Genomic DNA, 57,671 nt, shown 5'->3' on the forward strand with positions numbered 1-57,671 from the left:
CGCGAGGACACCCGTACCTGGAACACCCTGGTCGCACCCGTGCTCGGCGCGATCGGCCTGGCCGGGGCGATCTGGCTGATCCTGGCCAACTTCACCACGCTGATCGGCGGTTCGACGACCACGGCCGTCGCCCTGGTGGCCGCCGTACCGGTCGTCATGGCGCTCGGCGTGCTCAACGAGCGGGTCCGGCGCCGCCGCACCACCACCCCCTGACGGACTTGTCCACCCACCTGCGCAGGCGCACCCCGCACAGGGTGCGCCCGCGCAGGCTCCCGACGTGGTCTGGAGGACCGCATGACCACAGCCACCCACGACGAGTGGCTGCACCGCGCCAAGACGTTCGCACCGCCGCGCACCCATCTGATCGACGGCGAAGAAGAGGCCGGGGGCGGCAGCACGTTCACGGTTGTCTCACCGCGCGACGGCCATGTCCTGGCCGACGTCGCCGACGCCGGGCAGGCCGAGGTCGACGCGGCCGTGGCCGGCGCCCGGCGCGCCTTCGACCATGGCCCGTGGCCACGCCTGGCCCCCGCCGAACGCGGCCGCGTCCTGATCCGTATCGCCGAACTGCTGGAGGAACACCGGGCCGAACTCGCGCTCGCCGTCAGCCTGGAGATGGGCAAACCCATCACGGACGCCCACGACATCGAACTGCGCGCCGTGATCAACACCTTCCGCTGGTACGGGCAGCTCGCCGACAAGGTCACCGACGAGTCCCCGCACACCGCCCCGGACGCGCTGGCCCTGGTCACCCGGGAACCCGTCGGCGTCGTCGGCGCGGTCGTCCCCTGGAACTTCCCCCTCACGCTGGCCGGTTGGAAGGTCGCACCCGCCCTCGCCGCCGGCTGCACGGTCGTACTCAAGCCCTCGGAGAACTCACCGCTGTCCGCACTGCTGCTCGGCCGACTGGCCCTGGAGGCCGGACTGCCGCCCGGCGTGCTCAACGTCGTCGCGGGCGACGGCCCGGTCGCCGGCCGCGCCCTCGGACTCCACCCCGACGTGGACGTCCTGGCCTTCACCGGCTCCACCGCCGTCGGCCGCCACTTCCTGCGCTACGCCGCCGACTCCAACCTCAAGCGCGTCTGGCTCGAACTGGGCGGCAAGTCACCCAACATCGTCCTGCCCGACGCCCCCGACCTGGAGAAGGCCGCCGCAACCGCCGCCTGGGGCATCTTCTTCAACCAGGGCGAGATGTGCACCGCGCCCTCCCGCCTGCTCGTGCACTCCTCGATCGCCGAACAGGTCACCGAAGCCGTCGTGGCCCGCGCCCGCGCCCTGCGCGTCGGCGACCCGCTCGACCCCGCCACCGAGATGGGCGCCCTGGTCGGCAGCGCTCACCTGGACCGCGTACTCGACCACATCCGCGCCGGGGTCGACGACGGCGCCCGCCTGCGCGCGGGCGGCACCCGCACCCTCACCGAGACCGGCGGCGTCTATCTCGAACCGACCGTCTTCGACCAGGTCACCCCAACCGCCCGGCTGGCCCGCGAGGAGATCTTCGGCCCCGTCCTGTCCGTCCTCACCTTCGACGACCTCGACGAGGCCGTCGCCCTGGCCAACGCCACCGAGTACGGCCTCGCCGCCGGACTGTGGACCTCCGACCTGTCCACAGCCCACCGGGTCTCCCGCGCTCTCAAGGCGGGCACGGTCTGGGTCAACTGCTACGAGGAAGGCGACCTGACGGTCCCCTTCGGCGGCATGAAGCAGTCCGGCAACGGCCGCGACAAGTCCGCGCACGCCCTGGAGAAGTACACCGAACTGAAGACCACCTGGATCCAGCTGTGACCACCCACCGCCCCCTGATCGCGATCCCGGCCCGCTTCTCCGCCACCACCTCCGCCCTGCGCCACGCCGCCGAGGTCAACGCCCGCGCCCTGATCGAAGCCGTGTGGCGGGCGGGAGGCGAGCCCGCCACCGTCCACCCGCACGCCCCCGGCGGCACCGCCGACCCCGCCGAGGTCGCCGCCCGCCTCGCCCGCTTCGACGGTCTGCTGCTGCCCGGCGGCGGCGACCTCGCACCCCACCGCTACGGAGCGGCCGACGCACACGAAACCGTCTACGACGTGGACGACGAACAGGACGCCTTCGACCTGGAGCTCGCCCGGCAGGCCCTCGCGACCGGTCTGCCAACCCTGGCGATCTGCCGCGGCCTGCAAGTGGTGAACACGGCCCTGGGAGGCACCCTGCACCAGGACATGGGCGGCCCCGGCCGGGAACACCGCCACCTGCGCCACCCCGTCTCCCTCGCCCCCGGCTCCGCCGTCACCCGGATCACCGGCGCCGACAAGGCCGAAGCGTCCTGCTACCACCACCAGCACGTGGACCGGCTCGGCTCGGGGCTGACCGTCACCGCCCGAGCGGCCGACGGCACCATCGAAGCCCTCGAACTCACCGACGGCCGGGGCTGGTTCCTCGCCGTGCAGTGGCACCCCGAGGACACCGCCCACGAAGACCCCGCCCAACAGCGCGTCTTCGACGCACTGGTACGGGCCGCGCACACCACCGACTGAGACGAGGCCGCTGCGATGGCGCTGTTCCGCCGCCGTACCGCCACCACCGCGCGTCTCGCGCCGGAACTCGACGACGCGGCACTCGGCCGCGTCCTGCGCGCACTGACCGGCGCGCCCGGCGCGGGGCCCCAGGACATCCTGGTGGCTCAGATCGAACAACTCCTGCGCGACGCGGCGGACGACTGGGACCGGCGCGGCCACCGCGTCACCGTACTGGCCGGGGCCGCGCCCGCCCTCGCCCGCCGCTGGCGACTGAAACACCCGCGCAGCGCCGACGCCCTCGTCCTGCACGCCTGGGCCGACGTCCTCACCGCACGCCTGACCGGCCGCCTCGACGACCCGCCCGCCACCCTGGACACCTGCCGGCGCGCCGCCGACGCGGCACCCACCGACCCCACGCCCTGGGTCGCCCTGCTCGCGGCCCTGTGCGTCGAGGCCCGCACGAGCGCCGAACTGACACCGATCTGGAAGGAGATCGCGGCACGCGACCCCTGGAACCGCGAGGCCTACCTGACGATCCTCGTCCACCTGTCACCGGACGGACAGGGCAGCCTCGCCGCGCAACGGGAGTTCCTCGACGACGTGGTCACGGTCATGCCGCCCCAGGCGCCGCCCGCGTGCCTCCCGCTCGCGGCGGCCGTGGACCAGTACCACCGCGAGATGGCCGGAAGCGGCGTCGGCGCACTGGTGGCGGCCCGCTTCTGGGAGCAGCCGCAGAACGCGACCCTCCTGGACCGCATCGCGGGCGTGTGGCCCCGGCCGGACCACCTGCGCCACGCCGCCCGAGTGGCCGACCTCAACCTGCTCGCGTACGCCCTGGCGAAGGCGGGGCGATCGGCGGAGGCCCGCTGGGCGTTCGAGGCCACGGAGAACCTGGTGTCCCCCTGGCCGTGGCAGTACGAGGGCGATCCCGTGGAGCGCTACAGCCACACGAGAACCAGGATCGGATGACGGTGCTCAGCTCTGTGCGCGCCGCCCACTGCGGCGGGGCGCCGGAGCCTGACCGTCGAGCAGCGACCTCCGCCGGTCCTCGCCCTCCTCCTCGACCTGGAGCACCACGCGTCGCAACGCGTCGGCGAGGCCGAGGCACTCCTCGTCGGTCAGCCGGGAGGTGACGAAGGCCTCCTCCTCGTTGAACGCGGGGAAGACCCGCCGCATGAACTCCTCGCCCTCGTCGGTCAGGCTCAGCAGGACGAGCCGTCCGTCGGTGGGGTGGGCGGAGCGCCGCAGCAGCCCGCGCGACTCCAGAGTGCGCGCGACGCCGGTCAGCGTGCCCTTCGAGATCCCCGCCTCCTCGGCGACGTGCCGCGTCTCCGACTCCCCCCAGACCCACACCACCCACAGCACCACGAAGGCGGTCCAGGTCAGGTCCGAGCCGCGCAGCACGGAGTTCTCCAGGTGGTGCCGCACGGTGGTGGCGGCCCGGTACATGTTGGCCACGGCTGCCATCTGCGCACGCCGAACGGGAATGCCGCCCAGCTTGGCCTCCGCGAGCTTCTCCGCTTCGGTGATGGATCGCTGGCCGGGCAAGCGTGCTCCCTGGGTCTCCTCGGCGGAACCGGACGGCAGGCGGGCCTGCCCGGTCGTTCGGATACAAATTGTACGGGCGGGACTCCGCCCGACCCCCGCCCCGCCCCCCTGACTGACGGTCGGCTATTCCAGTGGTGATGTGATGCCGGGGATGCCAGACTGCCGCGATGATCGACGGTCTCCCTGACGGCCTCACGGCCCGGCACCCCACGGTCGAGGACCATCCACGTGTGCTGGCCGTTCTCGAAACATGGTGGGGCGGCCTGAAGGGCGAGGCAGGAGCGCTGGAACGGGCTCTGCTGCTACCCAGGCTGTACTTCCAGCACTTCACCACGACCAGCTACGTCGTCGAGCATCGCGACGGCCAACTCGCCGCGTTCCTGGTCGGATTCATGTCGCAGTCCGAGCCGGACACCGCCTACGTCCATTTCGTGGGCGTCGACCCGGCCCTGCACGGGCGGGGGATCGGCCAGGCCCTCTACGGTGCCTTCTTCGAACTGGCGCGAGCCCACGGCCGCCGAGTCGTGCGCTGCGTGACCAGCCCGGAGAACACGGCCTCACAGGCCTTCCACACCCGACTCGGCTTCACCGCTTCAATGCCCGTTGACGACTACGACGGTCCGGGGCTAACTCGCGTGGCGTTCACCCGCGTTCTGGAGTTGGCCTGATGGGGCGCACCCACCTGCTCCGTCCAGGTCGCTGAGGGTTGTGTCCTGAGGGGGAGCCGCGGCTCGTCCGCCGTGTTGGCGACGAGCCCGATGAGCCTGCCGCGAAGGGCTCCCACTTGATCAAGGCAAGGTAGTGCGCGGCGCGTTCGTCGCCGTCCCGCGCATGCGACCGCTCGTGGAGTGCGGGCTCTTGCGCGGCGGACAGCTTCTCCTGTGGGTCGAGCGTGTCCCGTGTGGTCTCCCGCTGCGCGCGCAGGGACATTGATTCCGGTCTGTTGGCCTCCGACTCTCCGGCTCGGCGCGGACGCCGACGCTGCCGCTACCGCATCGCCGCAGGTGAGCGGCCTGCGCTCGCTGATCGTGGTGGCTCGCCCGCGTATTCCGGCCGTGTTCTGGCGAGCACTCCGCCGAGAACTGAACCCTTGTTGTCAGAGAATTACGAAAACTGCGCGGGATCTTGCGTTCACTTGTCGTCGGTGGTTGAGTGTGCCGCACCCCACAACGCATCCGCCGTCCGGTGGTGGGGTGACCTTCCACGTTCATGCCCGAAGGGGACCACCCATGAGAAGTGCCAGGTTCCGCCGTACTCGCCGCGCCAGCGCGGTCGCCCTCGTCTCCGCGCTCACGCTGACCGCGCTCGCCGCCTGCGGCACGAGCAGCAGCGACAACGACGGTGGCGCTTCCGACGGCGGCGGCTCGTCGGATCCGTCCGCGCCGCTGGACCCCAAGACGAAGGTGACGATCACCATCGACTGCATGCCGCCCGCGGCGAAGGCGGCCGAGCTGAAGGAGTGGAAGGAGGACGTCAAGGAGTTCAACAAGACCTACCCGAACGTCACCATCGAGGGCCGCTCCACCCCGGGCCAGTGCCTGGAGCCGCCGCGCTTCACCGCGATGCTGAAGGCCAAGTCCCAACCCGACGTCTTCTACACGTACTTCACCGACCTACCCCAGGTGCTCGACCACGACGGCGCCGAGGACATCACCGCCTACGTCAACGACAAGACCGTCCCGGCGCTGAAGGACATCGACCCGAACGTGCTCGGCACGCTCAAGCACGACGGCAAGCTCTACGGCCTGCCCACCAGCAACTACACGATGGGCCTGCTGATCAACCGCAAGCTCTTCAAGCAGGCCGGCCTCGATCCCGACGCCCCGCCGCGCACCTGGGCGGAGGTCCGTACCGCCGCGAAGAAGATCGCCGATCTCGGCGACGGCATCGCGGGCTTCGGCGAGTACAGCGCCGCCAACACGGGCGGCTGGCACTTCACCGCGCAGATGTACAGCATCGGCGGCGAGATCGTCGACGCGAGCGGCAAGAAGGCCGCGTTCAACAACGAGTTGGGCAAGCAGGTCGTGAAGAACCTCCGCGCCATGCGCTGGGAGGACGACAGCATGGGCAAGACCCAGCTGCTGAAGTGGGGCGACCTGCAGAAGCAGATCGCCACCGACAAGCTCGGCATGTTCCTCGCCGCACCCGACGACATCGCCTACATGGCGCAGCAACTGGGCGCCAAGTACGAGAACTTCGGCATGGGACCGATACCCGGCGAGAAGGCCACCCTGGCCGGCGGCAACAGCTACATGATCAAGAAGGGGATCTCGTCCGACAAGATCAAGGCCGCGGTCGCCTGGCTGAACTTCAAGAACCTGACTGTGGGCAAGGGCCAGTTCGACTGGGAGCGCACCAAGGCCGACGGACTGCCGGTCGGCGTCCCGCAGCCCAACTTCTGGCTGAACGAGTCCAAGACGAAGGACGACGCGGCACGCTCCGAGCACGCCACGATGCCGGTGGAGAACTTCAAGACCTTCATGGACAACCCGGTTGCGGGCAAGGCGGAGCCGCCCAAGGCGCAGGAGATCTACAAGGTCCTCGACAACGTGATGTCCGGCGTCCTCACCAACAAGGACGCCGACGTCGACAAGCTCCTCAGCACCGCGGAGTCGCAGGTCAACCAGATCCTGGCCAACCAGTGACCACCAGGGCGGGGCGGCGTGCGCGGCCGCCCCGCCCCGCGGCCCGGCCGCGGCACCACACACGGCAGATGAGTACCGAGGAGCATCGATGTCGGCCCCCAGTCTGACCCAGAGCAAGGCGGGACCTCCCCGCCACTCCCAGCCGCGCGAGACCTCCCGCGCGACCCCAGGCGGATCCTTCGCCAAGAGCCTGCGCCGCAACCTGACAGCTCATGGCTTCCTGATCGGCGCGGTCCTCTGCTTCGCCTTCTTCTCCTGGTATCCGATGGTCAGGGAGTTCTTCCTGGCCTTCCAGAAGACCGAGGCGGGCGAGACCACCTGGGTCGGCCTGGACAATCTGCGGACGGTCTTCAACGACCCCGCCTTCTGGCAGGCGTGGCGCAACACGCTGCTGTTCACCGTCCTGGCACTGGTGCTCGGATTCGTGGTGCCGTTCGTCGTCGCGATCGTCATCAACGAGTTCCACCACGGCCAGGGCTACCTCCGGCTGCTGGTCTACCTGCCGGTGATGCTGCCGCCGGTCGCCTCCGTGCTGCTGTTCAAGTACCTCTACGATCCCGGCTACGGACTCCTCAACGAAGTCCTCGGCATCTTCGGGGTGCCGGAACAGCAATGGCTCCAGGACGCGGACCTGTCCATGCTCTCCGTCGTCATCGCCGCCACCTGGATGAACATGGGCGGCGCCGCGCTCATCTACCTGGCGGCACTCCAGAGCATCCCCGGCGAGCTGTACGAGGCGGCCGAACTCGACGGGGCCGGTCTGCTGCGCAAGATCTGGCACGTCACCATCCCGCAGACCCGGCTGATCCTGTCGCTGATGCTGCTCATGCAGATCATCGCGACGATGCAGGTCTTCGTGGAACCCTTCCTGCTGACCGGCGGCGCCGGACCGGAGGGCTCCACCACGACCGTGGTCTACCTGATCTACCAGTACGCCTTCAACTTCAACAACTACGGTGCCGCCGCGGCGCTCGGCCTGCTCCTGCTCGTACTCCTCGCCGGATTCTCGGCGGCGTACGTCAGGCTCAGCCGCGCCGAGGACGAGTAGGCCAGGGGAGAACGACATGTCCACGCGCACGCTCATCTCGCCGGCCCAGCTCGCCCGGCCGCGCGGCAAAGCCCTGTACTGGACCGTCTTCACCGTGGTCGTCGGCGGCTTCACGCTGGTGTTCCTCGGACCGCTGTACTGGCTGATCTCCAGCGGATTCAAGGACACGCAGGAAGTGATCCGGACCCCGCCGACCCTGGTGCCCGAGTCCTTCGAACCCGACAACTACCGGCAGGCCTGGGATGTCATGGACCTCGCCGGACTTCTGGGCAACACCCTCTACTACGCGTTCGGCGCACTCGCCTTCCAACTCGTCCTGGACGTCGCGGCCGCCTACTCGCTGTCCAAGCTGCGGCCGGTCTTCGGCAAGGCGATCCTGGGCATGATGCTGGCCACCCTGATGATCCCCGCCACGGTACTCGTGGTGCCGCAGTACCTGACCGTCCTGGACGTGCCCATCTTCGAGCGGAACCTGCTCAACACCCCATGGGCGATCTGGCTGCCCTCGGTGACCAACGCCTTCAACATCTTCCTGCTCAAGCGGTTCTTCGACTCGATCCCCAAGGAACTCCTGGACGCCGCCGCGATGGACGGAGCCAGCCCGATGCGCACCCTGTGGTCGATCGTGCTGCCCATCTCCCGGCCCATCCTCGGCGTGGTGTCGATCTTCGCGGTGGTCGGGGTCTGGAAGGACTTCCTGTGGCCCATGCTCACCCTGCCGGACCCGGCCAAGCAGACCCTCAACGTCGGCATCTACTCACTGTCCAGCGGCGTACCGGTGAACGTGCTGATCGCCGCGCTCACCATCGCCTCCGTGCCCACCCTGCTGATCTTCCTGATCTTCCAGCGGAACATCATGAGCGGCCTCACCGCGGGCGGCCTCAAGGGCTGACCGCGCCCGGCCGATTACGCACTCCCGAAGCCTTCGCCGCCGGCCCGTCCGACGCCCCGCCATCCGGGCCGGCGGCGAAGATCCCACCTGCCCGAAAGGAACGCCCCGTGGCAGCCCCCACCCCGCACCGCACCGACGACTGGTGGCGCGACGCCGTCATCTACCAGGTGTACCCGCGCAGTTTCGCCGACGGCGACGGCGACGGCACCGGGGATCTCGCGGGCGTGCGCGCCCGACTGCCGTACCTTGCCCAACTCGGCGTCGATGCCGTCTGGTTCACCCCCTGGTACCTCTCGCCCCTGGTCGACGGCGGTTACGACGTGGCCGACTACCGCACCATCGACCCCGCCTTCGGCACCCTGGCGGAGGCCGAGAAACTGATCTCCGAGGCGCGCGAACTCGGCATCCGCACCATCGTCGACATCGTCCCCAACCATGTCTCCGACCAGCACCCCTGGTTCCGGGCCGCGCTCGCCGCGGGCCCCGGCAGCCCGGAACGGGAGCTGTTCCACTTCCGCCCCGGCCGTGGGAAGGACGGCGAACTGCCGCCCAACGACTGGCCGTCGCAGTTCGCCGGCTCCACCTGGACCCGCGTCCCGGACGGGGAGTGGTACCTGCACCTGTTCACACCGGAGCAGCCCGACCTCAACTGGGCCCATCCCGCGGTGCGCCAGGAGCACGAGGACGTCCTGCGCTTCTGGTTCGAACGAGGCGTGGCGGGCGTACGCATCGACTCCGCCGCGCTCCTCACCAAGGACCCCGCGCTGCCGGACTACGTGGAGGGCGTCGACCCCTGCCCGTACATCGACCAGGACGACATCCACGACATCTACCGCTCGTGGCGGGCGGTCGCCGACGAGTACGGGGGCGTCTTCGTGGGGGAGGTGTGGCTGCCGGACGCCGAACGCTTCGCCCGCTACCTGCGCCCCGACGAACTGCACACCGCGTTCAACTTCAACTTCCTGGCCTGCCCCTGGGACGCGGAGCGACTGCGCCGCTGCATCGACGACACCCTCGCCGAGCACGCCCCCGTCGGTGCCCCGGCCACCTGGGTCCTGTGCAACCACGACGTGACCCGCACCGTCACCCGCTACGGCCGTGAGGACACCGCCTTCGACTTCGCCCGCAAACGCTTCGGCACACCCACCGACCTGGACCTCGGCACCTGCCGCGCCCGGGCCGCCGCCCTGCTCACTCTGGCCCTGCCCGGCTCCGTCTACCTGTACCAGGGCGAGGAACTGGGGCTCCCCGAGGCGGACATCCCGCTGGATCGCATCGAGGACCCCATGCACTTCCGCTCCGGCGGAACGGACCCCGGCCGCGACGGCTGCCGCGTCCCCCTGCCCTGGCAGTCCGACGCACCGCACCACGGATTCGGCACGGGTGCCGAGCCCTGGCTGCCGCAGCCCGCCGACTGGGCACGCTACGCCGTAGACCGGCAGAACGACGACCCGGACTCGATGCTCACCCTCTACCGCCGGGCCCTGCACCTGCGCCGCACCGAGCCCGGCTTCGGCGACGGCCCGATGACCTGGCTCGACGGCGCCGACGGCGTCCTCGCCTTCCGCCGTACGGACGGACTGCTCTGCGTCGTCAACCTCTCCGACTCACCCACCGCCCTGCCACCGCACGAGCAGCTCCTCCTCGCCAGCGGGCCGCTGCACCCCGACGGAACGCTGCCGCAGGACACCGCCGTGTGGCTGCGGGCCTGACCCTGCGCACCGACGCCTGCCCCGCCCGAGCCAAGGGCGCGGGCGGGCACGGCCATCCGTCCCGGCCTCCCTTCCTCCTGCGAAAGACTTCCCCAGACAGAAGCGAGCCCCGATGTCCCCAAGACGCGCCCGCACCACGGCGAGCGTCGGCGCCCTCGCCTGCGCCCTCCTCCTCACCGCCTTCGACGCGACGGCCACCCCCACGCGGCGGCCCGCCCCCGAATCCCGCCCGGTCGTCACCCGCGCCGCCCTCGACCCGAAGCTCGTCGCCGGACGCGGCGCCGAGGTCCCCTTCGACGAACAGGAAGCCGAGAACGCCACGACGAACGGCCGCGTCATCGGCCCGGACCGCACCCCCTACACCCTGCCCTCCGAGGCCTCGGGGCGTACGGCGGTCCAGCTCAAGCCCGGCCAGCACGTCGAGTTCGTGCTGCCGCGCGCCGCGAACGCCCTCACCGTCCGCTACAGCATCCCCGACGCCCCCGAAGGCGGCGGCATCACCGCGCCCCTCGACGTCACCGTCGACGGGCGGCACCGCAAGCGGATGACGCTCACCTCGCAGTACTCCTGGCTCTACAACCAGTACCCCTTCACCAACGACCCCCGGGCCGACCTGCTGCACCCCGACTGGTGGATCACCGAGTGCTCCTGCGTCCCGGCCGACACCACACCGGCACCGCAGATCACCAAGCCGTTCCGCCCGACCCACTTCTACGACGAGCAGCGCCTGCTCCTCGGCCGGACCCACGCGGCGGGCGAGCGCGTACGGCTGACGGTTCCCCGCGGCAGCCGCGCGGCCTGGACCGTGATAGACCTGCTCGACTCCGAACTGGTCGCACCCCCACGAGGCGTACGCGGCGGCGTCGACGTCCGTGCCTTCGGTGCCGACCCCACCGGGCGACGCGATGCCGCGCCCGCCATCGAACGCGCCATCGGCGCCGCCCGCCGCACCGGCCGGCCCGTCTACCTCCCGCCCGGCACCTATCAGGTCAACCGGCACATCGTCGTCGACGACGTGACCATCACCGGTGCCGGAAGCTGGTACACGATCCTCAAGGGCCGCGAGGTCACCCTGGACCGGCCCGCGCCCGACGGCTCGCGGCACACCGGCGTCGGCCTGTACGGCAGGAGCGCGGCGAGCGGCGGCAGCCGCAATGTGCATCTGTCCGGGTTCGCCATCGAGGGCGATGTGCGCGAACGGATCGACGACGACCAGGTCAACGCCATCGGCGGCGCGATGAGCGACTCCACCGTCCGCGGCCTGTATCTGCACCGCACCAAGGTGGGGCTGTGGTTCGACGGCCCCATGTCGAACGTCCGGGTCACCGACAACGTCATCACCGACCAGATCGCCGACGGGCTGAACTTCCACACCGGCGTGACCGGTTCGGTCGTCCGCAACAACTTCGTCCGCAACACCGGCGACGACGCGCTTGCCATGTGGTCGCAGGGGACCGTCGACGCGGACAACGTCATCTCCCGCAACACCGTCCAGTCACCGACCCTCGCCAACGGCATCGCCGTCTACGGCGGCCGGGACAACACCGTCAGCGGCAACCTCGTCGCCGACCCCGTCCGCGAGGGCAGCGCCCTGCACGCGGGCGCCCGCTTCGGCGCCGAACCCTTCACCGGCAGGCTCCGCTTCACCGACAACACCACCGTGCGGGCCGGCACCTTCGAGCTGAACTGGAGAATCGGGCTCGGCGCGCTGTGGCTGTACGCGATCGACCGGAGCATCGACGCCGATGTACGGGTCACCGGCGACCACTACCTCGACAGCACCTACAACGCGATCATGCTGGTCAGCGAGTTCGGGGTGAAGGACCAGTACGGCATCCCGGAGGTCCACTTCAAGGACATCCGGGTCGACGGCACCGGCACCTCGGTGGTCAGCGCACGGGTGCGGGGCTCCGCGACGTTCGAGAACGTGGACGCCCGGAACGTCGGCGCTGTCGGGGTGAACAACTGCGGGGCGTTCAACTTCCCGCCGACGGGCTCGGAGTTCGGCCTCACCGACCGCGGGGGCAATGACGGCGGCTGGCTCGCCGACTGGCTGCTGCCCAACACCATCACCTGCGACGACCGGCCACCGGTGGTGCCGCCGCCGGCACCGTCTCCGTGGTGAGATGCTGGTGCAAAAAGGTGACGTGAAAGCGTGCAATATATTGCGGAGTTTGCGTTACGCTTGCGTGTATGACGCGACGACTGGCCCAAGTGGCGAAGAAGGTGGGGGTCAGCGAGGCCACGGTCAGCCGTGTCCTCAACGGCAAGCCCGGAGTGTCGGAAGCGACCCGGCAGTCCGTGCTCACGGCACTGGACGTGCTCGGATACGAGCGCCCCACGCAGCTTCGCGGGGAGCGCGCCCGCCTCGTCGGCCTGGTGCTGCCGGAACTGCAGAACCCGATCTTCCCGGCGTTCGCGGAGGTCATCGGGGGCGCGCTCGCCCAGCAGGGGCTCACCCCGGTGCTGTGCACGCAGACCAAGGGCGGGGTAGCCGAGGCCGACTACGTGGACCTCCTGCTCCAGCAGCAGGTCTCCGGCGTGGTCTTCGCCGGCGGTCTCTTCGCGCAGGCCGACGCGCCGCACGAGCACTACCACCTGCTGGCGGCGCGGAAGGTGCCGGTCGTGCTGGTCAACGCCTCGATCGAGGGCCTCGACTTCCCGTGCGTCGCCTGCGACGACGCGGTGGCCGTCGAGCAGTCGTGGCGCCATCTGGCCTCGCTCGGTCATGAGCGGATCGGCCTGGTCGTCGGCCCCGCCGACCACGTCCCCTCGCGCCGCAAGCTGGACGCCGCCCGGGGTGCCGCGCAGGCCATGGGCATGGCCCTGCCCGACGTGTTCGTGCAGCGATCGATCTTCTCCCTGGAAGGCGGCCAGGCCGCGACCGCGCGGCTGCTGGAGCGGGGCGTCACCGGCATCATCTGCGGCAGCGACCCCCTCGCGCTGGGCGCCATCAGGGCCGCCCGCCGCCGCGGGCTCTCGGTGCCCGCGGACGTCTCGGTCGTCGGCTTCGACGACTCGGCGTTCATGACCTGCACCGAACCTCCGCTGTCGACCGTCCGCCAGCCCATCGAGGCCATGGGCCGCGCGGCGGTCGACCTGCTGTGCGCCCGGATCCAGGGCTCCCACTCGCACCCGGGGGAGCTGCTCTTCGAGCCCGAACTGGTCGTGCGCGGGTCGACGGCGCCGCCCCCGGCCGGCTGAGCGTCCGCGCCCGACCGTCCCGCCCTGGCCGTCCCAGGCCACTTCGGCACCGGGATCACCGCCGCGTTGAGTGGCCGCGATCCCGGTGCCGTTGGCGTTTCCGGGCCCGATGTCTGTCATGGCTGCGACGAAACCGTTGACAAACGCGTCACACAGTAGAAACCTCTCACTCCAGCGATGCAAACAAGTCACAAAGTTACTCAAGAAGTTAGCTAGACATCGCATTTCCTTGTTGGAGTCATGCTGGGCTCCCGGTGCACGACCTCGCCGGCACTCCCGCCGGGCCCTTCACACAGCTCCACGTCCGGAGGGACCGGCGGCAGAGCCGGGGACGTGCCGCGCCCACATCGCGGAAGGGCCACCATGAAAGGCACACCTACGGGCAGACGAGGGTGGGTCGGTCTGCTGGCGGCGGGCCTGATCGCCGTCGGACTACTGCCCGCCCCCGCACACGCGGCGGACGACGATCCCAACCTCGCACTCGGCAGACCGGCGACGGCCGGAGGGGCCCACGGAGGCTACCCGGCCACGAACGTCACCGACGGCAGCCAGCAGTCGTACTGGGAGGGCCCGGCGGGCTCCTTTCCCCAGTGGGTGCAGGTCGACCTGGGCTCCCAGGTGGACCTGGACCGTGTCGAGCTGAAACTCCCCGCCGCATGGGAGCAGCGCTCCCAGTCCCTCGCCGTTCTCGGCAGCGCCGACGGCGACTCCTTCACCACACTCGCCGACGCACAGTCCCGCACCTTCAGCCCCTCCGAGGCGAACACCGTCGACATCGACCTGCCCGCCGCGACCGCCCGCTACGTCCGGGTCCGGGTGACCTCCAACTCCGGCTGGAACGCAGCCCAGTTGTCGGAGCTGGAGATCTACGGCGAAGGCGGCGACGACCCCGGCGACCCGCCCCTCGAAGGCACCAACCTGGCCCGGAACAAGCCGATCGAAGCCACCTCCACCACACAGAACTACGTCGCGACGAACGCCAACGACGACAGCCTCACCACCTACTGGGAGTCGGCCGGATTCCCCTCCGACCTGACCGTGAAGCTCGGCGCAGACGCCGAAATCGAGGCCGTGGCCGTCAAACTGAACCCCGATCAGATATGGGCGGCGCGCCAGCAGTCCCTGACGGTGCTGGGCCGCGCGCAGGGGGCTTCCGCCTTCACCACGCTCAAGGCCCGGGCCGACTACACCTTCAGCCCGTCGTCGAACCAGAACTCCGTGGTGATCCCCGTGACCGGCCGCGTCGCGGACGTACGCCTGTCCTTCCACTCCAACACCGGCGCCCCCGGCGGCCAGGTCGCCGAGTTCCAGGTGATCGGCAGGGCGGCGCCGCACCCCGACTTCGTGGTCACCGACCTCACCTGGTCCCCGGCCACCCCGTCCGAGAGGGACGAGGTGACGGTCGAGGCCACCGTCCGCAACGCCGGCACCGCCAACGCCCCCGCGACCACGGTGAACGTCAGCGTCGAGGGCGCCGTCGCGGGCTCCGCGCCGGTCCCGGCCCTCGCCGCCGGAGCGTCCACCACCGTCTCCGTCCCCGTCGGTAGGCGCCCCGAGGGCTCGTACAGCGTCTCCGCGGCCGTCGACCCGACGGACACCGTCGCCGAACTCGACAACACCAACAACAGCCGTACGGCGGACCGGAAACTCACGGTCTCCCAGGCGCCGGGACCGGACCTGAGGGTCACCGGCATCACCAGCAACCCCGCCTCACCCGCGGTGGGTTCGACCGTCTCGTTCACCGTGGCGGTGAACAACCGCGGCACCACCGCCGTCCCCGCCGGCACCATCACCCGGCTCACCGTCGGCGCCACCACACTCCAGGGCACGACCGGCGCCGTCGGCGCGGGCGACACAGCCACCGTCGCCATCGACGGCACCTGGAAGGCCACCAGCGGCGGCGCCACCCTGACCGCCACCGCCGACGCCACCGACGTCGTCGACGAGACCGACGAGAACAACAACGTCTTCGCCCGCTCCATCGTCGTCGGACGCGGCGCCGCCGTGCCCTACACCGAGTACGAGGCCGAGGACGGCACCTACGAGGGAACCCTCCTCACCGCCGACAAGAAGCGGACCTTCGGGCACACCAACTTCGCGACCGAGTCCTCCGGCCGCAAGTCGGTACGGCTCGACGACACCGGCGACCACGTGGAGTTCACCTCGACGAGCGCCGCCAACTCCATCGTCGTCCGCAACTCCATCCCGGACTCGGCCACGGGCGGCGGCCGCGAGGCCACGCTCAGCCTCTACGCCGACGGCGAGTTCGTCCGCAAGCTGACCCTCTCCTCCAAGCACAGCTGGCTCTACGGCAGCACCGACGACCCGGAGGGCCTGACCAACAGGCCGGGCGGTGACGCGCGACGGCTCTTCGACGAGTCCCACGCCCTGCTCACCGAGACCTACCCGGCCGGCACCAAGTTCCGTCTCCAGCGGGACTCGGGCGACTCCGCGGCCTTCTACATCGTCGACCTGATCGACCTGGAGCAGGTCGCCGCCCCCGCGGCCAAGCCCGCGGCGTGCACCTCCATCACCGAGTACGGCGCCGTACCCAACGACGGCATCGACGACGCCGACGCCATCCAGCGCGCGGTCACCGCCGACCAGAAGGGCGAGATCGACTGCGTGTGGATCCCGGCCGGGCAGTGGCGCCAGGAGAAGAAGATCCTCACCGACGACCCGCAGGACCGGGGCCAGTACAACCAGGTCGGCATCCGTGACGTGACCATTCGCGGCGCCGGCATGTGGCACTCGCAGCTGTACTCGTTGATCCCGCCGCACGAGGCCGGTGGCATCAACCACCCGCACGAGGGCAACTTCGGCTTCGACATCGACGACAACACCAAGATCTCCGACATCGCCATCTTCGGCTCCGGCACCATCCGGGGCGGTGACGGGGGAGCCGAGGGCGGCGTCGCGCTCAACGGCCGCTTCGGCAAGGACACCAAGATCACCAACGTGTGGATCGAGCACGCCAACGTGGGCGCCTGGGTCGGCCGGGACTACTCCAACATCCCCGAACTGTGGGGTCCCGGCGACCGCGTCGAGTTCAACGGGGTACGCATCCGCAACACCTACGCCGACGGCGTCAACTTCGCCAACGGCACCCGCAACTCCACCGTCTACAACTCCTCGTTCCGCAACACCGGCGACGACGCCCTGGCCGTATGGGCCAGCAAGTACGTCAAGGACACCTCCGTCGACATCGGCCACGACAACCACTTCCGCAACAACACCATCCAGCTGCCCTGGCGCGCCAACGGCATCGCCGTCTACGGCGGTTACGGCAACACCATCGAGAACAACCTGGTCTCCGACACCATGAACTACCCGGGGATCATGCTCGCCACCGACCACGACCCACTGCCCTTCTCCGGGCAGACCCTCATCGCGGGCAACGGCCTGTACCGCACGGGCGGGGCGTTCTGGGGCGAGGCCCAGGAGTTCGGCGCCATCACGCTCTTCGCGCAGGGACCGGACATCCCCGGTGTCACCATCCGCGACACCGACATCCACGACTCCACCTACGACGGCATCCAGTTCAAGACGGGTGGCGGCGCGATGCCGGGCGTGAAGGTCGAAGACGTCCGCATCGACAAGTCCGTCAACGGCTGCGGCGTTCTCGCCATGGGCGGCGCACGGGGCAGCGCCACCCTGACCGACGTCACCATCACCGACTCGGCCGAGGACGACATCTGCGTCGAACCCGGCTCGCAGTTCGTCATCAACCGCACCTGACACACCGACGGGACCGGTGCGGCGGCTGCCTCCCCAGGAGCCGCCGCACCGGCACGACGACCCGGCAGGCGACGAACCTGCCCCCTTTCCTTCGAGCCGCGTCGTGCGCCCTTCGGCACACGACGGAAGAGCGAGGACCGATGAGAACCCGCATCCGCAGATCCCGGTGCCTGAGCGCCCTGATCGCGACCAGCCTGCTGGCGCTGGGCGGACCCCTGATGTCCGCCCGTGCCGCGGGCGGACCCAACATCGCACTCGGCGACACCGCGTCGGCGAGCAGCTCGCACGCCGAGTACGGCGCCGCGAACATCACCGACGGCAACCAGGGCACCTACTGGCAGAGCGCCGGATCGAACCTGCCGCAATGGGTGCAGGCCGACCTCGGCACCGCCACCCGCGTGGACGAGGTCGTCCTCAAACTGCCCGCGGGCTGGGAGAGCCGCAACCAGACCCTCTCCGTCCAGGGCAGCGCCGACGGCACCAGCTACACCACCCTCAAGAGCTCCGCCACCTACACCTTCACCCCGGGCACGGGCAACACCGTCACCGTCTCCTTCCCGGCCGCCCAGACCCGGTTCGTCCGCGTCGACATCACCGCCAACACCGGCTGGCAGGCCGCCCAGCTCTCCGAACTGGAAGTGCACTCCGCCGACGACGCCTCCACCAACCTCGCCGCCGGACGCCCCCTGACCGCCAGCAGCCACACCGACGTGTACGCGGCGGGCAACGCCAACGACGGCAACCGGGCCACGTACTGGGAGAGCGCCAACCACGCCCTCCCACAGTGGCTCCAGGCCGACCTCGGCAGCTCCCGGGCCGTCAACCGCGTCCTGCTGAAGCTCCCGGCGGGCTGGGAGAGCCGCACCCAGACCCTGAAGATCCAGGGCAGCGCCAACGGCACGGACTTCACCGACCTGTCGAACGCGCAGACGTACACCTTCAACAGCGCGAACGACAACACCGCGACTCTCACCCTCGACGCGGCCACGACCCGCTACGTCCGCGTCCTGGTCACCGCGAACACCGGCCAGCCCGCCGCGCAGATATCCGAGCTGGAGGTCTACGGCCCGGCCACCGGCGACACCGAGCCGCCCAGCGCACCGACACAACTGGCGTACACCGAACCCGCCCCCGGCCAGATCCGGCTCACCTGGAAGGCCGCGAGCGACAACAAGGGCGTCACCGCGTACGACATCTACGCCAACGGTGACCTGCTGACCAGTGTCGCCGGAGACGTCACCGCCTTCACCGACAACCGCCCGGCCGGCCAGACGGTGTCGTACCGGGTACGAGCCCGGGACGCGGCCGGCAACCAGTCGGCCGACAGCAACACCGTCACCCGGATCGGCGAGGCAGGTGACACCCAGGCCCCGACCGCCCCCTCCAACCTGGCCTACACCGAGTCCCAGCCGGGCAAGGTCAAGCTCACCTGGACCGCGTCCACCGACAACGTCGCCGTGACCGGCTACGACATCTACGCCAACAACGTGCTGCGCGAAAGCGTCGTCGGGGACGTCACCACCTACACCGACACCCAGCCGACGACGAACACCGTCACCTATGTCGTCCGGGCGAAGGACGCGGCCGGCAACCAGTCGGGCGACAGCAACAGCGTCACCCGCAACGGCAGCGGCGGCAACGGCTCCAACCTCGCCGTGGACAAGCCCATCGAGGCGTCCTCCACCGTGCACACCTACGTCGCCGAGAACGCCAACGACAACAGCACCTCCACCTACTGGGAGGGCGCCGGAGGCAGCTACCCGCAGACCCTCACCGTCAAGCTGGGTGCCAACGCCGACCTGGAGCGGCTCGTCCTGAAGCTGAACCCCGACTCGGCGTGGTCCGCCCGCTCCCAGACCGTCGAGGTCCTCGGCCGGGAACAGAAGGCCTCCGCCTTCACCAGCCTGGTGGCGGCGAAGAGTTACGACTTCAGCCCCGCGAGCGGCAACACCGTCACCATCCCCGTCACCGACCGGGTGGCCGATGTGAGACTCAGGTTCACCGCGAACACCGGTGCCCCGGCGGGCCAGCTCGCCGAGTTCCAGGTCGTCGGCGTGCCCGCCCCCAACCCGGACCTCGTCGTCACCCAGCTGACCACGTCACCCGCTGCCCCGGTCGAGTCGGACGACATCACCATCGCAGCCACCGTCCGCAACGACGGCGCGGCCACCGCCCCCGCCAGCAGGGTCGCGGTGCGCCTCGGCGACACCAAGGTCGCCACCGCCGACGTCGGCTCCCTCGCGCCAGGAGCGCAGAGCACGGTCGAGGCGTCCATCGGCGCCCGTGACGCGGGCTCGTACGAGTTGAGCGCCGTCGCGGACGAGCCGAACGACGTCATCGAGCAGAACGAGACCAACAACACCTACACCCGGCCCACCGCCCTGGTGGTCAAGCCGGTCGCCAGCTCCGACCTCATCCCCGGCACCGTGACCACCACCCCGTCCAGCCCCGCCGCGGGCGACACCGTCACCTTCAAGGTGCCGGTGAGGAACCAAGGCACCGAGGCCGGCGCCACCGGCAGCCATGCCGTCACCCTCACCCTCCTCGACGACAGCGGAGACACCGTCAAGACCCTCACCGGCGCCCACAACGGGTCCATCGCCCCGGGCGACACCGCCGTGGTGAACCTCGGACCCTGGACCGCCGCCAACGGCTCCTACACGGTGAAGACCGTCATCGCCGCCGACGCCAACGAGCTGCCCGTCAAGCGGGAGAACAACACATCCACCCAGCCGCTGTTCGTCGGCCGCGGCGCCAACATGCCGTACACCACCTACGAGGCCGAGGACGCGACCGTCGGCGGCGGCGCGAAGACGGTCGGCCCCAACCGGACCGTCGGCGACATCGCCGGTGAGGCATCCGGCCGCAAGGCGGTGACCCTCGACGCCACCGGCGAGTACGTCGAGTTCACCACCCGCGCCGAGACGAACACCCTCGTCACCCGCTTCTCCATCCCGGACGCCCCGGGCGGCGGCGGCATCGACTCCACCATCAACGTCTACGTCGACGGCGTCTTCAAGAAGGCGCTCCCGCTGACCTCCAAGTACGCCTGGCTGTACGGGGCGGAGTCGTCACCCGGCAACTCCCCGGGCTCGGGCGCACCCCGGCACATCTACGACGAGGCGCACCTGAAGCTGGACGAGACCGTCCCGGCGGGCAGCAGGATCAGGCTCCAGAAGGACGCCGCCAACAGCGCCGCCCACTACGCCATCGACTTCGTCGACCTGGAGAAGGTCGCCCCGGTCGCCAACCCGGACCCGGCGACGTACGCGGTACCGGCCGGGTTCACCCACCAGGACGTGCAGAACGCGCTCGACCGCGTCCGCATGGACACCACCGGCACCCTCGTCGGCGTCTACCTGCCGCCCGGCGACTACCAGACCTCGGGCAAGTTCCAGGTCTACGGCAAGGCCGTCAAGGTCGTCGGCGCGGGGCCCTGGTACACCCAGTTCCACGCACCCGCCGGCCAGGACAACACCGACATCGGCTTCCGCGCCGAGGCGAGCGCGAAGGGCTCCCTGTTCAAGGGCTTCGCCTACTTCGGCAACTACACCTCACGCATCGACGGACCGGGCAAGGTGTTCGACTTCTCCAACGTGTCGGACATCGTCATCGACGACATCTGGAACGAACACATGGTCTGCCTCTACTGGGGCGCCAACACGGACCGGATGACCATCCGCGACTCCCGCATCCGGAACATGTTCGCCGACGGCGTCAACATGACCAACGGCTCCACGGACAACCTCGTCGCCAACAACGACGCCCGGGCGACCGGCGACGACAGCTTCGCGCTGTTCTCGGCGATCGACGCGGGCGGCGCGGACATGAAGGACAACGTCTACGAGAACCTGACCACCACACTGACCTGGCGAGCCGCCGGCGTCGCGGTCTACGGCGGCTACCGCAACACCTTCCGCAACATCCACATCGCCGACACGCTCGTCTACTCCGGCATCACCATCTCGTCGCTGGACTTCGGCTACCCGATGAACGGCTTCGGCACCGACCCCACGACCTTCGAGAACATCTCGATCGTCCGGGCGGGCGGCCACTTCTGGGGCAACCAGACCTTCCCCGGCATCTGGCTGTTCTCGGCGTCGAAGGTCTTCCAGGGCATCCGCGTCACCAACGTGGACATCGTCTCCCCGACCTACAGCGGCATCATGTTCCAGACGAAGTACAACGGCACCCAGCCGGAGAACCCCGTCAAGGACACCATCCTGACCGACATCTCCATCACCGGAGCCAAGCGCAGCGGTGACGCCTGGGACGCCAAGTCCGGCATGGGTATCTGGGTCAACGAACTGCCCGAACCCGATCAGGGCCCCGCCGTCGGCGAGGCCACCGTCAACTGCCTGCGCATGAACGACAACGACGAGAACATCCGCAACACCACGACCACGTTCAAACTCACCGTCAACCCCTGCTGAAACCGACCACCGCGGGACCGGCGCCGACCGGTCCCGCGGCGTTTCTGCGCTCGGTCAGCCCGCGGCGTTCAGACGCTCTGCGGGACCGTGGCGTTCAGTCGCTCTGTCGGTGCGCCGAAAGGCAGGACGAGCGTGCGGGTCGCTATGAGCCAGACGCCGTCGACCTTCCGAAAGGTGTCCTCGTAGTGGCCGATGTTCGCCGGCAGCCGGGGCGGGATCGGCGCACCTTCGGTGTAGCCGTCCACGCGGTAGGTCGCGAAGTACGTGGTCGCCGACGCGGTGTCCGGAGAGTCGACGGTGACCAGGATGTTGGTGCACATCCGCCGGGACAGGCGGTCCGCGGGCCGGGAACCGAAGTAGGCGCGCAGGGCTTCCCGCCCCTCGATACGGCGCCCGTCGTACGGCCATTCCCAGACCCCGTCCGGGGTGAAGAGGTCGCAGACCGTACGGGGATCACCCAGGTCGAGGCGGCGCACGAGTTCCAGGACCAAACGCTCGCAGCTGCGCTCCGCGAGAAGACACGCCGTGGGATCAAGATCGTGAGTCGTCATCTCCACTTCCTACCAGGTCAGTTGGGGCATCCACGAGTCCTTTGTGATCACCGGCTCGGGACGGCGGCCGAGTGGTTAGGCCGCGGTTAGCCGCATGTCACCGGCGGCTAACCCGCACCCCCGTAGACCTGGGTCCAGCGGCGGCACCGACCGGGTGCCGTGGGTCTGGCAGGAGGACGAATCATGCGACGGACGTTCATGTCGTGGGCGGCAGTGACGGTACTCAGTGTTGGGGCGGCCGTGTCCCTGACGGCGTGCAGCTCGGACGGTGACAAGCCGGCGCCGAATGTCGCGGGTGACCAGGGCGGGCAGGGCGAGGAGAAGCAGCCGCAGGACCCGAAGGACGTCGCCGAGGCGTACGCCAAGTGCATGCGGAAGCAGGGGCAGGAGGTGCAGGTCGACGAGTTCGGCCGCGTCTCCGGCTCCGCGACCGGAACCGGGTCGGAGGGCCGGGTGGCCGGCGAGAACCTGCCCAAGGTCATCGAGAAGTGCGACAAGGAGGTCCCCGGCATGAAGCAGCTCAGGGAGAAGGGGAACTCGGACGCCCTGGAACAGGGCCGTGGCCTGGCCAAGTGCCTGCGCGAGAACGGCATCCCGAACATGGCTGACCCGGACCCGAAGCTGGGCGCCCTGTCCGTCCCGAAGGACGCGGCGGGCGACAAGTGGACCAAGGCGATGGGCATCTGCGGTGACAAGTTCCCCGGCGCCGCCTTCGTCGCGGAGCAGACGCAGTGACGGTTCAGATCAGCAGCGAGGAGGAGCGGCCGGAACGCCGTCGCGGCGCGTCGCGCTCTCGCCGGCGGTTCCTCGCCGCCGGGATCGTCACTGCCTTGGCGGCGGCGGGCACGACCCTGGCCGCCCAGCGGTGGCCGAGCGACGACCAGGACGCCGCCACACACAACCGCCCCCGCTCGACGGCGCCGGTCGAGCGCACTTCCCTGGCCTCCGGGCTGCAACTGGACGGCGAGCTCGGCCACACGCCCGCCGACGAGATCACCGCCCAGGGCCAGGGCACCTTCACCAAGCTGCCCAAGAACGGTGATCACATCCGCGTCGGCGAGCCCCTGTACGAGATCGACGCGCAACCCGTCGTCCTGTTCCGCGGCTCCCGCCCCTTCTGGCGTGTACTGCAGAAGGGCATGAGCGACGGCCCGGACGTCAAGGACCTGGAGCGCAACCTCACCGAACTCGGCTTCGCCGACGCGACCAACCTGACCGTGGACGAGGAGTTCACCGACGCCACGACAGAAGCCGTCAAGCGATGGCAGAAGGCACTCGGCGTGGAGCAGACGGGCACGGTGGAACTCGGCCGGGTCGCGGTTCTCCCCTACGGGGACGTGTGGGTCGAGGAAGTCGTCGCCAAGCCCGGGGCGACGGCGGGGACCGGCGGCACGGTGCTGAAGGTGACGACCACGGACGTGTACGCCACCATCAAGCCCGAGGAGGAGCAGCTGCCACAACTTCCCCCGGGCAGCAGACTCATGGTGCGGCTCGACGTCGGCGGCACCCTCCAGGGGAGGATCACCTCCATCACCCGGAACACCCCCGGCAGCGGCGACGGCTCCGGCGGACCGGACAACCAGGCCAAACCCACGGTGTCGATCCGGCTCAAGGACCAGAAGAAGGCCACCGCGGCCCTGCGCAGCGGACGCGTCGGCGTCACCGTCACCGTCCCGGAGAAGAAGGCGGACGACGTCCTCGCCGTCCCGGTGACCGCCCTGCTCGCCACGGCCGGCGGCGGCTACGGCGTGGAGGTCGTCCGGCCGGACTCGGCCGAGCCGGAACTCGTCCCGGTGAAGGTGGGGCTGATCGTCGCGGGCCAGGCCGAGGTCGAGGGCCGGATCAAGGAGGGCGACAAGGTGGTGATCCCCGTATGAGCCGAGAGAGCGGTCGCCACGGGGACGGGCGGCGCACCCCGGTCCTGCAGCTCGACAAGGTCGTCAAGGAGTACGACGGCGACCCACCGCTGCGGATCCTGCACGGCATCGATCTCACCGTCCACCAGGGCGAGTTGGTGGCCGTCGTCGGGCCCTCCGGGTCCGGCAAGAGCACGCTGCTGTCGTTGGTCGGCACGCTCGACCGGCCGACGTCGGGACGGGTCCACCTGGACGGCCACGACCTGACGGACCTGAACGACCGGCAGATCGCGGCACTGCGCGCCAGCAGCATCGGCTTCGTCTTCCAGCAGTTCTTCCTCCTCCCGGGCCTGACGACCGTCGACAACGTCGCCACCGGCCTGCTCTACACCGGGGAGAGCGCCCGACGCAGACACGAACGAGCCGTACGCGCACTGCGCGAGGTGGGCCTGGCACACCGGCTCGATCACCGGCCCGACCAGCTGTCCGGCGGTGAGAAGCAGCGCGTCGCCATCGCCCGGGCCCTGGTCGGCAGACCCGCGCTGCTCCTCGCCGACGAACCCACCGGTGCCCTGGACTCCGCGTCCGGGCAGGGAGTCGTCGATCTGCTGCTGCACCTGAACGCCCAAGGCACGACCGTCATGGTCATCACCCACGACCGCGACCTGGCCGCTTCCTTCCCCCGCCAGATCGGGGTGCAGGACGGACGTGTCGCATTCGACCTGCACGGCGACACGCGCACAGCCGCTGTCCCGCGGTCCGCACAGGGAGGCCCGGGATGACGCAACACCTGCCCCGCCCGGCCCGGCTCCGGCTGCCCGACCTGCTCAGAATCGGACTCATCGGCCCCCGGACCCGCCGACTGCGCTCGGCGCTGTCCGCCCTGGGGATCGCCCTGGGCATCGCGGCAGTCGTCGCCATCACCGGTATCTCGGCATCCAGCCAGGCCCACCTCCTCGACCGCCTGGACCGCCTGGGCAGCAACCTGATCTCCGTGTCGCCGGGGGAGAACTACGGCGGAGAAAAGGTCCCGCTGCCCAAGGAAGCAGTCAGCATGCTCGGCAACATCGCACCCGTCGAGCAAGTGAGCGCCACCGCCGAAACCAAGGCGAACGTCTACCGCAGCGACTTCGTCCCCCCGAACCAGACCAACAGCCTGCGCGTGCTGTCGGCACGCCTGGATCTGCTGAAGACGCTGCGGGGAGAGCTGAGTTCGGGACGCTGGCTCGACAAGGGCACCCAACGGCTCCCCGTGGTCGTCCTGGGCGACACCGCGGCCCGGCGGCTGGGCGTGACCGCCCCGGGAACCAAAGTGTGGCTCTCCGGCCGATCCCTGCCCGGAGGCTGGTACGGAGTGATCGGCATCCTGCGGGCGAACGAACTCGTCCCCGAGATAGACGACTCGGTCCTGGTCGGCGCTCCCCAGGCCGTCGCCGAACTCGGCGGCGACCGCACACCGTCGACCGTCTACGTACGCACCCACCCCGACCGGGTACGTGACGTACAGGACGTGGCCGCGGCCACCGCCAACCCCGCCCGGCCGTCCGTGGTCGCCGTCTCCCGCCCGTCCGACCTGCTCAAGGCGCGCTCGGAGACGGATACCGCCCTCACCGGCCTCGTCCTCTCCCTCGCCGGTGTCGCCCTGCTGGTCGGAGGGGTCGGGATCGCCAACACCATGGTCGTCGGCGTCATGGAACGGCGCGGGGAAGTGGGGCTGTGCCGCGCACTGGGAGCACGCAGGGGGCAGATCACCCTGCAGTTCCTGATCGAGGCGGTACTCCTCGGCCTGTTCGGCGGCCTGGCCGGCGCCGCCCTGGGGGTCGTGGCGGTCTACGGATACGCGGGCGTGAAGGATTGGCCCGCCACCGTGCCCATGGCGTGGGTGGCGGCCGGACCGGCGGTGGCCGTACTGGTCGGCACGGTGGCCGGGCTGTATCCGGCACTGAGGGCGGCCCGGATGTCGCCCACGGGGGCGCTGCGCTCGGCCTGAGTATCGGAAGGTGGTCATCCGGGGCCCGGCGCGAGAGGCGCCGGGTCCCGGACCGACGCGTGCCGACCGGGCGGCAGCTCCACGCGCACCGTGAGACCGCCGGACGCGTTGGGTCGTACGGCCATCGTGCCGCGGTGCGTGCCTGTGACCGCCCGGATCACGGACAGACCGAGGCCCGCCCCCTTCCGGCGTCCGCTGCCCCGCTGGAAGGGTTCGCAGAGAGTCGGCACATCGGCCTCCGTGACAAAGGGGCCGGTGTTGACCACCTCGATGAACGCGCACCCCGCGTCGGTCGTTCCGGTGGTGACGTGGACCGAACCGTCGGCCTGGTTGTGGCGGACGGCGTTGGTCACCAGGTTCCCCACGAGCTGATGGAGCAGCGAAGCGTCACCCCACACAGGGGCGGTATGCAAGTAGGCGTCCACGGTGACGCCGGTCTCCCGCGCTTCCGCGAGCACATCGGCGATCGCCGTCCGTGTCTCCTCGGCGAGGTCCACCGAGCTCGGAAGCAGTACACCGCTCTCGCCTTTCGCCAGGGCCAGCAGGGCGGCGATCAGGCGCTCGCTGCGCCGGGTGGCGTCCAGAGCGCGGTGGATGTTGGGCAGGAGATCGTCCGGAATCCGACCCTGGGAAAGCGGGATCTCCAGTGCGGTGCGCTGCACGGTGAGGGGCGTGCGCAGTTCGTGGGAGGCGTGTCCGGTGAAGCGCCGCTGTTCCGCGAAGCTGCGCTCAAGACGGTCGAGCATGGCGTCGAACGTGTCCGCGAGCTCCTTTACCTCGTCGTCGGGGCCGACGAGAGACAGCCGGGCGTGCAGGTTCCGGTCCCCGATGTCGCGGGCGGCCGCGGTCACCCGACCGATACGGGACAGGCCGCGCCGGGAGACCCACCAGCTGGCCAGGAGGGAGAACAAGGTCATCAGGACCAGCAGGAGCAGACACAGTTGCAGCAGCTCCTCCATGACATCCTGTTCGAACACCGCGAAGCGACCGGCGCTGGTCCCCGCCACCTGGGCGGCCGGCACCGAGAGAACGCCCTCGCCGAGCGCGTCCTCGGACCGCGTCGCCAAGACAATCGAGCTGTTGCGCGCGATGATCTCGCCCGCGCTCGCCCAGATCAGGGCGAGGAGAGCGGCGTTGCCGACGACGAACACGGTCGCGTTGATCAGGGCCAGACGGGTCCGGATGGTCAGCCGGCCGAAGGACAGGCTCACAGTCTGTATCCGAATCCGGGAACCGTCTCGATGAGAGGCGGTGGGCCCAGCTTGCGGCGGAGCTGGTGGACGGTGACCTTCACGGTGGTGCTCTCCGGATCCGTGTCGTAGTCCCACACGATTTCCAGCAGGTCGGCCGCGCGCAGCGGGGAGCCGTCGGCCGACATCAGCGCCTCCAGCACTCCGAGTTCCTTCGGGGTGAGCCGCAACAGACGCCCGTCACGCTCGGCGATCCTGCGGACGGTGTCCAGGCGCAGACCGTGCCGTTCGAGGACGGTCGGTGTGCCACTGGGCCCGCGCCGGGCCAGGGCCTGCAGCCGGGCGACCAGTTCGACGTAGGAGAAGGGCTTGGCGAGGTAGTCGTCCGCGCCCTTGCCCAGGCCGTCGACGAGATCTGCCAGCGATCCGGCCGCCGTCAGCATGAGGATCCGGGCCGGATACCCGTTCGTGGTCAGCATGCGGCACACGGCGTCGCCGTGGATGCCGGGCAGATCACGGTCCAGGACCAGTACGTCGTAGTCGGCTGCCGCCGCCATTTCCATCGCCCGGCCGCCGTCGAAGGCGACGTCCGCGACGATGCCCGAGGAGCGCAGCCCGTCGGCGATCATTTCGGCGAGGTCCTCCTCGTCCTCAACCACCAGTACGCGCATCGCTACCCCTCTCGTTCGGCTGTTCAGGCTCGCAGCCAGGGGGTTAAGCCGCGGTTAGCCGGAAGTCACCCGCGACAAACCGCCCCTCCGGGCCGCGGCAGGGTGCGTATGAGGGGGTGACTCGGACGCTGTCGGCGCGATGACGGGAATCGTGGATTCCCTTACCCGCGGCGGTAGTTGCCGTGTCGAACCTCTTGACCCGGGGTGGCTGGAACCATATCTTGCTGCAAGTTTCAGCAAGATTTTGCTGAGAGGTGCGGCCTGTAACAGCCGTGCCCGCAATCCATTGCCCCAGCCTTTGGAGAGCCGCATGCACACGAACACAGCACCCGCCCGAAGACGAACCACCGCCGCGCTGGCGGGGGCGGGGCTGATCCTCGGCCTCACCACCGCTCTGGCCGCACCCGCACAGCCTGCCGCCGCAGCCCCCACCGCGAACGGCGGCAAGAAAGTCACCGCAGTCCTGTTCGAGTGGAACTTCGACTCGATCGCCCGTGAGTGCACCCGCACGCTCGGTCCGAAGGGTTACGGGTTCGTGCAGGTGTCCCCGCCGCAGGAACGTATACAGGGCAGCGCGTGGTGGACCGCCTACCAGCCGGTCAGCTACAAGATCCAGGGACCGCTGGGCGACCGTGACTCATTCCGTACCATGGTCGACACGTGTCACGACGCCGGCGTGAAGGTCGTCGTCGACGCCGTGCTGAACCACATGACGTCCGGTTCCGGAACCGGCACCGCCGGCACGCAGTACACCAAGTACAACTACCCGGGCACCTACTCGGACGCGGACTTCCACAGTTGCCGCCAACCCATCGGCAGCAACTACAAGGACCGTTACAACGTCCAGGAGTGCGAGCTGGGCGAGACAGGACAGCCTTCGCTCTCCGACCTGAACACCAGCAGCGACTACGTCCGCGGCAAGATCGCCGGCTATCTCAACGACCTGCTGTCCCTGGGCGTCGACGGCTTCCGCATGGACGCCGTCAAGCACATGGCCGCCGGGGACCTCGCCGCCATCCGCAGCAGGCTCACCGACCCGAACGTCCACTGGATGCAGGAGGCCATCTACGGCGCGGGCGAGGCCGTCTCGCCGACCGAGTACCTGGCGACCGGCGACGTCCAGGAGTTCCGCTACACCACCGACCTGAAGAGGGTGATGACCGGGGAGAAGCTGTCGTACCTGAAGAACTTCGGTGAGGGATGGGGCTACATGCCGTCCGGGCAGAGCGGCACCATGGTCACCAACCATGACACCGAGCGCAACGGTTCGAGCCTGAGCTACCGCGACGGCGCGAACTACACGCTCGCCCACGTCTTCATGCTCGCCCACCCCTACGGCTCCCCGTCCGTCCACTCCGGGTACGAGTTCAGCAACCGGGACGCCGGCGCCCCCAACGGCGGTACCGTCAACGCCTGTTACAGCGACGGCTGGAGCTGCCAGCACACCTGGCGCCAGATCGCCAACATGGTGGACTTCCGCAATGTCTCCGAGGGCACCGCCCTCACCGACTGGTGGGACAACGGCAACAACGCCATCGCCTTCGGCCGCGGCAGCAAGGCGTACGTCGCCATCAACCACGAGGGCGGCTCCCTCACCCGGACCTACCAGACCTCCCTCCCGGCCGGCACCTACTGCGACATCCAGCACGGCGACCCGACCGCGAACGGCGGCTGCTCCGGCACCACGTACACCGTCGACGGGGACGGCAGGTTCACGGCCACCATCAGCGGCAACGACGCCGTCGCCCTGCACATCGGCGCGATGGTCGAGGACGAGCCCGGCGACAACACCGCCACCGTCTACTACAGCACCGACAAGAACTGGTCGGCCTACCACATCCACTACGCGCCCACCGGCGGCAGCTGGACCACCCCGCCCGGTGTCGCCATGGAGAGCGCGTGCGCGGGCTGGGTGAAGAAGAGCATCCCCCTCGGCTCGGCCACCGGCCTCAAGGCGGCCTTCAACAACGGCTCCGGCACCTGGGACAACAACAGCGGTGCCGACTACGCCCTCGGCACCGGTGACCTCACCGTCAAGAACGGAGTCATCGGCACGGGCAACCCCTGCGACGAACCGCAGACCGACCCCGGCGCCTCCTTCGCGGTCAACGCGACCACGGTCCTCGGCGAGAACATCTACGTAGTCGGCGACAAAGCAGCCCTCGGCGACTGGGCGCCTGCCGCCGCGCTGAAGCTGGACTCCGCCGCCTACCCGGTGTGGAAGCTCGACGTGGACCTCCCCGCGGGCACGTCCTTCGAGTACAAGTACATCCGCAAGGACGCCTCCGGCACCGTCACTTGGGAAACCGGCGCCAACCGCACGGCCACCGTCCCCGCGGACGGGAAGGTCACGCTGAACGACACCTGGCGCAACTGAACCGCAGCCGTGTGAGGGGGTACCGGCTGACACCGGTGCCCCCGTTGCGGAGTCCGGTGGGGCCGGTCACGTCACCGGCCGGCGCACGACGACGGCGGCCCGTGCCACGCGGGGGTGAGCGGCGAGTACGGCCTCGATCTCACCGGGCTCCACCCGGAACCCACGGATCTGCACCTGCGCGTCTGCCCGTCCGAGGTAGTCCAGCGTCCCGTCCGGGCGGCACTGGGCCAGGTCGCCGGAGCGGTACATGCGCGCTCCGGGCGGACCGAACGGGTCCTCCAGGAAGCGTTCGGCGGTCAGCTCCGGCCGGTTCAGATATCCGGCGGCCACACCGGCGCCGGAGACGTACATCTCACCGACCGCACCGGGCGGCACGGGACGCCCCTCGGCATCGAGGAGATGGACACGCAGGTCGCCCAGGGGCCGCCCGATGACGCTGCCCCGCCGCGGGCCGTCCAGGTCGGCCCGGGTCAGCCGGTGATGGGTGACATGCACGGTGGTCTCGGTGATGCCGTACGTAACGCAACGCCGCACAGTCACCGTCGTGTTCGAGGTCCGCGTCGATCAACTGCTCGAAGGCGGACGGCGTCTGGCTGAGGACCGTGACACCCTCGCGGTGCAGCAGCTGCACGAAGCCTTGGGGCGAGCGGCTGACGTCGTAAGGAACGACGACCACCCGGCCGCCGTGGAGCAGGGCGCCCCACATCTCCCACACGGAGAAGTCGAAGGCGTAGGAGTGGAGCGATGCCGAGCATGGCGTGGTGGACGCCGGCGCCTTTGAGGCGGCAGTCGCGGAGAATCTTCCACGCCTTCATGCGGGCGAAGGCGTGCTCGACGCGGGCTCGGACCTGCTTGTGGGACTTGTTGTGTTCCTCTTTCCAGGCCGGCAGTTCGGTCTGGCCGTGCTTGCGGCGGTGCGGGATGACGAGTCCGGTGCCCGGGTAGCCGCCGTCGGGTGATCGTGGTGGTCTTGCCGACGGCGGCCTTGGCACCGGATTCCACCCATGCCTTGCAGCCGTTGCGGTTCCCGGCGAGCGGCCGACCGACCACGACGACCAGGCGGGTGTAGGCGTCGATGACGACCTGGTGGTTGGTGGAGTACCTGTAGTTCTTCGACCGCTCGGCGATGGTGTGGTCGCGGGTGGGGACGAGGGTTCCGTCCACGATGAGCACGGTGTTCTTCGCGAATCGTTTGCGGGGCTGGAGGGCGAGCATCGGCCCGAGGTGGTCGATGATCCGGTCGGCCGCCGACTTGGACACCCCGAACAGTGGGGCGAGCTGCCGCATCGTGAGGTTCGTTCGCCAGTAGGCCGCGACCAGCAGGGCCCGGTCCTCCAGCGGAAGACTCCACAGCCGGCCCCTGCGGACCGCGTCCGCCCCCTCGCGCCGCAGCACCGTCACCAGCTTCCCGAACTGCCGCGGGCTGAGCCCGGTGAACGGGGCTATCCAGGACGGCTCCGACACCGTGATCACACCAGTCACTGCGTGATCATTCCACTGCTTCAGGTTCCCCCTGCTCGAACGCGATGCGGCAGCGTTCTACCTGGTCGGCCACCTGCTCCATGAACCAGCGCATGACCTCGTAGGGGACAACACGCTCGTCAGGGCTGTAGACGCGAACGGTCGGCTGCAGATTCGGGTCCTCGTCTGGAACAAGCGCTACCAGGAAGGCAGCGCCGGGCAAGTGGGTCACCGCGGCGTTGGGGTTCTCGGCACCCGTGGCCGGCGCAGGCACAGCCTCGCTCAGCTCCACGGCCCAGGCATCGTCAGGCAACGCGTAGTGGAACAGGACGGCGTAGTGGCGGCCTGCATGTTCTCGCAGCTCCCATGGCATGTCAGCAGGCTGCCACATCGGCCGTGTCGGAGGCTCGCGGGTATCCCGGCCCTCACCAGAGCGCAACCCAGCCAGCATTTGCAGGACAGCCCTTAGCCACGGATCCGGAGACCGGGAAGACGAAGGTCGAGAAGGTCACGGCCGAGATCAAGGGCCAGGGTCTGAAGAACCTCGTCAAGGTCACCACGATGTCGATGGCGAGAAGGGGAGCAAGTCCGCCTCGGTCACGGCGACCGACGGTCACCCGTTCTGGGTCCCCGAGCTCGGAGAGTGGATCGACGCCACGGACCTGAAGTCCGGATTTTGGCTGCGCACCAGCGCCGGCGTACGCGTGCAGATCACGGCGGTGGAACGGTGGACCGCGCAGGAGGCGACGGTTCACAACCTGACTGTCAGTGACTTGCATACGTACTATGTGTTGGCCGGAGCCGCACCTGTACTCGTTCACAACAGCAGTCCGGCGCAGTGCGACCTCCTCTTCCCCGGGCCAAATGCTCGGGAGGGCGTGGAAGTCTCGGAATTCGGTGAGATGTCAGCGGCGGAAACCGCTCAGATTCAAGACGTAGGTGCTCGCCTCGGTTGTTACTCGTGCGGTGCGACGAACCCAAGGGTATCTGGCCACTGGACCCCGGATCATCAGCCGATTACGTCGCTGGTGCTTGAGGGAACGCCGCAGATGCTCTATCCGCATTGCGAGACCTGCATGAGAGGTCAGGGTAATGTGGCCATTAAACTGCTCACTGGGAGGAACCCTCAGGGATACAGGCGGAGGCCGTCTGGGCTGATTGTGCCGAGGAACCTGCTGAACGCTGGCACTAGCTGGTCCCAACGGTCGTCTGGGCTGTGGGCTCCGGGCGCGTAGAGGAAGTGATCACTTCAATGACAGCCCAGACGGTGTGGATTGATTCCCTGGGAGGGCTCTATGTGTGTCTTCCGGAGTCCGTGCGGGAGTTGTGGCAAGGGGGGGTTGAGGATGACGAGGATGACCCGGAAGAGTCCACTGACTACTGGCAGGCGGGTCAAACTGATGGCATCGTTGGCACTTACTCCATCGCCGGGGTGCAGGCTTTGGTATTGGCGGGCGGAAAGGGACCGCTGACTTACGTGCCAAGCCTGGATTTGTTCGTGCAGCGGATGGCGAAAACCTCGGACGTAAATGAGATTAAGACCGTTGTCGACGCTCTACCCACCCTGCGTTGGGAAACGATCACGCAGTGGGACACAGGAAGCGATCTAGTTGTCTTCGACGCCGTGTGGCCAGGGAAGGAGGTTCCTCCCCGTCGGCTGCTGCGCGTACCTCGACCGGCAGGTCCAGTAGATGTGCAGGTGGCTCAACTCACACCGAGTGAGCGCTGGAATATCTGGGTCACACTATATCGTCTGGTGTGATACCGGGGATATCTCGTGGAATCTATCCACACCTCCGCCGTCGGACGTGCTGTTGCATGCTGCTTTGCGTGAACAAAAGGCTGGCGCCTGCACGGTCAGCGATCACGTGGCGGCGGTTTGGTGTGTCCTATCGCCGCGCGGAAATCGGAGAGATTCATGATGCTTCCTGACTGATTTATGTGGACTACCTGGACTAGAAATTGTGATGTCAGTTGGCCGCGCGTAAGAAACTGCGGATCTTTCCGCACAGCCATGGACGCCAGCGGAACGCAAGAGAGAAGTACAGGTAGAACGGTGCCGCATACGCGCGTGCTATGTACTGGTGAGGCCATGCTGATCCTCGTCCACAATTGTGGCGGCGACCCCTCCGATCAGAGAACGCCGTATTCCTGGCCGAGCATCAGGGTGGCCGATGGGGGGTACTCCCTGAAGGTTGACGAGGCCGGTGGAGCACCCATAGTCGAAATTTGGAGCGGTTTGTAATTCCTGATAGAATTGTACGCCGCAGTGTTCCCGCGACTCGATTTGTGCGCCGGACCGGTGCTGCGACTTGCTTTGCAGAGCAGATGAAGGCGGTGCTGAAGGTGGATCGGTCGCGTTCGTCCTGAGAGGCCATGCCGGACTGGCCCCTGACGCCCAATCGCGGGGAGCTCCTGCCGGACGTGGTGTTCCTGTCCCCCGGGATGGAGTGGTGAAGCCTCGCTAATCGTGCCGAGGCAACTATGTTGGGCAATGGTTGCAAATTGAGGCACCGTCAGGCGCTTCTGGTGGGACTTCTGTGTGGCGTGACGGCAGTAGCTGACAGCAACGGTTGAGTGCATAGCACCGCAGAAGACCGAGCAATGGGTACAGCAACGGCGGGGCCCCCGGGCGCGCCCCCGGTAGCCCCGCCGGACGGCTGCTCGCTCAGGCCGCCAGCGCGGAGACCTTCCCCCGCGTCACCCTCGGCTCAAGCACCCGCTCGGCCAAGTAGCCGAACAGCAGCCCGAAGGCGGCCCACAGCACCGCCTGCGTGCCGATGGAGGCGATCCGGAACTCCCAAAGGTCGTTCGCCGGGAAGCCCTTGGGCGTGTTGTCGCCCGACGGCAGGACAGCCATCGTCACCGCCATGACCGCCACGAAGGCGACCCCGGCGGTGATGGAGGCGTTCCAGTTGCCCCAACCAGGGGCGAGTCTGCGCCCCAGCAGAACCGCGGCGATGCCCAGCAGGACGCTGAGGACGATCATGCCCACGAACAGGATGGTGCGTTCCCCGATGGTGTCGGGGTTGCCGACGGCGGGCGGGTTCGCGGGGTACTTCAGGGTCGGGATCAGGTACAGGAGCAGGAACCCGGCGAGCGCGGTGAACGAAGCCGTGGCCCGCGCCCCGATACGGCCGACACGACCCAGCGCGAAGCAGAACGCGAGTGCCGCTATGCCGCCGATGGCGACGCCGAAGACGAGTACGCCGGTGGCGAGACCGGCGGTCGACTGCACGGTACGGCTGACGAGCTCCTCGCCGCCGTGCTCATGGGAGTTGGACTCCTCGAACGCGATGGCCGCGTCGACGGGCCCTTCTCCGACCAGGTAGGCGAAGACGAAGGCGAGCACGCCGGCGCCGAGGCCGGCGAGCATGCCGCGCACCAGAAGGGTGCGTACGGTGACGGAGTTCATGTAGGGGAGGCTCCGTCAGTGGCAGGGGAAGCCGAGGAGGTGGCGGGCGTCGTGCACCCACTCGTGCACGCCCTCGCCGGAGACCAGGGCGGTCGCGCCCTGCTCGGCGCCGACGAAGTAGAGCAGGACCAGCATCAGGACGCCGAAGAAGACGGCCCAGGGGGCGATCGTCCGCAGCGGCAGCGGCGTGAGGGTCTGGGTGGTGGGGGTGGGGGCGGCAGTGGACTGCGCCATGGCGAGACCTCCTCGGGAACTACGCGTCCCGCATCGTGTGGAGCACTCGACGACAGCGTTGGGTCTGACTCACCATCCCCGCCTGGTGGGCGGGTGTGGCACACAGTGGCGCGACCGTGCCGGGCTTTCACCGGACTTCCGTGGCGCTGTCGTCCTTGTCGCCCCAGATGGTAGAGGCAAGAAGGACTTCGGCCAACATGGCGTACGCCACCTACGACGAACCGACCCCGCGGAAAGGCCCACCATGACGATCCGGCTCACGCTGCTGTGCGCCGCGGCTCCTACAGAGCGCGACCCGAGGTTCGGCGGAGACACTCAGCTGGACGCGAAAGCCCTGGAGCAGGCACGAAGAGTCGCCGGACTCCTGCCTGCAGCCGACGCCGTACTCTCGGCGCCTTCCCGACGATGCCGACAGACCGCGGAGATCGTCGCTCGCGAGGACGCCGTCACGGTCGAACCGGCCCTGCGAGGTATGGACATGGGCAGCTGGCAGGGCCTGACCCCGGACGAGGTCGCCACCAACGACGCTGTCGGACTGGCCAGTTGGATGTCGGACCCCGAAGCCGCCCCGCACGGCGGCGAGTCGGTGGCTCAACTGTGCCGCCGAACCGCCGCCTGGCTGGACAGCCTGCCCGACGACACGGGACGGGCCCTGGCCATTGTCGAACAGGACGTGGCACGCGCGGCCCTGCTCCACGCCATCGGCGCACCGGAGCCGTCGTTCTGGCGCATCGACGTCCCGCCCCTGTCCTTCTTCCAGCTCACGAGCAGATCCGGCCGCTGGAACCTGCGGATCGTCGCCGCGACGGGTGGTCGGCACGTGTCTCAATGACGTGGATCAGGCACCTCACCTCACCAGGGGCGTCAACGGTCCACCAGCCGTGGACGCGGTGCCTCGCCCACGGATTCCGCGTCGGTGTCGTCGCCGCCGACCGGGCCGCGGGGCAGCAACCGGTCCAGCCACTTCGGCAGCCACCAGTTGGCCCGGCCGAGGAGTGTCATGGTCGCCGGTACCAGCACCATGCGTACGACCGTGGCGTCGATGAAGATCGCGGTGGCCAGGCCGAGCCCGAACATCTTGGTGGAGGGGTCCTCGGCCACGGCGAAGGACAGGAACACCGCCACCATGATGAGGGCCGCCGAGGTGATGATCCGGGCAGTGCGCGAAACGCCCTCGACGATCGCCCTGCCGTTGTCGCCGGTGCGCAGGTACTCCTCGCGTACGCGGGAGAGGAGGAACACCTCGTAGTCCATCGACAGGCCGAACAGGATGGCGAAGAGGAACATCGGGATGAACGACACGATCGGAACCGTCGCTTCCAGCCCGATGAGCGCGCCTCCCCAGCCCCACTGGAAGACGGCGACCATGACGCCGTAGGCCGCGCCGATGCTCAGCACGTTCAGCAGTACGGCCTTGAGCGGTACGACGACCGACCGGAACACCAGCATCAGCAGCAGGAACGACATCGCCAGCACGGTGGCGACGAGCAGCGGCAGGCGTTCGCTGGTGCGTTGGCCCACATCGGACAGGCTCGCGGCGGCGCCGCCCACATGGGCCCTGGCCGGCCCGTGCCCGATCGCCGTGGGCAGCACGTCGGTGCGCAGCCGGGCAATGGTGTCGGCCGTGGCCTTGTCCTGCGGGCTGGTGGTCGGGAACACCACCAGCGTCGCGATGCCGGTGGCCCGGTCGATGCGCGTCGGCGCGACGGACGCGATGCCCGGATCCGCCGCGACCGACCCGGCGAGTCGGTCCAGCACTCCCGGGTCACCGTTGGGGTCCACGGCGATGACGAGGGGACCGTTGGTGCCAGGGCCGAACCCCTCGGCGACAAGGTCGTAGGCCCGGCGCTCGGTACGGCTTTGGGGCATCGAGCCGTCGTCGGGCAGGCCGACACGCAGGCCGAGTACGGGCAGCGCCGCGGCCAGCAGCAGCCCCGCCGCGCCGACCGCGTAGGGCACCGGGTGCCGGTTGACGTGCGCGATCCAGCGACGCCACCCGGCGGCGGGGACGGCATCCGGCGCCCCACCCCGCCGCCTTCCCCGAAGAGCCCGGCCGATCCGGCCGACCCGCCCCAGACGCGGGCCGGCCGCTCCGAGGAACGCCGGCAGCAGCGTCACCGACGCGACGACCATGATCAGTACGACGATCGAGACGGCGATCCCGCCCACCGTCATGAACGGCACGTTCGCGACCGCCAGGCCGAGGATCGACACGACGACCGTGCCACCGGCGAAGACCACCGGCCGCCCCGCCGTGGCCACCGCGCGCCCGGCCGCTTCGTGCGGTTCGTCCCCGCGCGCGAGGTACTCCCGGTGCCTGGCCAGCACGAACAGCGCGTAGTCGATGCCCACCCCGAGCCCGACCATGCTGCCCAGCACCGGCGCGAAAGTCGGGACGTCCGTGACCCCCGCCAGTACCGTCATGGTGGCCACCCCGACCGTCAGGCCGAAGACCGCCATCCCGATCGGCAGCGCGGCGGCGACGAGCGAACCGAACGCCAGGAACAGGATCGCGGCCGCCGCGAGGAGGCCGATCAGCTCACTCACGCCACCGTCGGGGTCGGAGAAGGCGTAGAAGAGGTCCCCGCCCATCTCGATACGCAGGGGCAGCTCGGCGCGCAGCCGGTCGCCGAGCGCGACCAGGGCGTCGAGGTCATCGGCCGACAGTCGGCTCTGGTCGGGGTACTGCACCCGGACGACCGCGATCCGCCCGTCGGCCGACACCAGGCCGTCGCGCACGGCAGCGCCCCCGCCCGCGTCCAGCGCCCCTGCCGGGTCGCTCGTGCTGAGCACGTGCGGCAGCCGCTCCACCTCGGTCTGCAACCGCGTGAGAGCGGTGCGCGCACCGCCGTCGTCGACGAACGTCGCACCCTCGTCGAGGGGAGTGACGACCACTTGGGCCGTCATCCCCTCCTGCCCGGTACCGGCCTGCTCGATCAGTTCCGCGGCCCGTTGGGAGTCCAGCCCCGGAGCGGTCATCGAGTCCGCGGTACGCCCGCCGAAGGCGATCGCGGCGAGGACGGCAAGAGTGACGGCGATCAGCCATGCCGCGATCACCCGCCAGGGATGGCGGGCGGCGCTTGCGCCCACGCGCAACAGGGCTTTCGAGAGCATCGGGTCCTCCAACCACCTCGGTGGCCGTCCTTGTACGGCCGCCGATGCCGAGGCTCCTCGCCACGGCGCTCTGCGGGATCGGCCCGTGGGCCGCGATTCCGTCGGCCCCGGGGCGGAGTGATGTCCCGTCCTTTCGGCCGATGCGCGGCAGCGCGCGATGCCGGACCCTGGAGCCGTGCTGCGAGACGACCTGCGAACCCTGTGGACCGAGCCCCGGCCGCCCGACGCGCCCGCCCGGGTGTGGCGGGACTGGGCTCTGCTCGCCGTCTGCCTTGCCGCTGTGGCGCTGGAGGCCGGCCTGCGCGAGGACGTGGTGTGGCGGCCGGTGGCGGCGGTGTTCGCCGTAGGGCTGTGCCTGCTGCTCCTGTGGCGCCGGACCCGCCCGCTGGCGATGGTCGCGCTGGCCTTCGGCTCGGTGGTCCTGCTCCAGCTGGCCTCGCTGGTGGCCGCGAGGGGCGAGCCCGTCGGCCTGGACACCAGCGCGGTGGTGCTCGTCCTGGTGTACGCGTTGCCCCGGTGGGGGTCGGGACGGGACATCGTGCTGGGCGCCGCCGCGGTCCTGGCGGCCTTCGCGCTGTGCGCCGTCATGGACGACACCCCGCCCGCCGAACAGATCGTGGGCTTGGTCTTCCTGTTGCTGCCCGGCATGATCGGGGCGGCCGTACGGTTCTGGGGGACCGCTCGCGAGCGGCAAATGGACCAGGTGCGCTCCCGCGAGCGTGAGCAGCTCGCCCGGGAACTGCACGACACGGTGGCCCACCACGTGTCGGCCATCGTGATCCGTGCCCAGGCGGGCCGGGTGCTCGCCGCCACCGACCCGGACGCCGCCGTCGAGGCGTTGGAGGGCGTCGAGGAGGAAGGGGCGCGCACGCTGGAGGAAATGCGAGCCATGGTCGCCGCGCTGCGCGACCGCGGGGTGGGCGCCGAGCTGGCACCGCCCGCAGGCGTCGCGGATCTGGAGCGCCTGGTGCGCGCGCCGGGCGATCGCCTCAAGGTCGACCTGCGGCTCGACGGCGAGCTGGCCTCGCTGCCCCCGGCCGTGGACGCGGCCGTCTACCGCATCGTGCAGGAGTCGGTGACCAACGCGATGCGCCATGCGGTCGGCGCGACCGAGGTCGGCGTCCGGGTCACCGCGGAACACCACACCGTACGGGTCAGTGTCCGCGACAACGGCCAACGCACCGGCCGAGTTCGCGACGGATACGGACTCGCCGGACTGCGCGAGCGCGCGGCCCTCCTCGGCGGCTCGCTACGAGCCGGTCCGGGTACCGACCGGGGGTGGCAAGTCGAAGCGGAGCTGCCGACAGCGAGGAGCGAGCGCGGTGCCTATTCGCGTCCTCGTCGCTGACGACCAGGCGATCATCCGCACCGGGTTGCGGATCATGCTGAACGCCCAGCCCGGAATCGAGGTGGTCGGCGAAGCGGCCGACGGGCGGGAAGCGGTACGCCTGGCCCGTGAACTGCGCCCCGACGTCTGCCTGTTCGACATCCGCATGCCCGAACTCGACGGGCTCGAAGCGACCCGGCTGCTCGCAGGCCCGGGCGTCGCCGACCCGCTGGCCGTGGTCGTCATTACTACGTTCGACCTGGACGAGTACGTCTACGGCTCCCTGCGCGCCGGCGCCCGCGGATTCCTGCTCAAGGACACGGGCCCGGACCTACTGGCGCAAGCCGTACGGTCGGCGTCCGACGGGGAGGCGCTCATCGCGCCCAGCGTCACCGTCCGTCTGCTCCAGGCCTTCGCGGGCCTGCCCGGCGGCCGACCCGTGGCCCAGCCGGTCTCCCCGGTCACCGCCCGCGAGGAGGAGGTGCTCCTCGCCGTGGCCCGCGGGCTGACCAACACCGAGATCGCCGACGCACTGCACATCAGCCTCAGCACGGTGAAGACGCATCTGGCCTCCCTGATGGCCAAACTCGGCGCCCGCAACCGGGTCGAGATCGCGATGTGGGCCTACGAGACGCGCCGTATCCTCCCCGGCACGTGACGTACCAGGAGACCTGGCCTCAGCGGGAAGGTTCCCGAGGAGTCAGTGAGTCCAAGAGCTCCCGACCCTCCCGCCACGAGCCCAGCCCACTCGCGGAGTTGATATGTCCGTACGCGCCCACGAGGTGCCATCGCGCATCCCACCGCTCAGCGAAGCCCTCGGCCACCTCGGGAGCGCAGTACGGATCGTCGGCGCTGCCCACCACCAGCGCCGGGCACGGCAACGGCCGTGCTGACACACCCATGAACGTCGAGGCCGTCCGACGTGGAAAGGCCGGCCCCTGCGGGTCGGGCGGCGCCACCAGGAACGCACCGCCGACCCGGCCGTATGTTTCCCTGGCCAGCCACTCCGCCGCGGCCCAACACCCCAGACTGTGAGCCACCAGCACCACACGGCTGTCCCGCCGGGAAGCCTCTACGTACGCCCCCTGAACAGCGCGGACCCAGTCATCCAGCTCGGGCGCGGACCACGAGGCCGGGGCGATCCTCACCGCTGAGGCGCCCCACTGGCGTTCCCACAAGGTCTGCCAGTGCTCCCCGTCCGATCCGTCGATCCCCGGGACGATGACGTACGCGACCACAGCCCACCACCATTTCACTCGCCGCCCCCTGCGATCCTGGGAGCACATGACCCAGATTCTGTTGGATGCATCTGGACGCCAGCGGCGAGGCAAGTGATCTCAAAGAAAGTGGTGCGGACAACGATGGAATCACTCGACCGGACAGACCGAGCCATCCTCACCCTGCTCCAGACGGACGGTCGGCTGACCGGCGCGGAAATAGGCCGACGCGTCGGACTCTCGCAGCCCGCCGCCAGCGCGCGCATCCAACGGCTGGAGAGGAACGGCGTCATCACCGGCTACCGAGCCGTCGTCGACCCTACCGCCCTCGGCCTGAACATCCACGCGGTCATCCGACTGCGCACCACCCACGCCCAGCTCCAACGCGCCCTGGACCTCGCCTCACGAACCCCTGAGATCACCTCCACGCTCCGAGTCACCGGGGAGGACTGCCTCATCTTCGACGTCCACTGCCCGCAGGCGGAACGACTCGAAGAGGTAGTCGACGCGCTCGCCCGCTACGGCCCCGTCACCACCTCCCTCGTCCTGCGCGCCTACCCCCCGAAGCCGTTGACCGACGCCGGCACCACAACGTCATGACACGGGGCGGCGCCGCGAGGACCGTCGCCCCGCGCCACCGCCCCATGTCATGTGCGCCGCGGGACCTTACGTGAGGGTGATGGCGTACACCTGCACCCGAGGATCATTCGGCAGCCCGACAGACCGCACCGTCTTCGACGCGTCAAGCCCGGCCGAGGCACCGAACAGCCGCACGGGCGGCCCGTCCACACCCTGCCCCCGCTTGATCCGGTGCGGCATCTCCAGCACCACCGCGCTGCCTTGAGGAGCCGACCCGGCCCAGTCGCCGACGGTTACCAGCACTTCGCTGGTGGTCCCGTCGGTGTAGCGGACGGTGAGGGCCGCTGCCGCGGGCCCGTGGTGTGCCACGGCGACCAGCCGCAGCGCCCGGTACTTCCCGGCCGGGAGCAGCAGGGACTGACCGCGGGCCTCGACGAAGTTCGGGGCCGTGCCCCGCGGGTCGGGGGCCTCGTAGGTGACGCCGTCCCACTTCACCGGCCCTGCCGCGGGCAGCAGTTCCGCGTCGAAGCTCCACCCCGCCCCGTCGAAGTCGCCTTCGTCGGGCGCCGCGACGGTCGCGGTGCCGTCGTGGTTGAGCTCCCTGCCGAGGCCGAAGGCACACTGCTCACCCGCATCCTCCGCGCAGCGGGCCGCCGCGCGGACCTCGATGGTGGCGACGCGTTCCACGGGCTTCACGCCCTTGGCCCGCGCGGTGATCCTCACGGTGTACGAGCCCGGCTCGGTGCCGGCCGGGACGTTCACGTCCACCGCCACGGTCCGCTGCAGAGGAAGCCGACCGGACTTGAGCGAGAACGAACCGGGGGTCTTCGCGCTCCAGCCGCTGGGAGTCTTCGCGGTGATGTCCACCCGCAGCGAGCCAGGTGACTGCCCCAGGACGTCCATCTGCAGACGCACGCTCTGCGGGCTGTCCGCGACCGGCACAACATCGGACGAGGTGCGCAGCGAGGCATCGAGGTGGCGACGGGAATCGGCCGCCGCACGGTTCACGGACGGCGGCTCGGCGCCTTTGCCGGTGCCCCACGCCGACGGCTTCTCGGCCATCTCGAAGTCGAGACGCCCGCCCTTGGCGACCGCGTCCCAGTCCAGCCAGGTGGCCTTGAGGTTCTTCCCGCCGAACTCGGCCCGCCGCACATAGCGCCGCGTGTCGCTCGCACCCGGCGCCTTGACGGTCAGTGTGCCGCCCTGCTGCTTGCCGTAGGCGCCGATGCGGATGACCGCCGAGGGGAACTGCGGACTGGACACGGCGAGGAAGTCACCGCCGTTCGTCGTCGGGTACAGGCCCAGGGAGGAGAAGACGTACCAGGCCGACATGGTGCCCAGGTCGTCATTGCCCGTCATACCGTCGGGTCCGTCGGTGAAGAGGGTCATCGCGGCCCGGACCACGGTGGCTGTCTTCGCGGGCGCCCCGGCCCACAGGTACATGTACGGGGCGTGCAGATCGGGCTCGTTGTTCGGGTTGTACGTGGCCTTGCCGTAGTAGTCGTACGGCGCCGAAATCCAGTCCTCCCGCGCGGCCTTGGCCGGGTCGGCGAGGAGCTTGTCGTAGGCGAAGAAGGCGTCCAGCCGCTTCTCGGTCTGCCGCCTGCCGCCCATCAGATCGACCAGCCCCGCCGGGTCCTGGGGCACCAGCCACTGGTACTGGTACGCCCCGCCCTCATGGAACTGATGGCTCGCCTCGACAGGGTCGTACGGCGTGAGCCAGGTGCCGTCGACCGTACGCGGCCGGAACTGCTTGATGTTGGAGTCCCACAGGTTGCGGTACCACTGCCCACGCGCCGCGAACAGCCGGGCATCCGCGGAGTGCCCCAGCCCCTTGGCCATCAACGCCAGCGACGCGTCCGCCGCCGCGTACTCCAGGGTCGCCGAAGCGGGGTGCCGGCAGTCGTTGTCGCCGCCCTTGTCGGCACAGTCCTTGCCCACGTCGAGCCCGCTGGGGATGTAGCCGCGCTCGGCGTAAGCGTCCACTCCCGCCCGCCCGTTGTACGGCGAGTCGGCCGGCGGCGCGCTCAGGGCGTTCTTCCGCAGCAGCGCGTACGCCTCCTTCTCGTGCCCCGCGAGCAGCCCCTTGGACCACGCCTCGACCAGGAAGGGCGTGACCGGGTCGCCGGTCATGATGTTGGTCTCGCTGTTGGCGAGCGACCAGCGCGGCAGCCAGCCGCCGTCCCGTCCGATCGCGACGACCGACAGAGCGACATCACGGGCGACTTGGGGCTGAAGCATCTGCAACAGCTGGTTCTGCGGCCGGTGGGTGTCCCACAGTGACAGGTTCTGATACGGCGTGAAGCCCGACGCCACATGCGTCTTGCCGTCGAACCCCGCGTACCGGCCGTCCACGTCCCCGGCGAGGTTCGGGTGCAACTGGGCGTGATAGAGCGCCGTGTAGAACGCCCGCCGACGCTCCAGCGGCCCACCATCGACCTTGACGGCGCCCAACTGGCGCTCCCACGAGGCATACAGAGCCGCGCGCGTGGCGTCGAAGTCGTAGGAGTCGCCGGTCTCGGCCTTCAGATTCTTGCGTGCGCCTTCGACACCCGTGTAGGACAGGCCCACCTTCACCACGACATCGCGGTCGTCGGCGGTATCGAAGGTCACCCAGGCGCCGTTGCCGCCCTCACCGGCCGCGTCGCGCTCGCCGGGGGAGGGAGTGCTGCCGCGCCAGGTGCCGTGCGAGGCGAACGGCCGGTCGAAGGTCGCCGTGAAGTAGACGGTGTGCCGGTCCTTGCCCGCACAGAAGTTGCCCGCCTCCACCCGTCCTTCGACGGTGCGGTCACCGACGACATGCACCTCGGACTCGTAGACCCTCTGGTTCGCCTTGCCCGTGTTGAACAGGACGTTGGCGCGGCCGGTCGAGGGGAAGGTGTAGCGCTGCCAGCCGGTGCGGGGCGTGGCGGTCAGCTCGGCGTCGATGCCGTAGGTCTTCAACCCGACGCGGTAGTAGCCGGGTTCGGCGTCCTCGTCGTCGTGCGAGTACGTGGACCGGTAGTCGGCCGGGTCGACGCTGTCGACGGCTCCGGTCGTCGGCATGATCGGCAGCTCGCCCATGACGGAGCAGCCGACGCCGGACAGGTGGGTCTGGCTGAAGCCGTGGATCTTGTCCTGCTGGTAGTCGTAACCGCCCTGGCCACCGGTGTCGGGACTGACCTGAACCATGCCGAAGGGGGCACTCGCACCGGGGAAGGTGTTGCCGAAGTTCTGCGTCCCGATGAACGGGTTGACCAGGGAGGTCAGTTGACCGTCGGCCGCCGGGGCCTCCTGGGCGGCGGCCGATGCCGGGCTGATCACACCGCCGGCGACGACGATGGCGGCGAGCACGGTCGATACGCGGTTGCGAAGTCGGTGCAGGGCTCTGTGCATGGAAGCGGGCCTCCTGTTCCTCAACTGTCCGGCGCGGCGGCCCGGGAGACGGGTGCTGAGCGTCACCCGTGACCGCACGCGGGCAGTTGAACCTGGCTGGCTGAGAGCGGACTAGATCATGCGCCTGACATCGTTGTCAACGGTTTGGGCGGGAGTCGGTGCGGGACGGGTCGTGTGCGGGATGCCGACTCCGTAGAGTCGGCACGCCCTCGCGAACACGTCGCCTACGGCCCGGTCCCCAGGTCCAGGGACGCGGCCACCGGCAGGTGGTCGCTGCTCGTTGCCGGCAACGTCCAGGCCGATCGCGGTTCCACCCCGCGCACGAGGATGTGGTCGATCCGGGCCAGCGGAAAGGAGGCCGGCCAGCTCAGACCGAAGCCGGCACCGGCCGCGTCCTGGGCCGAGCGTAGCCGTGAGGTCAGGACGGACAGGGCGTCGTCGTCCGTGGTGCCGTTGAGATCGCCCAGGAGCAGTGTCCGGGGGAGCGGTTCGGCGTCCATGGCCGCGGCGAGGCGGCGAGCCGCGGCGTTGCGCGCGTCCGTGCCGAAACCCGTAGTGGCGCTGAGCCGGACGGACGCGAGGTGGGCGACGTAGACCGCTATGGGGCCCTCGGGAGTGCGGACCGTGGCACGCAGGGCGCGGGGCCACGGCGCGATGTCGACCGTACGGACATCGGCGAGCGGATACCTGCTCCACAGACCGACCGTGCCGCGCACCTCCTGGTACGGATATGCGGATGCCAGGGCCCGCTCGTAGACCGGCGTGTTGTCTCCCAGTTCCTCCAGGGCCACCAGCGCGGCACCGGAGTCGGCCAGGGCGCGGGCGGTGCGGGCCGGGTGCGGGTTGTGTTCGTTGACGTTGTGCGTCACCACCGTCAAGTCACCACCCGCGGCGCGTTTGTCGACCCAGCGCCCGCCGAAGAGGGCGCACCAGGCGATCGCGGGGACCAGCACGGCCACGGCGGCCGTGGCCGAACGCCGGATCACCGCGCACACCAGCAGCAAGGGCACGGCGAGGCCGGTCCAGGGCAGGAACGTCTGGACAAGACTCGCGAGATGACCGGGCCGGTCGGGGAGCACGGAGTGGCCCAGCATCACGACGGCGACCGAGACCGCGAGCAGGGCGATGATCCGTCCCCTGCGCCAAACACCGTCGTACCGTCCCGTCGGGCGCGGTCGATCGGGCCGATGCGGGGCGGTGGGGGAGTCGAGCACGGTGGTCATGTTCCGGCTCACCGGGTCGGGGAGACGGTGTCGGCCGCCTGCGCCGGGTCGATCGTGGACATCCGGTGCCGGAGTGCCTCGACGAGCGCGCGGCTGCTGTCGAACACGGCCGAGAGGCCTTCCTGGGGACTGGTGTCGGCGCGTTGGTGCAGGACGACCCCGACGGCGAGGTGCTGTCGTCCGGTCCGGTCGGGCACCTGAACCGCCCACATCAGCGCGCCGCCCGCAGGAGTGCTGGAGCCGGTCTTGATCCCGACCACGCCGGGCGCGTCGAGGAGCGCGTTGGTGTTGGGAAGAGCGCGGGACGATCCCGGAACGGACGTGTCACGCTGGGCGACGACGGACCTGAAGACCTCGTCGCGCATCGCCTGTCGGGCCAGTTTCAACTGGTCGGCCGCGGTGCTCTTGGTCGTGGGCTCCAGACCGCTGGCCCCGGTGTAGGTGGTCCGGCGCATGCCGAGGGCGTCGGCCGTCCGGTTCATCTTCGTCACGAACGCCTCCTCCGAGCCCGCGTTCCAACGGGCCAGCAACCGGGCGGCGTTGTTGCCCGACGGGATCAACGTCAGTTCCAGCAGCTGCCGTTGGCTCAGCCGCTGCCCGCGTTCCAGGGGGACGGTGGACTCCACACCGGAGACGGACTCGTCCGCGGCCTGTTGGTCGACGGTGATCCGGGGACCGGACTCGCCCTCGCGCAGCGGGTGGTCGCGCAGGATCACGTACGCCGTCATCACCTTGGTCACGCTGGCGATCGGTACCGGCGTCTGCGAGCCGTGCGAGCCCAGGCCGCCGACGCCGTCGACGTGCACGGCGGCCTGCCCTTCGCGCGGCCACGGCAGTCCGGCGTCCCACGGCTCTCCCGCGTCCGGGGCCCGGGTACTGCGCCGTGTGTCCCCGTCCTCGAACAGCCCGGCGAGAACGGCGAGGACGGACAGTACCAGGGTCAGGGTGCCGGTCGCGGCGAACAGAGGGCGGCGCCTGAGCAGCCGAGGCGGGACGGACGTCGGGGGCATGAGCGGTACCTCCACAGAGCACGGTGCGCGGCGTTCGCGCACACCGGTCACTGTGGGCGGGCCCGGTCTCCGGACAGCGATGGCCGAGTCTTCGCCGCCGCTCGGCTGTGCATCCGTCAGGTAACAGTGGGCGGGCGGGTCGTGGTGGGGGGTGTGTCAGGCGGCCGGCAGTCGCAGGGTGGCGACGGCGCCGCCGTCCGGCGCGTTGGTGAAGGACAGGGTGGCACCGATCACCCGCGCCTGACCGAGGGCGATGGTCAGCCCCAGGCCGTGGCCGCGGCCCCGTTCCGGCGCCCCGGTGCGAAAGCGCTGGGGGCCGTCGGCGAGCAGATCCTCGGGGAAGCCGGGGCCGTGGTCGCGTACGGTCACCGTCGTACCCGCCACGGTCACCACGACAGGCCGCCGCCCGTGCCGGTGGGCGTTGACCACGAGATTGGTGACGATACGGTCCAGGCGACGGGGATCGGTCTCCACGGACGCCGGGTCCGCGGTCCGGAGCGGCGTCTCCAGCCCGGTGCGGCCCAGCGACTCGGCCACCGCCTCGGCCAGCGGCACGCGCCGCGTCTCGGCCCGCTCCGCGCCCGCGTCCAGCCGGGAGATCTCCAGCAGGTCCTCGACAAGCGTCCGCAGCACCTTCACCCGGTCCTGGACCAGCTCGGTGGCCTCGCCCTCCGGCAGCAGTCCACTGGCGGTGACCAGGCCCATCAGCGGGGTGCGCAGTTCGTGCGCGACGTCCGCGGTGAAGCGCTGCTCGGTCAGCAGGCGTTGGTGCAGGCTGTCGGCCATCGAGTCGACCGTGGTGGAGATGTCGGCGATCTCGTCACCGCCGCGGGCACCGGCAGCGGTCCTGGCAGTGAGGTCACCGGCCGCGATACGGCGCGCGGTACGCGCCACCCGCCGCAGTCTGCGGTTCGGCAGCTCGGCGGCGAGCGCCGCGAACGGCACCACCACGGCCAGCGCGATCAGGGAGTACTTCCACATGTGCCGGTCCAGGGCGCGGCGGGTGAGCAGGTCGCTGGTCATGTCGACCTCCATCGCGACGGGCTCCCCGCGGTAGGTCCGCGCCGCCCACATCGACGGATGGTCGCCGGGGCTGTCGCCGTCGTACCAGGTGACGTACGCGCCGCTGGCGCCCCGCCCGTCCCGCAGCCGCTGCAGCAGTTCGTCGGGGAGGGCGCCGGGGGACAGCTGGAGCCCGAGCGGCGGTCTGCCGTCGCGCTCGTAGTCGTCCAGGGCCTGTGACAACGCCCCGATGGCCTTGGCGCCCCCGTCGTTCATGGACCGTTCCAGAGTGGAGGTGTGCACCAGCCGCCCGACCGCCAGGGCGACGGCGCAGCAGCACACGGCGACGAGCAGCGCGATCTTCCACCGCAGCGAACGCCAGTTGCCGAGGTCGCGCAGGACGTTCATGTCAGCGCCGCAGCTTGTAGCCGAAGCCGCGGACCGTCTCGATGCGCTCGGCACCGATCTTCTTCCGCAGCCGTTGCACGCACAGGTCGACCACGCGGCTGTCGCCGTCCCAGCCGTAGTCCCACACATTGCGCAGCAGGGTCTGCCGGTCGAGGACGATTCCGGGGTTGGCGGCGAACTCCAGCAGCAGCCGAAGCTCGGTGGGCGCCAGGGCGACGGGCCGCCCCGCCACGGACACCTCCAGGCCGGCGGTGTCGATGACAAGGTCGCCGAAGCGGAGATGGCTGCTGGACGCGGAGAGCTCCGGGCGTTCCGGTGCCGCCGCCGGGGCCACGGCGGGTGCGTAGACGGCCCGCCGCAGCAGGGACCGGATACGGGCCACCAACACCGCCGTGTCGACGGGCTTGACCACGTAGTCGTCGGCGCCCGCCTCCAGACCGGACACGATGTCCAGGGCGTCGCCGCGCGCGGACATCATCAGGATCGGGTCCATGCTGGTCTCCCTGATCCGGCGGCACAGCCCCACACCGTCGAGGCCGGGCAGCATCACGTCGAGCAGCAGCAGATCGTGGCCGCCCTCCCGGAACATCTCCAGCCCGGTCAGACCGTCCCCGGCGGTGGCGACGCGGTAGCCGTAGCGCTCCAGCGCCAACCCGACAGATCTGCGGATCACCTCGTCGTCCTCGACCAGCAGGATCGACACGGGTGCCGGGGTGTCCCCGTCAGCCACTGGGCCCGACCTTCCTTCATCGCGTGCGCCGCCGACGTCGTACGCGGCGGCCTGTACTCCGGCTCGCATTATGTCCGCTGCGTCCGGCGGAGCCGTATCCGCCGCAGCTCAGCCCTGTATCAGCCGGGTATCAACGGGCCGGCTGCTTGCCGCGCAATAGGCAGCACAGAGTGTCCACTGACCCGCCGTCCCGGAGTGGACAGGCTGGCTACGGCGCCCAGCCCACGGCATTGTTCCTGATCAGTAACAAGCCAGTGCCGCTGGCGCGGAACGTCTGGCTCCGCCCCCACACTTTCCCTCGACTCATCGACCACGCACATGATCACGTGCGCTCAGCCACAGGGGACTCCGAACATGCGCGCCACCCGCAAGACCATGAAGCTGTTTGCCCTTGGACTGGCTGCCGCAGCCGCTCTGACCACCACGGCCTGCGAGCAGGAAGGCAACGACAAGACCCAGGACAGCACCAGCCCGTCCGCCGGCTCCGCGCGCACACCGGACGCCGATTCGAGCGGCGAGGGCACGCAGGACTCCGGCGCGACCGGGACCGGCGATTCCGGCAGCCAGGACAGCACGTACCGCTTTGCGGACCGACAGACCCCGCCCAAGGGTTCGGTCTGTGACAACGGCGGTCAGGGCCCCTACGGCGCGATTGAGTCCGTCACTTTCGGCGGCGAGGCCCCGAACACGGTGATCGGGATGGTGCTGGGTTACTTCGAGTGCGTCGACGAGGGCGCCGTCTTCAAGCCGTCCAGCGCGAGAGGGTCGGCGACGGACGTACTGCTGGACGACAGCCACCTCAAGATCGTCGTGAGCGGCAAGCTCGCGAGCGACCTGGGCACGAAGACGCCGGACGCCAACACCTTCGTCAAGCAACTCGCCGAGATGCAGGACAACGGCGAACTCGGCGGCCTCAAGTCCCCGAAGTTCTACTTCCGAATCGACGCCCCGTCCGACGACGTGAACGCGATGCCGGACAACGAGTCCCACATCATCTTCCTCTACCAGGTCACCGACGGCGACTGAGCCGGACGGGCTTTCAGCAAGCCATCGAGGTCACGTGTTGGGGCACCGGGCACCCGGTTGGCGCACCATGAAGACATCGATCGGGTCCTGGTCCTCGACGGTGAATCCATGGCGTTCGTACAGCCGTTGGGCGGGGCTGCCCTGGAGGACGTTCAGGCGGACTGGCATGTTGTCGGCGTCAGCCCGTTTCAGCACGGTGCGCATGACAGCCGATCCGAGGCCCTGGCCCTGGAGTTAGGGGCTGAGATAGAAGTGCTCCAGCCACAGCCCGCGGTCCGCCGGCCGCAACGTGACGCAGCCTGCGAAGGCTCCATCAACCTCTACGATCCACGAATACTGGAGGGAGAAGGAATCCCGGGGCCGCTGCCGAACCCGGTGCTCGTCGAACCGTCCCAGCCGCTCCAGGTCCGGACGCATCACCGTTGCCCGCAACTCCGCTACGGCCTCGACGTCCTCCGGCTGTGCGGACCGCAGCGCCCAGTGGGCGCCTTCCTGTCTCACGAAGGTTCCCGAGAACTGCGACGCATTCGACGCGGCTGCCTATGTGCTGAGCGAGTCGTGCACCAACGTCGTCCGCCACGCGGCCGCTGTTACCGACGTCATCAAGGTGACAGTGGTCCTCAGTGACAGCGTGATCTGCATCGGTGTGCACGACGGCGATCCGCATTTTCCCGCCGCGATGCCCGCCGAGGCGGAGGCCGCTCACGGCCGCTGTCTCGCCATCGTCTGTCTCTTCGCGGAGCCACTCGGCGGCCGCACTTTCGCCGAGCGCACCCCTGACGGTGGAAAGACGATGTGGGTCGTGCTGCCCCACGGCGGCGTTCGCGCCACAGGACAGCCGCGTAGGTCGTGCAGTTCGCGGTGGTCGACAGTCGCTGCTCTCCCAGCCCTCGCGACCACGCCCCTCCGGGCAACCACGCACACGAATCGATCACTATGACGCGAACTGCCCCTTTAGGATCAACCCTCGTGACGGAACTCCTCGGCGCTGTCGTACGCCTGCGACCCACCACGCTCCGGGACGTCCCCGCGCTGGCCGCGATTCGAGCCACGCCTGAGGTGCGTGCCCGGTGGCGGGGGAGTGAGGACCTGGAATCCGAGATCAGGGCCGATCTCGCGCATGCCGGCACCAACTCGTTCACGATCTTCGAAGGCGAGCGGATTGTCGGCATGATCCAGTGGCATTCCGAGGACGAGCCCGATTACCGCCACGCGGGCATGGACCTCTTCCTCGACCCCGCGGTGCACGGCCGAGGCGTCGGCACCGACGCGATCCGCACACTGGCATGCCATCTCGTCGACGATCTCCACTACCACCGTCTGGTCATCGACCCCGCGGCCGACAACGCCGCGGCCATCCGCTGCTACGAGAAGGTCGGCTCAAACCAGTGGGCATCATGCGCCAGTACGAACGCGGTGCGGACGGGGCCTGGCACGACGGCCTGCTGATGGACCTGCTTGCCGCTGAACTGGTTCGCTGACCGCAACCCCCAGGCACGGTCAGCCCTGCCGACGGAAATCCACCATGTAGAAGACCTTGTCGTAGCGGCGTTCGCCGACGGCGACGAAGTCGGGCAGACGCCCGTATTCGACGAAGCCCAGCGACCGGTAGAGGGCCAGGGCATGGGTGTTGTCGCCCCGGGCGTCCAGGGTGAGGACCTCAATTCCTGCTGCCCGCGCGTCATCGATCAGTGCAGTGGTCAGCGACCGACCAATGCCACGACGTTGGGCAGAAGCAGCCACGGCGATCTTCTCCAGATCGGCATGCGGCCGATGGGTGGGTCGCCCGTATCGGAGCCAGTATCCGAACCCCACAAGCCGACGGTCGAGGTACGCAACGCGCAGGGCCCCATCCCCGGCCCGCACCGCGGAGACGACGTGCCGGAGAAGGCCCGCCACCTCATCCGGCGACGGTGGCTCGACCCAGCCCAGGGCGGCACCTCCGCCGACCAGATCCGCGAGTATCCGGTGAGCCGATTCCGCGAACCGGGCCTCCAACTCGCGATCCGCAGCCAGTCCTTCGGCGTCAAGAAGGAGGGGCTCATGGGTCACACCGCCGGTCACGCCTGGCAGCATAGCCAGCGCACCAGCCGAAACCGAGTCGGCAGTGGTGGCCCGGGGTACTGGCCGATGCGGCTCAGGCACCGTCCCGCGGAGCCAGCACCAACCGGCCGCGTATCCCGCCCGCAGCAAGGCGATCGTGCGCCTCGGCGGCACGCTCCAGCGGCAGCACGTCGGCCACCCGCAAGGTCAGATCCATGGCGGCGAGTTCGGCAAGCGCGGCCCCGTCGGCGCTGATCCACTGCTGGTGGACGCGGATACCGCGCAACGGCAGCGGCGCGGAACCGCCGACCACGGTGACGTACGCGCCCCTCGTGCGGACAGCGGCCAGCGCCCGTACTCCGAGCCCTGCCGTGTCCAACGCGCCACTGACGCCGCCCGGCACCAGGCGGCGGACATCGCCCGCCAGATCGGAAGTGTCCCGGCCGACGACCCACTCGGCGCCGAGGCCTCGAACGTAGTCCTCATCGGCAGCCCCGGCCTGGGCGATGACGCGCAGGCCGCGCCGTACCGCCAGTTCGACGGCGAAGCCGCCCACGGCTCCGGCGGCCCCCGTGACCAGCAGGGTATCGCCGGCGACGAGGTCGAGCAGATCAAGGGACTGGAGGGCGGTAAGACCGTTCAAGGGCAGCGTCGCGGCGGCCGCGGCACTGACACCGGGTGGCGCGGGAGCGACGGCCGTGGCGTCCAGGACCAGGTACTCGGCGTACGCGCCCACGGAGACATCGAGCAGATCGCGCATGCCGACCACCCGCTGACCCGGTACGAACTCACCAGCCCCCACACCGACTTGGTCGACGATGCCCGCGACATCCCATCCAATGCCCGTGCACTCGCGGGCCGTCATCAACCCGGCTTCAACGAGCGCGCCGGAACGGGTGACCAGGTCGACCGGATTGACGGTCGCGGCCTCGACACGAACGCGCACCTGCCCCGGACCGGGCTCGGGCAGCGGAACAGTCACCAGCTCCAGCACTTCGACGCCGCCATAACCACGGGCGACCACAGCCCGCATGTGTTCATCAATGCCCATGCTGGACGACGATAGGCACGCTGCTCTCCCACAGAAAGTAGTTACCTACGGGTGCGTAAGGTACGGAAGGGGGAGTCATGCCCGACCGGACTGTCACAGGTCCCGACGCATGCAGACCCGAGGCCAGCGGTCCAGGCCGTGTGCTGCTTCGTTCTCGCGGATCTTCCGCAGCCCAGGCGTGAGCGTGGCGTCGTCCATGGGGTGAAAACCGCAGCGTGCGTAGTAGGGGGCGTTCCAGGGGACCTCGGTGAACGTGGTGAGGGTCAGGGCGGGTGACCCTTCGCTCCTGGCGTGGGCCGCCAGATGCTCAAGGAGCATGTGGCCGAGTCGGCGTCGCGCGACGTCCGGGTGTACCGACACTTGCTCGACGTGGAAGTTGCCGTCGACTGGATCGGCGATCAGATAGGCGACCGGGGTGTCGGCGTCGTCGGCAACGACCCAGGCCAGCTCTGCGTGGCAGTAGCGGGCGAGTTCATCGACCGGGAGTGGTTCGTCCTCGGCGATCTCCGGCATGCCGACATCCCGGAAACACCGCCCGGCGGCCCTCTCGATGTCCTGGAGGATGGGCAGTTCAGTCAGGCGGACGACTCGGATGCGCATGAGTGCATTCTCCGCCGCATGCCGATCGGCGCCACTGCATTAGGTGTCCCGCCTGGCCTGTCCAGCAGTCGTGCCGCGTCAGCTCTCGGACTTGATGACTTCCATGGTGAGGTGCGAGATCACTCGGCTGACGCCGGGGATGGTGACGAGCTTGGTCATCTGGAAGACCGCGTAGGCGTCCGCGTCGGCCACGGCGACCCGCAGGAAGTAGTCGGGTACGCCGAAGACCCGGCGGACTTCGATGACCTCGTCGAGCGCGGAAACGGTCGTCTCGAAGCGCCGGAGGCTGTCGACGTCGGTGACGGAGACCTCGACGGAGACGATCACCTCCACACCCCGTCCCATGGCTGCCGGATTGACGACGGCCCGGTAACCGGTGATCACCCCGCGTTCTTCCAGCCGCTTGAGTCGGCGCAGGCACGGCGGGGGTGTCAGCCCGACCCGAGCAGCGAGTTCAACGTTCGACATCCGCCCGTCCTGACGGAGGTGAAACAAAATGTCGCGATCAATGGAGTCAAGGGATTTATCATTGCTCACAGGGGTGATTCTAGCGTGCAATTCGCAATCGTATGAGGCTTGATGTTTATTAAAATTGCCCACGTCAGTCAGAGAGTTCGGCTTGTTGTGTTTTGCAGGCCGATGTCGACGTGGAGACACCGATGAGTACTCGTTCCGACCTGGTCGCCTCATGGCTCGATTTGCGTGCCGAGGAGATGGTCGATTTCCTGGCTCGCCTGGTGGCCGAACCCACCGAGAACCCGCCCGGGAGAGGCCTGGGCAGGTGCGCACAGCTTCTGCAAGAGGAGATGCGCCGCCTCGGCCTGGAGCCGGAGCTGATCGAGATCCCCGCTCCGCACACCCTGGAGGACCCCTTCATCGTGCGCGGCAGCGCCGGGCAAGGCGGGAAGCTGCTGTACTTCCACGGCCACTACGACGTGGTACCGGCGCAATATCAGGGGCAGTTCGCCCTGCGGCGCGAAAACGGCAAGCTGTACGGGAGAGGGACCGCCGACATGAAGGGCGGCATCGTCAGCATGGTCTACGGGGCGGCGGCGGCCAAGGAACTCGGGCTGATCAGGGACGGGCGGATCGTCATCCACCTTGTCCCCGACGAGGAGACCGGCAGCGTCGTCGGAGCGGGCCACCTGCGTGAACACAACCTGATCGACCCGTCCGCCGTGGCGATGGTGACGGCCGAGCCCAGCGGCACCGGCATCTGGAACGCCGCCCGCGGCGCCATCAGCCTGACGATCTCCTTCGAAGGCCGCGAAGCGCACGTCGGACAGGCCGCGTTCGGCATCAACACCTTCGCGCACATGGTTCATGTGGGCCGCCCGCTCCTGGCCTACGCCGAGGAGATGGCCGCCCGGCACACCGGCTACCCCATGGCCCCCGACGATCCGACCGGTTCGATGGTCGTCGTCGGCGGCCTCAGCGGTGGCGGGTCGAATTTCAACGTCGTTCCCGCGGACGCCTGGTTCACCGTCGACAGCCGCTTCAACCCCGAAGAGGACCTCTCCGCCGAACTGGAGCGCATGCAGACCCTCATTCGCGACGCGGCAGCCGAGGTCGATGCGAAGGTCAACGTCGAGGTCATCCAGTTCCAGCCGGCCGCCGGCACCCCGGTCGAGCATCCGGCCGGAGCCGCACTGGCGCGCTGCGTGGAGGAGGTCCGCGGCGAGCCGGCCAAGCTCGAAATGTGCGGCGGAATCCTGGAGAACCGCTGGTACGGCCAACTCGCCATCCCCGCCTTCGGCTACGGCGCCGGTCGCCTGGATGTCTCCCACGGTCCCCACGAGCACGTCGACGAGGAGGAACTGTTCCGCACCGCCGCCGTTTACGCGCTTTACGCAGCCGACGCCCTCGCATGAGGGCCCCTTCGGGGGCGGAAAGTATCGAAGAACGTCACCGTAAGCAGCGACCTAAACAAATAGCTGAGCTGTCCTTCGAGCTCCGTTAATGAGGAGTCGTACAACAACCCGTATTCTGCGATCAGTTCAGCGGTCAGTCAGGTAGCCGAAAGGTGCGCGGCACGGTGGCCGGCCAGCGGGATGTCCTGCTTGGCGAATGCGGCCACGGCTCGCTCGAAGTCTTCCCGCTCCTCATCGACAGGCATGGCCGTGGGCGGGTGATTCTGTAGGAGTGGTGCGCGACCTCGACGCTGTCCGATGCCAAGGCGCACACATTGAACGTCAGGGCGCAGACCGCGCCCGCATCACCACGCCAGTTGTCACCGGGAATTACTCGTGCGCTGTGACCACCTGTTGGTCGCTGAAGGTTCGTCCCTGCCAACTCACTGCTCCTGCCCGCTCTGGAAGCTTGATCTGCGGATGCGGTGATGCAGCTCGCGCATGGGCTCCTCAAGCTCCGGAACCGGACCGGCCACGATGACGCCGGGCGCGATCGCGGTGATCGGCAGAGGCTTCACAGGCGAGGGGGCGATCCCCATGCCTGCCCGCCAACTCGCCAACTGCTCCGAGGAGGCGGCGTAGACGATGCGGCCCAGACCGACCCAGGCATGGGCGGCTGCGCACATGGGGCAGTGCTCGCCGGAGGTGTAGACAGTTGCGTCCCTCCGCTCCTGCGCCGTCAGGTGCGCGGCGGCCCAGCGAGCGAGTTCGAACTCCGGGTGGCGTGTCTCGTCCGCTGTGGTGACCTCCCGGTTGCGCTCTTCGGCCAGCACGGTGCCGTCCGAGGCCACCAGCACAGAACCAAAGGGGAAGTCACCGGCGTGCCACGCCTCCTGAGCCAGCTCTACACACCGCCGTAGGTGTGTCATGTCGGCTGCCGAGATCTCCTCGTTCTGAGGATCGGGGCGGTTTCGACCGGACTCGCTGATCGTCATTTCGTCGTGCCTTTCTTGTGTCGTTGCTGGTAGCGGCCGCAGCCACCAGGCCAGGCGGCGCCTGCCGCCGGATCGTGTGTCAGCCGCTGGTCAGGTATCGGAGCGGTGGACGACAGAGAAGAGGAGTTTCGCCACGGACCTGGCGCTGCCCTGCAAGTCCTGGCCGATTTGTTCGGGCAGAGCCCCGGCGAGCCACAACGTGGCGAATCCGTGCACGAGCGACCAGGCGGCCACCGAGGCCAGCTCCGTCTGCTGGCCCGGCGGGGTATCGGTGGCGGCGACGACCGCGTTCGTGAGGAGGTCCCCGGCGCGGTCTCGTGCCACCGCGAGGGCCGGTTCGTCCGGGTGGTGCAGGTCGGGGCGGAACATCACCTCGAAGTGGGCGCGGTGGTCGACGGCGAACTGCACGTAGATGACTCCGGCGTCGACCAGATCGATCGTCTCGCCGTCACCGGGGTCCAGGGCTTGGGCCAGCAGATCGAAGCCCTCGGTGGCGAGCGCCGTGAGCATGCCGGCCTTGTCCCCGAAGTGATGGACCGGCGCCGTGTGCGACACTCCTGCCCGCCGTGCCACATCGCGAAGGCTGAGCAGGCCGAGCCCACGCTCCTCAATGGCCTCGACTGCGGCGGCGAGGACCGCTCGACGCAGGTCTCCGTGGTGGTAG

At 69.4% G+C, this 57,671-nt stretch carries 46 protein-coding genes and 4 pseudogenes (2 of these 50 running past the window's edge); 27 read left to right on the forward strand and 23 right to left on the reverse strand.

Going from position 1 to position 57,671, the window contains the following annotated elements; all coding sequences use genetic code 11:
• The 4 genes from GA0115233_RS04740 to GA0115233_RS04755 all read left to right on the forward strand — a co-directional run.
• Positions 1-213: the end of an APC family permease gene (locus GA0115233_RS04740; protein ID WP_093718797.1), read on the forward strand. It extends 1,242 nt beyond the left edge of the window; 213 of the gene's 1,455 nt are visible here — the last part of the coding sequence; its start codon lies off the left edge, out of view; its stop codon occupies positions 211-213.
• An 81-nt stretch (positions 214-294) separates the two neighbouring features.
• Positions 295-1,785: an aldehyde dehydrogenase gene (locus GA0115233_RS04745; protein ID WP_093718798.1), complete on the forward strand. Its 1,491-nt coding sequence runs from the start codon at positions 295-297 to the stop codon at positions 1,783-1,785.
• Positions 1,782-2,510 (forward strand): gamma-glutamyl-gamma-aminobutyrate hydrolase family protein, encoded by a 729-nt coding sequence (locus GA0115233_RS04750; RefSeq protein ID WP_093718799.1) that lies wholly within the window; start codon positions 1,782-1,784, stop codon positions 2,508-2,510. Before GA0115233_RS04745 ends, GA0115233_RS04750 begins: the two co-directional genes overlap by 4 nt.
• A gap of 15 nt (positions 2,511-2,525) precedes the next feature.
• A complete protein-coding gene (locus GA0115233_RS04755; RefSeq protein WP_093718800.1) occupies positions 2,526-3,461 on the forward strand; it encodes a hypothetical protein in 936 nt (311 codons plus the stop codon).
• A gap of 6 nt (positions 3,462-3,467) precedes the next feature.
• Here the strand turns inward: GA0115233_RS04755 and GA0115233_RS04760 are convergent, their stop codons facing one another.
• Positions 3,468-4,040, reverse strand: a complete 573-nt coding sequence (locus tag GA0115233_RS04760; RefSeq protein WP_093718801.1) for a MarR family winged helix-turn-helix transcriptional regulator — start codon at positions 4,038-4,040, stop codon at positions 3,468-3,470.
• 167 nt (positions 4,041-4,207) lie between these two features.
• Between GA0115233_RS04760 and GA0115233_RS04765 the strand changes: the two genes are divergently transcribed.
• The 9 genes from GA0115233_RS04765 to GA0115233_RS04805 all read left to right on the forward strand — a co-directional run bounded on the left by GA0115233_RS04765 (position 4,208) and on the right by GA0115233_RS04805 (position 21,712).
• A complete protein-coding gene (locus GA0115233_RS04765) occupies positions 4,208-4,708 on the forward strand; it encodes a GNAT family N-acetyltransferase (RefSeq protein WP_093718802.1) in 501 nt (166 codons plus the stop codon).
• A gap of 561 nt (positions 4,709-5,269) precedes the next feature.
• A complete protein-coding gene (locus GA0115233_RS04770) occupies positions 5,270-6,685 on the forward strand; it encodes an ABC transporter substrate-binding protein (RefSeq protein WP_093718803.1) in 1,416 nt (471 codons plus the stop codon).
• An 88-nt stretch (positions 6,686-6,773) separates the two neighbouring features.
• Positions 6,774-7,733, forward strand: a complete 960-nt coding sequence (locus tag GA0115233_RS04775; protein ID WP_093718804.1) for a carbohydrate ABC transporter permease — start codon at positions 6,774-6,776, stop codon at positions 7,731-7,733.
• A 16-nt stretch (positions 7,734-7,749) separates the two neighbouring features.
• The gene (locus GA0115233_RS04780) at positions 7,750-8,625 is read left to right on the forward strand and encodes a carbohydrate ABC transporter permease (RefSeq protein ID WP_093718805.1); all 876 of its coding nucleotides are present in this window, start codon (positions 7,750-7,752) and stop codon (positions 8,623-8,625) included.
• Between the two features lie 107 nt (positions 8,626-8,732).
• On the forward strand, positions 8,733-10,337 hold the full coding sequence (locus GA0115233_RS04785) for a glycoside hydrolase family 13 protein (RefSeq protein WP_093718806.1): 1,605 nt from the start codon (positions 8,733-8,735) through the stop codon (positions 10,335-10,337).
• Positions 10,338-10,449: 112 nt separating this feature from the next.
• Entirely contained in the window at positions 10,450-12,462 is a 2,013-nt protein-coding gene (locus tag GA0115233_RS04790) for a glycosyl hydrolase family 28-related protein (protein WP_093718807.1), read from the forward strand.
• A 68-nt stretch (positions 12,463-12,530) separates the two neighbouring features.
• Entirely contained in the window at positions 12,531-13,541 is a 1,011-nt protein-coding gene (locus tag GA0115233_RS04795) for a LacI family DNA-binding transcriptional regulator (RefSeq protein WP_093718808.1), read from the forward strand.
• 363 nt (positions 13,542-13,904) lie between these two features.
• Positions 13,905-17,279, forward strand: a complete 3,375-nt coding sequence (locus GA0115233_RS04800; protein ID WP_093718809.1) for a CARDB domain-containing protein — start codon at positions 13,905-13,907, stop codon at positions 17,277-17,279.
• Between the two features lie 140 nt (positions 17,280-17,419).
• The gene (locus tag GA0115233_RS04805; RefSeq protein WP_093718810.1) at positions 17,420-21,712 is read left to right on the forward strand and encodes a discoidin domain-containing protein; all 4,293 of its coding nucleotides are present in this window, start codon (positions 17,420-17,422) and stop codon (positions 21,710-21,712) included.
• 68 nt (positions 21,713-21,780) lie between these two features.
• Here the strand turns inward: GA0115233_RS04805 and GA0115233_RS04810 are convergent, their stop codons facing one another.
• Positions 21,781-22,263: a nuclear transport factor 2 family protein gene (locus tag GA0115233_RS04810; protein WP_093718811.1), complete on the reverse strand. Its 483-nt coding sequence runs from the start codon at positions 22,261-22,263 to the stop codon at positions 21,781-21,783.
• Between the two features lie 183 nt (positions 22,264-22,446).
• Between GA0115233_RS04810 and GA0115233_RS04815 the strand changes: the two genes are divergently transcribed.
• Genes GA0115233_RS04815 through GA0115233_RS04830 form a run of 4 tightly spaced genes read left to right on the forward strand, consistent with a single transcriptional unit; the run spans position 22,447 to position 26,109 of the window.
• Positions 22,447-22,998: a hypothetical protein gene (locus tag GA0115233_RS04815; RefSeq protein WP_141689474.1), complete on the forward strand. Its 552-nt coding sequence runs from the start codon at positions 22,447-22,449 to the stop codon at positions 22,996-22,998.
• Positions 22,995-24,140, forward strand: coding sequence for a peptidoglycan-binding protein (locus GA0115233_RS04820; protein WP_093718813.1), 1,146 nt, complete (start codon positions 22,995-22,997; stop codon positions 24,138-24,140). Before GA0115233_RS04815 ends, GA0115233_RS04820 begins: the two co-directional genes overlap by 4 nt.
• Complete coding sequence (locus GA0115233_RS04825) at positions 24,137-24,901, forward strand: ABC transporter ATP-binding protein (RefSeq protein WP_093718814.1); 765 nt, start codon at positions 24,137-24,139, stop codon at positions 24,899-24,901. The genes GA0115233_RS04820 and GA0115233_RS04825 overlap by 4 nt, the downstream gene beginning before the upstream one ends.
• Complete coding sequence (locus GA0115233_RS04830; RefSeq protein WP_093718815.1) at positions 24,898-26,109, forward strand: ABC transporter permease; 1,212 nt, start codon at positions 24,898-24,900, stop codon at positions 26,107-26,109. The genes GA0115233_RS04825 and GA0115233_RS04830 overlap by 4 nt, the downstream gene beginning before the upstream one ends.
• Before the next feature lie 14 nt (positions 26,110-26,123).
• Here GA0115233_RS04830 and GA0115233_RS04835 read toward each other — a convergent pair whose 3' ends face one another.
• Together GA0115233_RS04835 and GA0115233_RS04840 are read right to left on the reverse strand one after the other, a co-directional pair.
• Complete coding sequence (locus GA0115233_RS04835; RefSeq protein WP_093718816.1) at positions 26,124-27,320, reverse strand: sensor histidine kinase; 1,197 nt, start codon at positions 27,318-27,320, stop codon at positions 26,124-26,126.
• On the reverse strand, positions 27,317-27,970 hold the full coding sequence (locus tag GA0115233_RS04840; RefSeq protein WP_093718817.1) for a response regulator transcription factor: 654 nt from the start codon (positions 27,968-27,970) through the stop codon (positions 27,317-27,319). The genes GA0115233_RS04835 and GA0115233_RS04840 overlap by 4 nt, the downstream gene beginning before the upstream one ends.
• A gap of 310 nt (positions 27,971-28,280) precedes the next feature.
• On the opposite strand from GA0115233_RS04840, the gene GA0115233_RS04845 reads away from it, so the two are divergent.
• The gene (locus tag GA0115233_RS04845) at positions 28,281-30,347 is read left to right on the forward strand and encodes a carbohydrate binding domain-containing protein (RefSeq protein WP_218063397.1); all 2,067 of its coding nucleotides are present in this window, start codon (positions 28,281-28,283) and stop codon (positions 30,345-30,347) included.
• A gap of 81 nt (positions 30,348-30,428) precedes the next feature.
• Here the strand turns inward: GA0115233_RS04845 and GA0115233_RS04855 are convergent.
• From GA0115233_RS04855 to GA0115233_RS04865, 3 genes and pseudogenes are all read right to left on the reverse strand, one after another.
• Positions 30,429-31,086, reverse strand: a pseudogene (locus tag GA0115233_RS04855) (AMP-binding protein); the annotation flags it as partial.
• A 1-nt stretch (position 31,087) separates the two neighbouring features.
• Positions 31,088-31,829, reverse strand: a pseudogene (locus GA0115233_RS04860) (transposase); the annotation flags it as partial.
• Between the two features lie 7 nt (positions 31,830-31,836).
• Positions 31,837-32,181 (reverse strand): hypothetical protein, encoded by a 345-nt coding sequence (locus GA0115233_RS04865; RefSeq protein WP_093718818.1) that lies wholly within the window; start codon positions 32,179-32,181, stop codon positions 31,837-31,839.
• Positions 32,182-32,267: 86 nt separating this feature from the next.
• On the opposite strand from GA0115233_RS04865, the pseudogene GA0115233_RS41615 reads away from it, so the two are divergent.
• Both GA0115233_RS41615 and GA0115233_RS04875 read left to right on the forward strand, forming a co-directional pair.
• Positions 32,268-32,635, forward strand: a pseudogene (locus GA0115233_RS41615) (polymorphic toxin-type HINT domain-containing protein); the annotation flags it as partial.
• Positions 32,636-33,060: 425 nt separating this feature from the next.
• Positions 33,061-33,570, forward strand: coding sequence for an Imm21 family immunity protein (locus tag GA0115233_RS04875; protein ID WP_093718819.1), 510 nt, complete (start codon positions 33,061-33,063; stop codon positions 33,568-33,570).
• 906 nt (positions 33,571-34,476) lie between these two features.
• Here the strand turns inward: GA0115233_RS04875 and GA0115233_RS04880 are convergent.
• Entirely contained in the window at positions 34,477-35,223 is a 747-nt protein-coding gene (locus GA0115233_RS04880; protein ID WP_093718820.1) for a CbtA family protein, read from the reverse strand.
• A gap of 15 nt (positions 35,224-35,238) precedes the next feature.
• Positions 35,239-35,457, reverse strand: a complete 219-nt coding sequence (locus GA0115233_RS04885) for a CbtB domain-containing protein (protein ID WP_053753999.1) — start codon at positions 35,455-35,457, stop codon at positions 35,239-35,241.
• 244 nt (positions 35,458-35,701) lie between these two features.
• Between GA0115233_RS04885 and GA0115233_RS04890 the strand changes: the two genes are divergently transcribed.
• Positions 35,702-36,289, forward strand: a complete 588-nt coding sequence (locus tag GA0115233_RS04890) for a histidine phosphatase family protein (protein ID WP_093718821.1) — start codon at positions 35,702-35,704, stop codon at positions 36,287-36,289.
• A 32-nt stretch (positions 36,290-36,321) separates the two neighbouring features.
• Here the strand turns inward: GA0115233_RS04890 and GA0115233_RS04895 are convergent, their stop codons facing one another.
• A complete protein-coding gene (locus GA0115233_RS04895; protein ID WP_093718822.1) occupies positions 36,322-38,571 on the reverse strand; it encodes an MMPL family transporter in 2,250 nt (749 codons plus the stop codon).
• Between the two features lie 175 nt (positions 38,572-38,746).
• Here GA0115233_RS04895 and GA0115233_RS04900 point away from each other — a divergent pair, with 175 nt between their 5' ends.
• Together GA0115233_RS04900 and GA0115233_RS04905 are read left to right on the forward strand one after the other, a co-directional pair.
• Positions 38,747-39,919, forward strand: a complete 1,173-nt coding sequence (locus tag GA0115233_RS04900; RefSeq protein WP_093718823.1) for a sensor histidine kinase — start codon at positions 38,747-38,749, stop codon at positions 39,917-39,919.
• On the forward strand, positions 39,894-40,556 hold the full coding sequence (locus GA0115233_RS04905) for a response regulator (RefSeq protein WP_093718824.1): 663 nt from the start codon (positions 39,894-39,896) through the stop codon (positions 40,554-40,556). The genes GA0115233_RS04900 and GA0115233_RS04905 overlap by 26 nt, the downstream gene beginning before the upstream one ends.
• Positions 40,557-40,575: 19 nt before the next feature.
• Here GA0115233_RS04905 and GA0115233_RS04910 read toward each other — a convergent pair whose 3' ends face one another.
• Entirely contained in the window at positions 40,576-41,184 is a 609-nt protein-coding gene (locus tag GA0115233_RS04910) for an RBBP9/YdeN family alpha/beta hydrolase (RefSeq protein ID WP_313895801.1), read from the reverse strand.
• A gap of 75 nt (positions 41,185-41,259) precedes the next feature.
• Between GA0115233_RS04910 and GA0115233_RS04915 the strand changes: the two genes are divergently transcribed.
• Positions 41,260-41,715: an Lrp/AsnC family transcriptional regulator gene (locus GA0115233_RS04915; protein ID WP_093718826.1), complete on the forward strand. Its 456-nt coding sequence runs from the start codon at positions 41,260-41,262 to the stop codon at positions 41,713-41,715.
• Between the two features lie 66 nt (positions 41,716-41,781).
• Here the strand turns inward: GA0115233_RS04915 and GA0115233_RS04920 are convergent, their stop codons facing one another.
• The 5 genes from GA0115233_RS04920 to cseB all read right to left on the reverse strand — a co-directional run bounded on the left by GA0115233_RS04920 (position 41,782) and on the right by cseB (position 49,442).
• Positions 41,782-45,069: a GH92 family glycosyl hydrolase gene (locus GA0115233_RS04920; protein ID WP_093718827.1), complete on the reverse strand. Its 3,288-nt coding sequence runs from the start codon at positions 45,067-45,069 to the stop codon at positions 41,782-41,784.
• Between the two features lie 224 nt (positions 45,070-45,293).
• Positions 45,294-46,283: an endonuclease/exonuclease/phosphatase family protein gene (locus GA0115233_RS04925; RefSeq protein ID WP_255310053.1), complete on the reverse strand. Its 990-nt coding sequence runs from the start codon at positions 46,281-46,283 to the stop codon at positions 45,294-45,296.
• A gap of 17 nt (positions 46,284-46,300) precedes the next feature.
• Entirely contained in the window at positions 46,301-47,302 is a 1,002-nt protein-coding gene (locus GA0115233_RS04930) for a D-alanyl-D-alanine carboxypeptidase family protein (protein WP_093718828.1), read from the reverse strand.
• Positions 47,303-47,458: 156 nt separating this feature from the next.
• Positions 47,459-48,712, reverse strand: a complete 1,254-nt coding sequence (locus GA0115233_RS04935) for a sensor histidine kinase (RefSeq protein WP_093718829.1) — start codon at positions 48,710-48,712, stop codon at positions 47,459-47,461.
• 1 nt (position 48,713) lies between these two features.
• Positions 48,714-49,442: a two-component system response regulator CseB gene (cseB, locus tag GA0115233_RS04940; RefSeq protein WP_255310042.1), complete on the reverse strand. Its 729-nt coding sequence runs from the start codon at positions 49,440-49,442 to the stop codon at positions 48,714-48,716.
• Positions 49,443-49,796: 354 nt separating this feature from the next.
• Here cseB and GA0115233_RS04945 point away from each other — a divergent pair, with 354 nt between their 5' ends.
• Positions 49,797-50,468, forward strand: a complete 672-nt coding sequence (locus tag GA0115233_RS04945; protein WP_093718831.1) for a hypothetical protein — start codon at positions 49,797-49,799, stop codon at positions 50,466-50,468.
• A gap of 30 nt (positions 50,469-50,498) precedes the next feature.
• Here the strand turns inward: GA0115233_RS04945 and GA0115233_RS04950 are convergent.
• Positions 50,499-50,885 (reverse strand): annotated as a pseudogene (locus tag GA0115233_RS04950) (GNAT family N-acetyltransferase).
• 552 nt (positions 50,886-51,437) lie between these two features.
• Between GA0115233_RS04950 and GA0115233_RS04955 the strand changes: the two are divergent.
• Entirely contained in the window at positions 51,438-51,917 is a 480-nt protein-coding gene (locus GA0115233_RS04955) for a GNAT family N-acetyltransferase (RefSeq protein ID WP_255310043.1), read from the forward strand.
• Between the two features lie 51 nt (positions 51,918-51,968).
• On the opposite strand, the gene GA0115233_RS04960 is transcribed toward GA0115233_RS04955, so the two are convergent.
• From GA0115233_RS04960 to GA0115233_RS04975, 4 genes are all read right to left on the reverse strand, one after another.
• Entirely contained in the window at positions 51,969-52,532 is a 564-nt protein-coding gene (locus GA0115233_RS04960) for a GNAT family N-acetyltransferase (protein ID WP_255310044.1), read from the reverse strand.
• 73 nt (positions 52,533-52,605) lie between these two features.
• Positions 52,606-53,562 (reverse strand): NADP-dependent oxidoreductase, encoded by a 957-nt coding sequence (locus tag GA0115233_RS04965; RefSeq protein ID WP_255310045.1) that lies wholly within the window; start codon positions 53,560-53,562, stop codon positions 52,606-52,608.
• 93 nt (positions 53,563-53,655) lie between these two features.
• The gene (locus GA0115233_RS04970) at positions 53,656-54,162 is read right to left on the reverse strand and encodes a GNAT family N-acetyltransferase (protein ID WP_093718833.1); all 507 of its coding nucleotides are present in this window, start codon (positions 54,160-54,162) and stop codon (positions 53,656-53,658) included.
• A gap of 78 nt (positions 54,163-54,240) precedes the next feature.
• Positions 54,241-54,672, reverse strand: a complete 432-nt coding sequence (locus GA0115233_RS04975) for an Lrp/AsnC family transcriptional regulator (RefSeq protein WP_255310054.1) — start codon at positions 54,670-54,672, stop codon at positions 54,241-54,243.
• A gap of 149 nt (positions 54,673-54,821) precedes the next feature.
• Here GA0115233_RS04975 and GA0115233_RS04980 point away from each other — a divergent pair, with 149 nt between their 5' ends.
• Positions 54,822-56,033 (forward strand): M20/M25/M40 family metallo-hydrolase, encoded by a 1,212-nt coding sequence (locus tag GA0115233_RS04980; RefSeq protein WP_093718835.1) that lies wholly within the window; start codon positions 54,822-54,824, stop codon positions 56,031-56,033.
• A 422-nt stretch (positions 56,034-56,455) separates the two neighbouring features.
• Here GA0115233_RS04980 and GA0115233_RS04985 read toward each other — a convergent pair whose 3' ends face one another.
• Both GA0115233_RS04985 and GA0115233_RS04990 read right to left on the reverse strand, forming a co-directional pair.
• Complete coding sequence (locus GA0115233_RS04985; protein ID WP_255310055.1) at positions 56,456-56,941, reverse strand: nucleoside deaminase; 486 nt, start codon at positions 56,939-56,941, stop codon at positions 56,456-56,458.
• A 156-nt stretch (positions 56,942-57,097) separates the two neighbouring features.
• A protein-coding gene (locus tag GA0115233_RS04990) for a TetR/AcrR family transcriptional regulator (protein WP_093718837.1) crosses the window boundary here: on the reverse strand, positions 57,098-57,671 show its 3' portion. The gene runs 17 nt beyond the window's last position; the window shows 574 of its 591 coding nt (coding positions 18-591); the start codon falls outside the window, past its right edge — the gene reads right to left on this strand; the stop codon is at positions 57,098-57,100.

Origin of the sequence: Streptomyces sp. DI166 (assembly GCF_900091315.1) — a bacterium.
GTDB lineage: Bacteria > Actinomycetota > Actinomycetes > Streptomycetales > Streptomycetaceae > Streptomyces > Streptomyces fuscus.

Bases quoted from the DNA above. Each gene is read 5' to 3' on its own strand.
- GA0115233_RS04745 (WP_093718798.1), top strand. From the start codon at position 295: ATGACCACAGCCACCCACGACGAGTGGCTGCACCGCGCCAAGACGTTC.
- GA0115233_RS04755 (WP_093718800.1), top strand. From the start codon at position 2,526: ATGGCGCTGTTCCGCCGCCGTACCGCCACCACCGCGCGTCTCGCGCCG.
- GA0115233_RS04765 (WP_093718802.1), top strand. From the start codon at position 4,208: ATGATCGACGGTCTCCCTGACGGCCTCACGGCCCGGCACCCCACGGTC.
- GA0115233_RS04770 (WP_093718803.1), top strand. From the start codon at position 5,270: ATGAGAAGTGCCAGGTTCCGCCGTACTCGCCGCGCCAGCGCGGTCGCC.
- GA0115233_RS04775 (WP_093718804.1), top strand. From the start codon at position 6,774: ATGTCGGCCCCCAGTCTGACCCAGAGCAAGGCGGGACCTCCCCGCCAC.
- GA0115233_RS04780 (WP_093718805.1), top strand. From the start codon at position 7,750: ATGTCCACGCGCACGCTCATCTCGCCGGCCCAGCTCGCCCGGCCGCGC.
- GA0115233_RS04790 (WP_093718807.1), top strand. From the start codon at position 10,450: ATGTCCCCAAGACGCGCCCGCACCACGGCGAGCGTCGGCGCCCTCGCC.
- GA0115233_RS04795 (WP_093718808.1), top strand. From the start codon at position 12,531: ATGACGCGACGACTGGCCCAAGTGGCGAAGAAGGTGGGGGTCAGCGAG.
- GA0115233_RS04800 (WP_093718809.1), top strand. From the start codon at position 13,905: ATGAAAGGCACACCTACGGGCAGACGAGGGTGGGTCGGTCTGCTGGCG.
- GA0115233_RS04805 (WP_093718810.1), top strand. From the start codon at position 17,420: ATGAGAACCCGCATCCGCAGATCCCGGTGCCTGAGCGCCCTGATCGCG.
- GA0115233_RS04810 (WP_093718811.1), bottom strand. From the start codon at position 22,263: ATGACGACTCACGATCTTGATCCCACGGCGTGTCTTCTCGCGGAGCGC.
- GA0115233_RS04815 (WP_141689474.1), top strand. From the start codon at position 22,447: ATGCGACGGACGTTCATGTCGTGGGCGGCAGTGACGGTACTCAGTGTT.
- GA0115233_RS04825 (WP_093718814.1), top strand. From the start codon at position 24,137: ATGAGCCGAGAGAGCGGTCGCCACGGGGACGGGCGGCGCACCCCGGTC.
- GA0115233_RS04830 (WP_093718815.1), top strand. From the start codon at position 24,898: ATGACGCAACACCTGCCCCGCCCGGCCCGGCTCCGGCTGCCCGACCTG.
- GA0115233_RS04840 (WP_093718817.1), bottom strand. From the start codon at position 27,970: ATGCGCGTACTGGTGGTTGAGGACGAGGAGGACCTCGCCGAAATGATC.
- GA0115233_RS04845 (WP_218063397.1), top strand. From the start codon at position 28,281: ATGCACACGAACACAGCACCCGCCCGAAGACGAACCACCGCCGCGCTG.
- GA0115233_RS04865 (WP_093718818.1), bottom strand. From the start codon at position 32,181: ATGCCATGGGAGCTGCGAGAACATGCAGGCCGCCACTACGCCGTCCTG.
- GA0115233_RS04875 (WP_093718819.1), top strand. From the start codon at position 33,061: ATGACAGCCCAGACGGTGTGGATTGATTCCCTGGGAGGGCTCTATGTG.
- GA0115233_RS04880 (WP_093718820.1), bottom strand. From the start codon at position 35,223: ATGAACTCCGTCACCGTACGCACCCTTCTGGTGCGCGGCATGCTCGCC.
- GA0115233_RS04885 (WP_053753999.1), bottom strand. From the start codon at position 35,457: ATGGCGCAGTCCACTGCCGCCCCCACCCCCACCACCCAGACCCTCACG.
- GA0115233_RS04890 (WP_093718821.1), top strand. From the start codon at position 35,702: ATGACGATCCGGCTCACGCTGCTGTGCGCCGCGGCTCCTACAGAGCGC.
- GA0115233_RS04895 (WP_093718822.1), bottom strand. From the start codon at position 38,571: ATGCTCTCGAAAGCCCTGTTGCGCGTGGGCGCAAGCGCCGCCCGCCAT.
- GA0115233_RS04910 (WP_313895801.1), bottom strand. From the start codon at position 41,184: ATGTGCTCCCAGGATCGCAGGGGGCGGCGAGTGAAATGGTGGTGGGCT.
- GA0115233_RS04915 (WP_093718826.1), top strand. From the start codon at position 41,260: ATGGAATCACTCGACCGGACAGACCGAGCCATCCTCACCCTGCTCCAG.
- GA0115233_RS04920 (WP_093718827.1), bottom strand. From the start codon at position 45,069: ATGCACAGAGCCCTGCACCGACTTCGCAACCGCGTATCGACCGTGCTC.
- GA0115233_RS04930 (WP_093718828.1), bottom strand. From the start codon at position 47,302: ATGCCCCCGACGTCCGTCCCGCCTCGGCTGCTCAGGCGCCGCCCTCTG.
- GA0115233_RS04935 (WP_093718829.1), bottom strand. From the start codon at position 48,712: ATGAACGTCCTGCGCGACCTCGGCAACTGGCGTTCGCTGCGGTGGAAG.
- GA0115233_RS04945 (WP_093718831.1), top strand. From the start codon at position 49,797: ATGCGCGCCACCCGCAAGACCATGAAGCTGTTTGCCCTTGGACTGGCT.
- GA0115233_RS04965 (WP_255310045.1), bottom strand. From the start codon at position 53,562: ATGGGCATTGATGAACACATGCGGGCTGTGGTCGCCCGTGGTTATGGC.
- GA0115233_RS04970 (WP_093718833.1), bottom strand. From the start codon at position 54,162: ATGCGCATCCGAGTCGTCCGCCTGACTGAACTGCCCATCCTCCAGGAC.
- GA0115233_RS04980 (WP_093718835.1), top strand. From the start codon at position 54,822: ATGAGTACTCGTTCCGACCTGGTCGCCTCATGGCTCGATTTGCGTGCC.
- GA0115233_RS04985 (WP_255310055.1), bottom strand. From the start codon at position 56,941: ATGACACACCTACGGCGGTGTGTAGAGCTGGCTCAGGAGGCGTGGCAC.